This is a genomic window from Rhizobium sp. N621 (assembly GCF_001664325.1).
Classification (GTDB): domain Bacteria; phylum Pseudomonadota; class Alphaproteobacteria; order Rhizobiales; family Rhizobiaceae; genus Rhizobium; species Rhizobium esperanzae.
Genome location: NZ_CP013495.1, coordinates 966,231 through 1,019,603, shown reverse-complemented (window position 1 = coordinate 1,019,603; position 53,373 = coordinate 966,231). Strand labels below are relative to the sequence as shown.

61 protein-coding genes and 3 pseudogenes (2 of these 64 running past the window's edge) are annotated in these 53,373 nt (G+C 62.2%); 28 read left to right on the top strand and 36 right to left on the bottom strand.

Annotation, left to right across the window (positions count from 1 at the left end; translation table 11 throughout):
• From AMK00_RS04970 to AMK00_RS04960, 3 genes are all read left to right on the top strand, one after another.
• Positions 1-2,412, top strand: partial view of a sensor domain-containing phosphodiesterase gene (locus AMK00_RS04970; RefSeq protein ID WP_064809759.1) — the 3' portion only. Its footprint begins 501 nt before the window's first position; the window shows 2,412 of its 2,913 coding nt (coding positions 502-2,913); the start codon falls outside the window, past its left edge; the stop codon is at positions 2,410-2,412.
• Between the two features lie 119 nt (positions 2,413-2,531).
• A complete protein-coding gene (locus AMK00_RS04965) occupies positions 2,532-2,951 on the top strand; it encodes a hypothetical protein (protein ID WP_064800941.1) in 420 nt (139 codons plus the stop codon).
• Between the two features lie 95 nt (positions 2,952-3,046).
• Complete coding sequence (locus AMK00_RS04960) at positions 3,047-3,355, top strand: Dabb family protein (protein WP_064809758.1); 309 nt, start codon at positions 3,047-3,049, stop codon at positions 3,353-3,355.
• Between the two features lie 31 nt (positions 3,356-3,386).
• Here AMK00_RS04960 and AMK00_RS04955 read toward each other — a convergent pair whose 3' ends face one another.
• The 6 genes from AMK00_RS04955 to AMK00_RS04930 all read right to left on the bottom strand — a co-directional run bounded on the left by AMK00_RS04955 (position 3,387) and on the right by AMK00_RS04930 (position 7,966).
• Complete coding sequence (locus AMK00_RS04955; RefSeq protein ID WP_064809757.1) at positions 3,387-4,289, bottom strand: metal ABC transporter solute-binding protein, Zn/Mn family; 903 nt, start codon at positions 4,287-4,289, stop codon at positions 3,387-3,389.
• A gap of 16 nt (positions 4,290-4,305) precedes the next feature.
• On the bottom strand, positions 4,306-5,178 hold the full coding sequence (locus tag AMK00_RS04950; protein ID WP_064809756.1) for a metal ABC transporter permease: 873 nt from the start codon (positions 5,176-5,178) through the stop codon (positions 4,306-4,308).
• Positions 5,175-5,924 carry a metal ABC transporter ATP-binding protein gene (locus AMK00_RS04945; RefSeq protein ID WP_064809755.1) on the bottom strand — a complete coding sequence of 250 codons (750 nt, stop codon included), beginning with the start codon at positions 5,922-5,924 and terminating at the stop codon, positions 5,175-5,177. The genes AMK00_RS04950 and AMK00_RS04945 overlap by 4 nt, the downstream gene beginning before the upstream one ends.
• Positions 5,921-6,049: a hypothetical protein gene (locus AMK00_RS33430; protein ID WP_257784629.1), complete on the bottom strand. Its 129-nt coding sequence runs from the start codon at positions 6,047-6,049 to the stop codon at positions 5,921-5,923. Before AMK00_RS33430 ends, AMK00_RS04945 begins: the two co-directional genes overlap by 4 nt.
• 500 nt (positions 6,050-6,549) lie before the next feature.
• Entirely contained in the window at positions 6,550-7,035 is a 486-nt protein-coding gene (locus AMK00_RS04935; protein WP_064800935.1) for a peroxiredoxin, read from the bottom strand.
• 91 nt (positions 7,036-7,126) lie between these two features.
• Entirely contained in the window at positions 7,127-7,966 is an 840-nt protein-coding gene (locus tag AMK00_RS04930) for a protein-disulfide reductase DsbD domain-containing protein (protein ID WP_189637623.1), read from the bottom strand.
• Positions 7,967-8,107: 141 nt separating this feature from the next.
• Between AMK00_RS04930 and AMK00_RS04925 the strand changes: the two genes are divergently transcribed.
• From AMK00_RS04925 to AMK00_RS04915, 3 genes are all read left to right on the top strand, one after another.
• Positions 8,108-8,713: a YqgE/AlgH family protein gene (locus AMK00_RS04925; RefSeq protein ID WP_064809753.1), complete on the top strand. Its 606-nt coding sequence runs from the start codon at positions 8,108-8,110 to the stop codon at positions 8,711-8,713.
• Between the two features lie 119 nt (positions 8,714-8,832).
• Complete coding sequence (locus AMK00_RS04920; RefSeq protein ID WP_064800933.1) at positions 8,833-9,024, top strand: CsbD family protein; 192 nt, start codon at positions 8,833-8,835, stop codon at positions 9,022-9,024.
• 90 nt (positions 9,025-9,114) lie between these two features.
• The gene (locus AMK00_RS04915) at positions 9,115-10,185 is read left to right on the top strand and encodes a zinc-binding metallopeptidase family protein (RefSeq protein ID WP_064809752.1); all 1,071 of its coding nucleotides are present in this window, start codon (positions 9,115-9,117) and stop codon (positions 10,183-10,185) included.
• Between the two features lie 352 nt (positions 10,186-10,537).
• On the opposite strand, the gene AMK00_RS30535 is transcribed toward AMK00_RS04915, so the two are convergent.
• The 6 genes from AMK00_RS30535 to AMK00_RS04885 all read right to left on the bottom strand — a co-directional run bounded on the left by AMK00_RS30535 (position 10,538) and on the right by AMK00_RS04885 (position 14,517).
• A complete protein-coding gene (locus AMK00_RS30535; protein ID WP_123876176.1) occupies positions 10,538-10,768 on the bottom strand; it encodes a hypothetical protein in 231 nt (76 codons plus the stop codon).
• Positions 10,769-10,839: 71 nt separating this feature from the next.
• Entirely contained in the window at positions 10,840-11,295 is a 456-nt protein-coding gene (rnhA, locus tag AMK00_RS04905; protein ID WP_064809751.1) for a ribonuclease HI, read from the bottom strand.
• On the bottom strand, positions 11,292-12,257 hold the full coding sequence (locus tag AMK00_RS04900) for a homoserine kinase (protein ID WP_064809750.1): 966 nt from the start codon (positions 12,255-12,257) through the stop codon (positions 11,292-11,294). The genes rnhA and AMK00_RS04900 overlap by 4 nt, the downstream gene beginning before the upstream one ends.
• Before the next feature lie 53 nt (positions 12,258-12,310).
• Positions 12,311-13,312, bottom strand: a complete 1,002-nt coding sequence (ispH, locus tag AMK00_RS04895) for a 4-hydroxy-3-methylbut-2-enyl diphosphate reductase (RefSeq protein ID WP_064809749.1) — start codon at positions 13,310-13,312, stop codon at positions 12,311-12,313.
• 76 nt (positions 13,313-13,388) lie between these two features.
• The gene (locus AMK00_RS04890; RefSeq protein WP_064809748.1) at positions 13,389-14,144 is read right to left on the bottom strand and encodes an SURF1 family protein; all 756 of its coding nucleotides are present in this window, start codon (positions 14,142-14,144) and stop codon (positions 13,389-13,391) included.
• Positions 14,137-14,517, bottom strand: a complete 381-nt coding sequence (locus tag AMK00_RS04885; RefSeq protein WP_064809747.1) for a DUF983 domain-containing protein — start codon at positions 14,515-14,517, stop codon at positions 14,137-14,139. The genes AMK00_RS04890 and AMK00_RS04885 overlap by 8 nt, the downstream gene beginning before the upstream one ends.
• Before the next feature lie 138 nt (positions 14,518-14,655).
• Here AMK00_RS04885 and AMK00_RS04880 point away from each other — a divergent pair, with 138 nt between their 5' ends.
• Positions 14,656-15,297 (top strand): chloramphenicol phosphotransferase CPT family protein, encoded by a 642-nt coding sequence (locus tag AMK00_RS04880; RefSeq protein ID WP_064809746.1) that lies wholly within the window; start codon positions 14,656-14,658, stop codon positions 15,295-15,297.
• 327 nt (positions 15,298-15,624) lie between these two features.
• Here the strand turns inward: AMK00_RS04880 and plsY are convergent, their stop codons facing one another.
• From plsY to coxB, 8 genes and pseudogenes are all read right to left on the bottom strand, one after another.
• Positions 15,625-16,311: a glycerol-3-phosphate 1-O-acyltransferase PlsY gene (plsY, locus tag AMK00_RS04875; RefSeq protein ID WP_064809745.1), complete on the bottom strand. Its 687-nt coding sequence runs from the start codon at positions 16,309-16,311 to the stop codon at positions 15,625-15,627.
• A gap of 32 nt (positions 16,312-16,343) precedes the next feature.
• Positions 16,344-16,454, bottom strand: a pseudogene (locus AMK00_RS32845) (HIT family protein); the annotation flags it as partial.
• 248 nt (positions 16,455-16,702) lie between these two features.
• Positions 16,703-17,581 carry a cytochrome c oxidase subunit 3 gene (locus AMK00_RS04870; RefSeq protein WP_064800923.1) on the bottom strand — a complete coding sequence of 293 codons (879 nt, stop codon included), beginning with the start codon at positions 17,579-17,581 and terminating at the stop codon, positions 16,703-16,705.
• Between the two features lie 60 nt (positions 17,582-17,641).
• A complete protein-coding gene (locus tag AMK00_RS04865; RefSeq protein WP_064809744.1) occupies positions 17,642-18,250 on the bottom strand; it encodes a cytochrome c oxidase assembly protein in 609 nt (202 codons plus the stop codon).
• Positions 18,247-18,387, bottom strand: coding sequence for a hypothetical protein (locus AMK00_RS32400; RefSeq protein ID WP_004672998.1), 141 nt, complete (start codon positions 18,385-18,387; stop codon positions 18,247-18,249). Before AMK00_RS32400 ends, AMK00_RS04865 begins: the two co-directional genes overlap by 4 nt.
• Positions 18,387-19,337, bottom strand: a complete 951-nt coding sequence (locus AMK00_RS04860) for a heme o synthase (protein ID WP_064805937.1) — start codon at positions 19,335-19,337, stop codon at positions 18,387-18,389. Before AMK00_RS04860 ends, AMK00_RS32400 begins: the two co-directional genes overlap by 1 nt.
• A gap of 66 nt (positions 19,338-19,403) precedes the next feature.
• A complete protein-coding gene (ctaD, locus tag AMK00_RS04855; RefSeq protein ID WP_064809743.1) occupies positions 19,404-21,104 on the bottom strand; it encodes a cytochrome c oxidase subunit I in 1,701 nt (566 codons plus the stop codon).
• Positions 21,105-21,122: 18 nt separating this feature from the next.
• Positions 21,123-22,007: a cytochrome c oxidase subunit II gene (gene coxB / locus AMK00_RS04850; protein WP_064800920.1), complete on the bottom strand. Its 885-nt coding sequence runs from the start codon at positions 22,005-22,007 to the stop codon at positions 21,123-21,125.
• 315 nt (positions 22,008-22,322) lie between these two features.
• On the opposite strand from coxB, the gene AMK00_RS04845 reads away from it, so the two are divergent.
• The 3 genes from AMK00_RS04845 (at position 22,323) to AMK00_RS04830 (ending at position 25,314) form a co-directional block, all read left to right on the top strand.
• Positions 22,323-22,979 carry an invasion associated locus B family protein gene (locus AMK00_RS04845; RefSeq protein WP_082240266.1) on the top strand — a complete coding sequence of 219 codons (657 nt, stop codon included), beginning with the start codon at positions 22,323-22,325 and terminating at the stop codon, positions 22,977-22,979.
• Between the two features lie 411 nt (positions 22,980-23,390).
• A complete protein-coding gene (tldD, locus tag AMK00_RS04835) occupies positions 23,391-24,806 on the top strand; it encodes a metalloprotease TldD (protein ID WP_064809740.1) in 1,416 nt (471 codons plus the stop codon).
• Between the two features lie 16 nt (positions 24,807-24,822).
• The gene (locus AMK00_RS04830) at positions 24,823-25,314 is read left to right on the top strand and encodes a GNAT family N-acetyltransferase (protein WP_064805934.1); all 492 of its coding nucleotides are present in this window, start codon (positions 24,823-24,825) and stop codon (positions 25,312-25,314) included.
• 32 nt (positions 25,315-25,346) lie between these two features.
• On the opposite strand, the gene AMK00_RS04825 is transcribed toward AMK00_RS04830, so the two are convergent.
• Positions 25,347-25,844: an NUDIX hydrolase gene (locus AMK00_RS04825; protein ID WP_064811642.1), complete on the bottom strand. Its 498-nt coding sequence runs from the start codon at positions 25,842-25,844 to the stop codon at positions 25,347-25,349.
• Between the two features lie 260 nt (positions 25,845-26,104).
• On the opposite strand from AMK00_RS04825, the gene AMK00_RS04820 reads away from it, so the two are divergent.
• Together AMK00_RS04820 and AMK00_RS04815 are read left to right on the top strand one after the other, a co-directional pair.
• Complete coding sequence (locus tag AMK00_RS04820) at positions 26,105-26,746, top strand: DUF47 family protein (protein ID WP_064809739.1); 642 nt, start codon at positions 26,105-26,107, stop codon at positions 26,744-26,746.
• Positions 26,746-27,759: an inorganic phosphate transporter gene (locus AMK00_RS04815; RefSeq protein WP_064809738.1), complete on the top strand. Its 1,014-nt coding sequence runs from the start codon at positions 26,746-26,748 to the stop codon at positions 27,757-27,759. The genes AMK00_RS04820 and AMK00_RS04815 overlap by 1 nt, the downstream gene beginning before the upstream one ends.
• A gap of 16 nt (positions 27,760-27,775) precedes the next feature.
• On the opposite strand, the gene AMK00_RS04810 is transcribed toward AMK00_RS04815, so the two are convergent.
• Together AMK00_RS04810 and AMK00_RS04805 are read right to left on the bottom strand one after the other, a co-directional pair.
• Entirely contained in the window at positions 27,776-28,081 is a 306-nt protein-coding gene (locus tag AMK00_RS04810) for a pyrophosphatase (RefSeq protein ID WP_064800915.1), read from the bottom strand.
• 74 nt (positions 28,082-28,155) lie between these two features.
• Positions 28,156-29,439 carry a D-alanyl-D-alanine carboxypeptidase family protein gene (locus tag AMK00_RS04805; RefSeq protein WP_064809737.1) on the bottom strand — a complete coding sequence of 428 codons (1,284 nt, stop codon included), beginning with the start codon at positions 29,437-29,439 and terminating at the stop codon, positions 28,156-28,158.
• 216 nt (positions 29,440-29,655) lie between these two features.
• Here AMK00_RS04805 and AMK00_RS04800 point away from each other — a divergent pair, with 216 nt between their 5' ends.
• A complete protein-coding gene (locus AMK00_RS04800; protein ID WP_064809736.1) occupies positions 29,656-30,693 on the top strand; it encodes a polysaccharide deacetylase family protein in 1,038 nt (345 codons plus the stop codon).
• Between the two features lie 4 nt (positions 30,694-30,697).
• Here AMK00_RS04800 and pdxH read toward each other — a convergent pair whose 3' ends face one another.
• A complete protein-coding gene (gene pdxH / locus AMK00_RS04795) occupies positions 30,698-31,318 on the bottom strand; it encodes a pyridoxamine 5'-phosphate oxidase (protein WP_064800912.1) in 621 nt (206 codons plus the stop codon).
• Between the two features lie 65 nt (positions 31,319-31,383).
• Between pdxH and AMK00_RS04790 the strand changes: the two genes are divergently transcribed.
• From AMK00_RS04790 to AMK00_RS04775, 4 genes are all read left to right on the top strand, one after another.
• On the top strand, positions 31,384-31,842 hold the full coding sequence (locus AMK00_RS04790; RefSeq protein ID WP_064800911.1) for an RT0821/Lpp0805 family surface protein: 459 nt from the start codon (positions 31,384-31,386) through the stop codon (positions 31,840-31,842).
• Positions 31,843-32,159: 317 nt separating this feature from the next.
• Positions 32,160-33,368, top strand: coding sequence for a J domain-containing protein (locus AMK00_RS04785; protein ID WP_064805933.1), 1,209 nt, complete (start codon positions 32,160-32,162; stop codon positions 33,366-33,368).
• A 121-nt stretch (positions 33,369-33,489) separates the two neighbouring features.
• The gene (fabI, locus tag AMK00_RS04780) at positions 33,490-34,308 is read left to right on the top strand and encodes an enoyl-ACP reductase FabI (protein ID WP_064800910.1); all 819 of its coding nucleotides are present in this window, start codon (positions 33,490-33,492) and stop codon (positions 34,306-34,308) included.
• A gap of 20 nt (positions 34,309-34,328) precedes the next feature.
• Positions 34,329-34,919, top strand: a complete 591-nt coding sequence (locus AMK00_RS04775; RefSeq protein ID WP_064800909.1) for a histidine phosphatase family protein — start codon at positions 34,329-34,331, stop codon at positions 34,917-34,919.
• A 22-nt stretch (positions 34,920-34,941) separates the two neighbouring features.
• On the opposite strand, the gene AMK00_RS04770 is transcribed toward AMK00_RS04775, so the two are convergent.
• From AMK00_RS04770 to AMK00_RS04760, 3 genes are all read right to left on the bottom strand, one after another.
• A complete protein-coding gene (locus AMK00_RS04770) occupies positions 34,942-35,136 on the bottom strand; it encodes a type II toxin-antitoxin system HicA family toxin (protein ID WP_064800908.1) in 195 nt (64 codons plus the stop codon).
• Positions 35,137-35,140: 4 nt separating this feature from the next.
• Positions 35,141-35,383 carry a DUF1902 domain-containing protein gene (locus AMK00_RS04765; protein WP_064800907.1) on the bottom strand — a complete coding sequence of 81 codons (243 nt, stop codon included), beginning with the start codon at positions 35,381-35,383 and terminating at the stop codon, positions 35,141-35,143.
• Positions 35,384-35,500: 117 nt separating this feature from the next.
• Positions 35,501-35,761, bottom strand: coding sequence for a DUF1344 domain-containing protein (locus AMK00_RS04760; protein WP_003569889.1), 261 nt, complete (start codon positions 35,759-35,761; stop codon positions 35,501-35,503).
• Here AMK00_RS04760 and AMK00_RS32395 point away from each other — a divergent pair.
• Genes AMK00_RS32395 through ribB form a run of 3 tightly spaced genes read left to right on the top strand, consistent with a single transcriptional unit; the run spans position 35,760 to position 38,298 of the window.
• Positions 35,760-36,125, top strand: a complete 366-nt coding sequence (locus AMK00_RS32395; RefSeq protein ID WP_123876175.1) for a hypothetical protein — start codon at positions 35,760-35,762, stop codon at positions 36,123-36,125. The genes AMK00_RS04760 and AMK00_RS32395 overlap by 2 nt on opposite strands.
• Entirely contained in the window at positions 36,089-37,186 is a 1,098-nt protein-coding gene (gene aroC, locus AMK00_RS04755; RefSeq protein ID WP_064809735.1) for a chorismate synthase, read from the top strand. Before AMK00_RS32395 ends, aroC begins: the two co-directional genes overlap by 37 nt.
• Positions 37,187-37,194: 8 nt before the next feature.
• A complete protein-coding gene (gene ribB / locus AMK00_RS04750; protein ID WP_064809734.1) occupies positions 37,195-38,298 on the top strand; it encodes a 3,4-dihydroxy-2-butanone-4-phosphate synthase in 1,104 nt (367 codons plus the stop codon).
• A 319-nt stretch (positions 38,299-38,617) separates the two neighbouring features.
• On the opposite strand, the gene AMK00_RS04745 is transcribed toward ribB, so the two are convergent.
• On the bottom strand, positions 38,618-39,808 hold the full coding sequence (locus tag AMK00_RS04745) for a winged helix-turn-helix domain-containing protein (RefSeq protein WP_064809733.1): 1,191 nt from the start codon (positions 39,806-39,808) through the stop codon (positions 38,618-38,620).
• A 344-nt stretch (positions 39,809-40,152) separates the two neighbouring features.
• Here AMK00_RS04745 and AMK00_RS04740 point away from each other — a divergent pair, with 344 nt between their 5' ends.
• The 3 genes from AMK00_RS04740 to AMK00_RS04730 are packed head-to-tail and all read left to right on the top strand — an operon-like array spanning position 40,153 to position 42,023.
• On the top strand, positions 40,153-40,827 hold the full coding sequence (locus AMK00_RS04740; RefSeq protein WP_064800903.1) for an energy-coupling factor ABC transporter ATP-binding protein: 675 nt from the start codon (positions 40,153-40,155) through the stop codon (positions 40,825-40,827).
• Entirely contained in the window at positions 40,827-41,435 is a 609-nt protein-coding gene (locus AMK00_RS04735) for an energy-coupling factor transporter transmembrane component T family protein (protein WP_011424276.1), read from the top strand. The genes AMK00_RS04740 and AMK00_RS04735 overlap by 1 nt, the downstream gene beginning before the upstream one ends.
• 24 nt (positions 41,436-41,459) lie before the next feature.
• Positions 41,460-42,023: a biotin transporter BioY gene (locus tag AMK00_RS04730; protein WP_011424275.1), complete on the top strand. Its 564-nt coding sequence runs from the start codon at positions 41,460-41,462 to the stop codon at positions 42,021-42,023.
• A gap of 353 nt (positions 42,024-42,376) precedes the next feature.
• Here AMK00_RS04730 and AMK00_RS04725 read toward each other — a convergent pair whose 3' ends face one another.
• From AMK00_RS04725 to AMK00_RS04715, 3 genes and pseudogenes are all read right to left on the bottom strand, one after another.
• Entirely contained in the window at positions 42,377-43,516 is a 1,140-nt protein-coding gene (locus AMK00_RS04725) for an acyltransferase family protein (RefSeq protein WP_064809732.1), read from the bottom strand.
• 633 nt (positions 43,517-44,149) lie between these two features.
• Positions 44,150-44,382 (bottom strand): annotated as a pseudogene (locus AMK00_RS32840) (methionine--tRNA ligase); the annotation flags it as partial.
• A 247-nt stretch (positions 44,383-44,629) separates the two neighbouring features.
• The gene (locus AMK00_RS04715; RefSeq protein ID WP_064809730.1) at positions 44,630-45,514 is read right to left on the bottom strand and encodes a LysR substrate-binding domain-containing protein; all 885 of its coding nucleotides are present in this window, start codon (positions 45,512-45,514) and stop codon (positions 44,630-44,632) included.
• A gap of 179 nt (positions 45,515-45,693) precedes the next feature.
• Here AMK00_RS04715 and AMK00_RS04710 point away from each other — a divergent pair, with 179 nt between their 5' ends.
• Positions 45,694-46,080 carry an ectoine synthase gene (locus tag AMK00_RS04710; RefSeq protein ID WP_064811641.1) on the top strand — a complete coding sequence of 129 codons (387 nt, stop codon included), beginning with the start codon at positions 45,694-45,696 and terminating at the stop codon, positions 46,078-46,080.
• 47 nt (positions 46,081-46,127) lie between these two features.
• On the opposite strand, the pseudogene AMK00_RS30520 reads toward AMK00_RS04710, so the two are convergent.
• From AMK00_RS30520 to AMK00_RS04695, 4 genes and pseudogenes are all read right to left on the bottom strand, one after another.
• Positions 46,128-46,271 (bottom strand): annotated as a pseudogene (locus AMK00_RS30520) (LuxR C-terminal-related transcriptional regulator); the annotation flags it as partial.
• Between the two features lie 34 nt (positions 46,272-46,305).
• The gene (locus AMK00_RS04705) at positions 46,306-47,655 is read right to left on the bottom strand and encodes an SLC13 family permease (protein ID WP_064800897.1); all 1,350 of its coding nucleotides are present in this window, start codon (positions 47,653-47,655) and stop codon (positions 46,306-46,308) included.
• A 93-nt stretch (positions 47,656-47,748) separates the two neighbouring features.
• Complete coding sequence (locus tag AMK00_RS04700) at positions 47,749-49,263, bottom strand: malonate--CoA ligase (protein WP_064809729.1); 1,515 nt, start codon at positions 49,261-49,263, stop codon at positions 47,749-47,751.
• Entirely contained in the window at positions 49,260-50,681 is a 1,422-nt protein-coding gene (locus tag AMK00_RS04695) for a malonyl-CoA decarboxylase (RefSeq protein ID WP_064811640.1), read from the bottom strand. The genes AMK00_RS04700 and AMK00_RS04695 overlap by 4 nt, the downstream gene beginning before the upstream one ends.
• Positions 50,682-50,841: 160 nt before the next feature.
• On the opposite strand from AMK00_RS04695, the gene AMK00_RS04690 reads away from it, so the two are divergent.
• Positions 50,842-51,492 carry a GntR family transcriptional regulator gene (locus AMK00_RS04690; protein ID WP_064809728.1) on the top strand — a complete coding sequence of 217 codons (651 nt, stop codon included), beginning with the start codon at positions 50,842-50,844 and terminating at the stop codon, positions 51,490-51,492.
• A gap of 6 nt (positions 51,493-51,498) precedes the next feature.
• On the opposite strand, the gene AMK00_RS04685 is transcribed toward AMK00_RS04690, so the two are convergent.
• The gene (locus AMK00_RS04685; protein WP_064800894.1) at positions 51,499-51,900 is read right to left on the bottom strand and encodes an acyl-CoA thioesterase; all 402 of its coding nucleotides are present in this window, start codon (positions 51,898-51,900) and stop codon (positions 51,499-51,501) included.
• A gap of 189 nt (positions 51,901-52,089) precedes the next feature.
• On the opposite strand from AMK00_RS04685, the gene AMK00_RS04680 reads away from it, so the two are divergent.
• From AMK00_RS04680 to AMK00_RS04670, 3 genes are all read left to right on the top strand, one after another.
• Complete coding sequence (locus AMK00_RS04680; protein WP_064809727.1) at positions 52,090-53,025, top strand: histone deacetylase family protein; 936 nt, start codon at positions 52,090-52,092, stop codon at positions 53,023-53,025.
• A gap of 2 nt (positions 53,026-53,027) precedes the next feature.
• On the top strand, positions 53,028-53,279 hold the full coding sequence (locus tag AMK00_RS04675; protein ID WP_012482899.1) for an exodeoxyribonuclease VII small subunit: 252 nt from the start codon (positions 53,028-53,030) through the stop codon (positions 53,277-53,279).
• A gap of 85 nt (positions 53,280-53,364) precedes the next feature.
• Positions 53,365-53,373, top strand: partial view of an SDR family NAD(P)-dependent oxidoreductase gene (locus AMK00_RS04670; RefSeq protein WP_064809726.1) — the 5' end (the start) only. It continues 759 nt past the right edge of the window; only the first 9 of its 768 coding nucleotides appear in the window; it begins with the start codon at positions 53,365-53,367; its stop codon lies off the right edge, out of view.

Sequence of the window (53,373 nt, the reverse complement as noted above, 5' to 3'; positions counted from 1 at the left end):
GCCGAACTGTCGACGCCAGAGCTGCCGCAGATCTATCTCTGGGAGCCGAACGCCTACAAGGATACGATCAACGCCTTCACGCTCTATCGCGGCATCGTGCTCGGCATTGCCGGCCTGCTCGCCGTGTTCCTCACCATCCTCTTCGTCGTCAAGGGCACCTCGATGCTGCCGGCAACCGCCGCACTTGCCTGGGCGGTGCTCGGCTATATCTGCGTCGACTTCGGCTTCCTCGGCAAGCTGATCAGCGTCGCCTCGGCCGACCAGCGAATATGGCGCGCCTGCGCGGAAGTGGCGCTCGCCTCGAGTTTCGTCATCTTCCTCTTCACCTATCTGAACCTCAACCGCTGGCATGCGCATCTCGGTTACGCCACACTCGCCTGGGTGCTCGGCCTTGCCCTGCTCTTCGGCGTGGCGATCTACGATCCGTCGATTGCCGCCGGCATCGCCAGGCTGTCCTTCGCGCTGACGGCGGCGACCGGCCTGCTGCTGATCATCTATCTCGGCTTCAACCGCTACGACCGCGCGATCCTGCTGGTGCCCGCCTGGGCGCTGACACTCGTCTGGCTGTTCGGGGCGTGGCTGACGGTCACCGGGCGGCTCGACAACGATATCATCCAGCCGGCGCTCGGCGGCGGCCTGGTGCTGATCGTGCTGCTGATCGGTTTTACCGTCATGCAGCACGCCTTTGCCGGCGGCGCCTTCCAGCAGGGACTGTTTTCAGACCTCGAGCGGCAGTCGCTGGCACTGACCGGCTCCGGCGACATGGTGTGGGACTGGGACGTGGCGCGCGACCGCGTCGTCACCATCCCCGACGTCTCGGTCAAGCTCGGCCTGTCCCCCGGCACCATGCATGGGGCGGCGCGCAACTGGCTGCCGCGGCTGCACCCTGATGACCGCGACCGTTTCCGCGCCACGCTCGACGTGTTGCTCGAACATCGGCGCGGCCGGCTCAATCACGAATTCCGCATCCGCGCCGAGGACGGGCATTTCCACTGGCTGTTGATCCGCGCCCGGCCGGTGCTCGGCTCCAACGGCGAGATCATCCGCTGCGTCGGCACGATCGTCGACGTGACCGAGCAGAAGAATTCCGTCGAGCGGCTGCTGCATGATGCGCTGCACGATAATCTGACCGGCCTGCCGAACCGGCAGGTCTTCCTCGACCGGCTGCAGGCAGTGCTGGCCTTAGCGCCGGGCGGCGACACGCTGCGCCCGACGGTAATGGTGATCGACATCGACCGCTACAAGCTGGTCAATGATGCGCTCGGCGTTGCGGCCGGCGACAACATCCTCATCGCGCTCACCCGGCGCCTGCGCCGGCTGATGAAGCCGCAGGACACGCTGGCGCGGCTGGCCGGCGACCAGTTCGGCTTGATCCTGGTGTCCGAGCACAATCCGGCCAAGGTCGCCGATTTTGCCGATGCGGTCAGCAAGGCGATCATGGTGCCGATCAACTTTTCCAACCGCGAGATCATTCTGACCGCGTCGATCGGGCTCGCTTCCTGGGTGGACCGGCAGGAGAGCGCCAGCGGCCTGCTCAGCGATGCCGAGCTTGCCATGTACCGGGCGAAACGGGCCGGCGGCAACCGCGTCGAGCCGTTCCAGCCGGCCTTCCGCGATTTCGGCACCGACCGGCTGCAGCTGGAAACTGATCTGCGCCGCGCCATCGAGCGCCGCGAATTGTCGATGGTCTACCAGCCGATCGCCCGGCTGGAGGATGTCGAGATCGCCGGCTTCGAGGCGCTGATACGCTGGGAGCATCCCAAGCGCGGCAATATCCCGCCGTCGGAATTCATTCCGATCGCCGAGGCCTCCGATCTCATCGGCCCGCTCGGCATGTTCGCGCTGGAACAGGCAACCAACGATCTGATGAGCTGGCAGACCCAGACCGGCGAATTGCCGATCTTCGTGTCGATCAACCTGTCGAGCGTGCAACTGCTCAACAACGAGCTTTATGACGACGTGCGTTCGGTTCTCGCCAAGACCCATTGCACGCCCTCGCGGCTGAAGCTGGAACTGACGGAATCCATGGTGATGGAAAACCCGGAACAGGCCCGCCTCGTGCTGCAGAAGCTCAAGGAAGCCGGCATCGGCCTGGCGCTCGACGATTTCGGCACCGGCTATTCGTCGCTTGCCTATCTCACCCGCTTCCCCTTCGACACCATCAAGCTCGACAAGGCGCTGGTGCGCGACGGCAGCGACAAGAAGGCGACCGTGCTCCGCTCGGTGATAGCAATGGCGCGCGAGCTGGAAATGAAGGTGGTGGCCGAAGGCATCGAATCCAACGAGGATGCGATCGAGCTTGCCAAGATGGGCTGCAGCTACGGACAGAGCTATCTGTTCGGGCCGCCGATCCCGTCGGAATCGGTGCTGCGGTTGCTGCGCGACCGGTTTCCGCTGACGAAACGGGCCTGAACGAGGGGCGACCGAGCTGACCGGTTTTCCCGCCTGCGCGGCGCGCCTCTCCCCCATGAATGGTGATTGACCAACGACCGGCGATATGCGCCTCTTTCCTATCGCATAAGGACAATTCGATGCTCAAATTTCTGCTCGCCCTTTCGGTCGGCGCCCTGTTCGTCTCGCCGGTTCAGGCGACCGACCTCTATCCCGCCACCAAGGCCTGCGTGCCCGGCAAGCCCCATTGCGAGCGATGGACGGCTGAGTTCAAGAGATCGCTGGCGCTGGCGCAGAAGGGCGATCACGTCGCCCAACAGACCGTGGCCTTCTGCCTGTATTCCGGCTGCCACGGCGCCGTCGCCATCGACAGGGTTGCGTCCTGCAGCTGGTACCTCGTCATCGCCGATTCGGGTGCGGCAACGGTGCTCGACCGCTCCAATCTCAGAAACAGCTGCCAGCCGATGACGCCGGCGCAGAAGGACGAAGCCCGCGCCTTGTCCGGCGAGCTCGTCCGCAAGCTCTACAATCGCGCGCCTGTAGCAGGCGACCAGATATAAGCTCTCCGGCCATCCAGATCAGGCCGGCGATAAATCTGATTGCCCTCCCGGCGTTCGCCGCTATTCTGCCGGCAACGACAATCGGGAGGACACTGATGATCCTGCACTGCGTGTTTCTGCGGCTGAAGACCGCGCTGACGGCCGACGACAAGCAGGCGCTGTTTGCCGCGATCGCCGCCCTGAAACAGGTCATTCCCGGCATCGTTGATATCAAATACGGGCCGAATGTTTCTCCCGAGGGACTGCATGGCGGCTTCGTCGACGGCTTTGCCGTCACCTTCGAAAGCCCCGAAGCGCGGGATGCCTATCTCATCCATCCAGAACATGTGGCAGTCGGCGAGCGCATCGTCTCCTCAACGGACGGAGGCCTCGCCGGCATCCTGGTCTTCGATCTCAATATTTGAGGCGGGCCGGGATAGACCCGCCCCTCAATCTTCAGCTCGATTTCGCCATGGCGGCGGCGAGCTGGTCGACATTGTAGCGGAACATCTTCTCATAGGTCGGCGCCGGTCCCTTGGCGTCGGAAAGTGATTCGACATAGAGCTCGCCGCCGGGTTCCGCACCCGTTGCCTTGGCGACCTGCTTGACCAGGCGCGGATCGTTGGAATTTTCGAAGAAATAGGCCTTCACGTGCTCGCTCCTGATCTGTTCGATCAGCTTGGCGACATCGGCGGCCGAGGCTTCGCTCTCGGTGGAGAGGCCGAGGGGCGCAAGGAAGCTCACCTTGTATTCGCGGCCGAAATAGCCGAAGGCGTCGTGGCTGGTCAGCACCTTGCGGCGGTCCTCGGCGATCGTATCGAATTTCGAATGGGCGTAGGCGTTCAGCTCATCCAGCTTCTGGGTATATTTTTCAGCATTGGCCTTGAAGGCGGCGGCGTCGGCGGGATCGGCTGATGACAGCGCCTTTTCGATATTGGCGACCCAGACCTTGACGTTCACAGGACTGTTCCAGACGTGCGGATCGGTGATGGTCTTGCCGTCCTCTTCCATGGTGCGGGTGCTAATGCCTTCGGAGACCGTCACCGGCTTGCCCTTGTAGCCCGAGGCGGTGATCAGCCGGTCCATCCAGCCTTCCAGCCCTTCGCCGCTGACGAAGGTGACTTCGGCCGCCTTCAAATTCTTCGCGTCGGCCGGCGACGGCTCGAATTCGTGGGGGTCGCCGTTCGGACCGACGAGGCTCGTGACATGAACATGGTCGCCGCCGACCTCCCTGACCACATCGGCAAGCACGGTGAAGGACGCCACAACCTTCAGCGTTTCGGCCGAAGCGGGTGCGGCCGACAGCGCCATCAGCGCGGGAAGTACGGCGGCGGAGAGAAGCAGTCTGCGCGATATCATCGAAGTCTCCTTGAAATCAGCCCTTCAGATGCGGGCGGGGAAAGAAGCGCCGGGCGATGCCGGAGGGCGCGAAGAGGATTGAAAAGGCGTAAAACAGCGCCGCCGTCATGATGATCGTCGGGCCGGAGGCGAGCTCGAGATGGTAGGAGGCGATCAGGCCGAGATAGCCGGAGGCGGCTGCACTGGCGGTGGCTATCATCATCATCACGGCCAAGCTGCGCGACCAGAGCTGGGCGACGGCCGCCGGCAGCATCATCAGGCCGACCGCCATCAGCGTGCCGAGCGCCTGGAAGCTGGCGACAAGGTTCAGCACCACGAGCAGCAGGAAAAGGACATGGTAGACCGGCCCGCGTCCGCCGACGGCTCTGAGAAAACCGGGATCAAAGCATTCGGCCACCAGCGGCCGGTAGATGGCGGCGAGGATGAGAAGCGTCAGCGAGGTGATCGCGCCGATCTGGTAAAGCGCCGGCGCATCGATCGCCAGGATGGTGCCGAAGAGCACGTGCAAGAGATCGATGTTCGAGCCGCGCAGCGAGACGATCAGCACGCCGAGCGCCAGCGACGCGAGATAGAAGCTGGCAAAGCTTGCATCCTCGCGCAGCACGGTCATGCGGCTGACGGCGCCGGACAGCAGCGCCACCGACAGGCCGGCGACCAGGCCGCCGAGGCCCATCGCCGTCAACGAAAGCGAGCCGGCGACGAGATAACCGATCGCCGCCCCCGGCAGCACCGCATGGCTCATGGCATCGCCCATCAGGCTCATGCGCCGCAGCATCAGGAAGACGCCGATCGGTCCCGAACCGAGCCCGAGGCAGAGGCAGGCGACAAGGGCGCGGCGCATGAACCCGAAATCGGCGAAGGGCGCCAGGAAGAGATCGTAAGCCGTCATGCCGCCGGCGCCTCTTGCGAGGTGCAAGCCGCGGCATCCTCGTCCCAGCGCTCGGCCATGGCGCGCGCCTTCAGGAGATTGGCGGACAACATGACGTCGGCCGTCGGCCCCCAGCCCACCAGCTCGCGGGCGAGCAGCAGCGTCTGAGGGAAATGCGTCCGGACGAGCTCGAAATCATGCAGCACGGCAATGACGGTGCGGCCCTCGCCGTGCCAGCGAGCGACGATATCGAGGAGATCTTTGGTCGTGCGGGCATCGATTGCCGTGAACGGCTCATCGAGCAGGATGACGCCGGCATCCTGCAGGAGCAGGCGGGCAAAGAGCACGCGCTGGAACTGGCCGGCCGAGAGCGAGCCGACATGGCGCCTGCCGAAACCGTCGAGACCAACGGCGGCCAGCGCCTCGCCCGCCTTTTTGACATCGGCGGGTGCCACGCGGCCGAAGGCTCCCCTGCTCTTCCAGGCGCCGAGCATGACGGTGTCGATGACCGAGATCGGAAAGCGCCGATCGATCTCGGCCGCCTGCGGGAGATAACCGAATTCCGCCCGCCCCAGCCGGTGCTCGACCCTGCCCTCGGCCGGGCGAAGCTCGCCCATGATCGCCTTCAGCAGCGTCGACTTGCCCGCCCCGTTCGGCCCGGCAATCGCCGTCAGGCTGCCCGGCGCAAAGACGCCGGAGACATGATGGACGGCCGGGTGGCGGTCATAGGCGATGGTGAGATCGTCGAGACGGATCAACGGCGTCATGGCAGCAGAACCGCCCAGTGAATGGTAAGCCAGAGCCCGGCTATGATCACCGAGACGCCCATCACCCTTGAGAAGGCCGATTGTCCCAGCAGGCTGATGGAGGGGCGATCGGGGCTCGGGTGCATGGCTCATCCTGACAATGTAATAACATTACAGTTATGTTATAACGATTGCGGCGAGATTGAGGCGGGAGGACCGGCTTTCGTGTCGCAGGATGATCGGTGGTGGGTTCCAGGCTCAAGACCTGGGATGACGGAGTTTGAGGAGAGGCATTGGCCAGAGGCGCAACGCCGCTGCTATTGCATCACCATCGCTGGATTTGCCACGGAGCTTCATCCCACCCCGGGCCTCGTCGGCGGTGGCCATGGACTCCAGGCTCAAGGCCTGTAATGACGGAGATTGAGGAGGGCCATTGGCAGGAGGCGCAACGCAGCGGCTATTGCGTCACCATCGCTGGATTTGCCACAGAGCTTACCCCACCCTCCGTCGTCCTCGGGCTTGACCCGAGGACCCATGCCGGCCTCGCCGACTGCGACCGTGGATCCCAGGCTCAAGGCCTGGGATGAGGGAGGTTGGGGGCAACGTTGCTGGCCAGACCAGCCGGCGCTGCCGTCCTATCGAAAACTCAAAGCAGTTCCAGCATCGCGGCCGCACCCGAGACCGTGGCCTGGCCAGGGCTTTCCTCGACGTTCAAGGCTTTCACGACGCCGTCTTCCACCAGCATCGAATAGCGCTTGGAGCGCAGGCCGAGGCCGCCGGCGGAGAGGTCGGCTTCGAGGCCGACGGCCTTGGTGAAGCCGGCGTCCCAGTCGGCGAGGAAGTGGATCTTGCCCATACCGCCGGAGGATTGCGCCCAGGCGCCCATGACGTGCCAGTCGTTAACGGCGAGAACGGCGATGTCGTCGACGCCCTTGCCGAGAATGGTGTCGCGGTTTTCGAGATAACCCGGCAGATGGTTCAGCGAGCAGGTGGGCGTGAAGGCGCCGGGCACGGCAAAGAGCACGACGCGCTTGCCGGCAAAGAGCTGATCGGTGCTGATTTCGACAGGGCCGTCGGCGGTCTTTTCCTTGAAGGTGGCGGCCGGAAGCTTGTCGCCGATCGCGATGGTCATGGGTTTTCTCCTTTGTCCAGGTTTTGCGGCAGATGCCGGGGGCCGGCTTGGCGGGCGCCGCGAGAAGATCGCAGGCGACTATAAGTGCCGGTCAGTCAAAGGCAAGCGTGGTCTCCATCGCCCTGTCGCCATCGATCACCAGCACGCTCCAGCGCTTGCCCGATGGATCATAATCCTTCGGCAGCTTGCCGATTGCAATGTCGGTCTTGAAGGTGGCGCCGTCGCGTTTGCCGCCGATCTGCTTGGTGAAGGCATAGCCGCCCGGGCCGGTGACGATGATGTCGGGCGCGCTCTTTCCCGCGCCCGGCAGTGTGAGCGTCAGCGACAGTGTCTTCCTGTCCGGCGCGATCGCGTGCGCCGTGACCTTGAAATCGTCCGACGGCGGCTTCGGCAGCGCCGCATCGGCGGCGGCAAGGATCGCCTCCTCCTCCGGATGCGACTGGATGGCAGGGCCGAGCGTCACCGAGAGATTTGCCTGGAAGGGAACGCAGATATCCCTGCAGATGCCGATGAAGGCCGTCGCATCGATCGTAACCGGGGCTTTGCCGGATGCCGTCAGCGACAGCGGCAGCGTCACCGGCGCGTCATAGGCGATATCCTCGATGGCGCCGTTGAAGAAGTGCTTCGGAACCGGATAGGCGATGCTATCAAGCGTGACGCCGCTCCCGGCCGCGATGGTGACTTGAGGCGGAATGCCGCTGTTGCCGGGCTCGCGCCAATAGGTGATCCAGCCGGGTTTCGGTTCGATCTGCAGGGCGGCGCGGATTTTGCCGCCGGCATCGGGCGCCAGCGCCACGAGGCGCATACGGCCGCCCTCGGCCTCGGCCCAGGCGCTCATTTCCGCCCTAGCGGAACAAAAGGGGGCGAAGGCTGCGGCCAGCGAAATGGCCGCCATCAAAAGCCGGCGCGGTGCCAAAGAAATAATCATCATGGAACAAAGGTTTATCGAAAGTCCGGTTTGGCCGCCAGAAGCGGACGGCCATATAATCCTCATTTTCAGTTGATTGATTGGTGACATTGGCCCATCTTTCTCTTGTCGGGGCCTTGATGCGGTCTGGCAGCAGGAGGAACGATGTCCTTATCTACGCTGAAGAACAGACGGGAACGTGGCTTCTTCGATGGCCAGTTCCTCATCGCCATGCCGGGCATGGAAGACCGCAATTTTGCGCGCACGGTGATTTACATCTGCGCGCATTCGGATGCCGGTGCCATGGGCTTCGTCATCAACCGGCCGCAGAGCCTGACCTTCACCGACGTGCTCCTGCATCTCGACATGATCAAACAGGAGGAACCGATCGTGCTGCCGCAGGGGGCGCGTGACTTCCCGATCCAGACCGGCGGCCCGGTGGAAAGCGGCCGCGGCTTCGTGCTGCATTCGGACGATTATGCCAGCGACTCCTCGATCCCGGTCAGCGACGACATCTGCCTGACGGCGACGCTCGACATCGTGCGCGCCATCTCCAAAGGCGCCGGGCCGAAGCGTGCGACCATGCTGCTCGGCTACTCCTCCTGGGCGGCCGGCCAGCTCGAAAACGAGGTCGCCAACAATGGCTGGCTCACCTGCCCGGCCAATGAGGAACTGATCTTCGATCGCAGCCTCGACGACAAATACGAGCGGGCGCTCGCCGGCATGGGCATCAACGCCGCCATGCTCTCGGCCGAAGCCGGCCACGCCTGAGGGCCGCTGCTCGCCTGACGGTCGCGGCTCGCCTGGCGGTCGCGGGAACGAATAGGCGCGAGTGACGTTCCCTTCCCGCGCGGACGAGAGGTCCGACGCCGAGCATGGAGACATCACAGATGGGTAGCACCAGCGACAAGATTTCAGGCAAGGCAAACGAAATTGCCGGCAAGACCAAGCAGGCCGCCGGCAAGGCCACGGGCAATCGCGACATGCAGGCCGAGGGCGACGTCCAGGAAGCCAAGGGCAAGGGACAGGTCGCAACAGGCAAGGTCAAGGACAAGCTCAAAGGCGCCGTCGACCGGCTCTGAACCACCAGCTCAGCCCTCCCGAACCATGCCTGCTGCGCACGCGCGCAGCGGGCATTTTTAATCCGCCCCTGCCTTGCAGAGATCAGTACGATGAAACTCTTTGCCTGCGACAATTGCGACCAGGTCGTCCACTTCGACAATCGTCACTGCGTGCGTTGCAATCACCGGCTCGGTTTCCTCCCGGGCGACCTCGCCATGCACGCACTGGAGCCGCGCGACGAGATGGTCTGGCAGCTCGTTTCCGATCCCGACCGGCACGTGCGCTTCTGCGCCAATTCAGGCCTCGACATCTGCAATTGGCTGGTGGAGGGCGAGAGCGACAGTGAATTCTGCACCGCCTGCCGCCACAACCGGCTGGTTCCGAATACCGACACGCAGGACGGCATCGACCGCTGGCGGCGCATCGGCCAGGCGCAGCGTCATCTGTTCTATTCGCTGTTGCGCTGGAAGCTGCCGCATCCCGACCGGGCCGAGGACCCGCAAGGCGGCCTCGTCTTCGATTTCCTCGAAGATTCCCTGCAGGGCAACGGCAATGTCGTGCCTGCTATGACCGGCCACGAGGAAGGCCTGATCACCATCCGCGCCGCCGAAGCCGACGACGCGACGCGCGAACAGGCGCGCAGCTCGATGAACGAGCCCTATCGCACGCTGCTCGGCCATTTCCGCCACGAGACCGGCCATTTCATCTGGAACAAGCTGGTGCGCGACCGCGACGACCTTGCTGAATTCCGCGCCGTCTTCGGCGACGAACGGCAGGATTATGCGGCCGCCCTGCAAAGACACTATGCCGACGGCCCGCCTTTGGGATGGCAGGATCATTTCATCAGCGCCTATGCCGCATCGCACCCCTGGGAGGATTTCGCCGAATGCTTTGCGCATTACCTTCATATCGTCGACACACTGGAGACGGCCCGCGCCTTCGGCATCGCCATCGATCCGCGCGGCCATGAGGAAATCGCAGGCGAGGTCGATTTCCTTCCCTACAGGGCGAAGAGCGCCGAGCAGCTCGTCAGCGCCTGGGTGCCGCTCAGCATCGCGATCAACGCCATCCAGCGCAGCATGGGCCAGCCGGATTCCTACCCCTTCGTGCTCTCCTCGCCTGTCGTGGCCAAGCTCGAATATCTGCATCGGCTGATCCAGGGGGCGGCGGTGCGGCAATAGGTGGGTGAGAATACCGAACGTCGCTGCTTGCTCCCTCTTCTCCCCAGCGGGGGCCTGAAGGACGGGTCGAGACCCGCGGCTCGACCCCGGTTGGTGGCCCGAAGGGTCGGATGAGGGGGCCGCACGGCACACCATTCATTGCCCTTCGCTTGCGCTCAGCGCATTCGCGGCTCAGCCGCTCACCCCCTCATCTGCCTGCCGGCATCTTTCCCCGCTGAGGAGAAGGGGGCTCGTGCAACGCCGCATCATCTTTCACCCGTGCAAGTTCGAGGGAGCACAAGGAGACGCAATCCGCCTATTATCGGCCTTCCGCATCGCGGGCCGCAGGATGAACGCGTAAACCGTCCCTCCTTCAACCGCGCACAGAATCTGACCCTGTCTCTTCGAGCCAATATTTGATCATCATCAGCGCTGCCCCTTTGCTGAGCAACACATCGCGCTCGTCAGCCAAATCCCGTTCGAAACGCTGACACAGCTTCTCATAGGCATCGAAAAGAGCGCCGGCTTCTCCGTGACGACGACAGACGTCCTCCATACGATCGATCGTTGAGCTCAATTCGACTGTCGTTGGAATAGATGACACTCTTGCCTCCCGAACGAAAACGGTCTCGGCCTACAATATACGGTAGTTGGTGAGGGGCAGCCGTCATACCCCTAAAACAAAACCGCCTTGCCCTTCTTGAACGGCTCCATGCCCCGGCGCGCAAGTTCATCGGCGCGTTCGTTTTCCGGGTGGCCGGCGTGGCCCTTGACCCAGTGCAGCGTCACCTTGTGGCGGTTGCGGGCTTCTTCCAGCGCCTGCCAGAGCTCGGCGTTCTTCACCGGCTTCTTGTCCGATGTCTTCCAGCCGTTTTTCTTCCAGCCGAAAATCCACTTGGAAATGCCGTCCTTGACATAGGCGCTGTCGGTATAGAGGTCGACTTCGCAAGGGCTCTTCAGCGCCTGCAGCGCCGAGATCGCGGCCATCAACTCCATGCGGTTGTTGGTCGTCTCCGCTTCGCCGCCGCAAAGCTCTTTTTCGACCTCACCATACCTCAACACCGCGCCCCAGCCGCCCGGACCGGGATTGCCGGAGCATGCGCCGTCGGTGAAGATATCGACGTGCTTCATAGGCTCAACCCGTATTCGGCGGCCGAGCCGATCTGGCGGTGGAAGCGCAGCTTGCGCAGATATTCGAGCGGGTCCTTCTTGGTGACCATCGCGCCTTCCGGCGTCGTCAGCCAATCATAGAGCCGGGTCAGGAAGAAGCGCAGCGCCGAGCCGCGCGCGAGCACCGGCAGGGCGGCGATCTCCGTCTCGCTCAACGGCCTGACGCTCTGATAACCCTCGAGCATCGCCATGCCCTTGGTGATGTTATAGGCGCCATCCTTCTCGAAGCACCAGGCGTTGAGGCAGATCGAGACGTCATAGGCAAGCAGGTCGTTGCAGGCGAAATAGAAATCGATCAGGCCGGAGAGCTGATCGCCCAGGAAGAAGACGTTGTCGGGGAAAAGGTCGGCATGGATGACGCCGGACGGCAGGCTCTTCGGCCAGGCGGCGGCGAGAAAATCGAGTTCGTTGCGGATCTCGCCCTGCAGGCCGGGTTCGACCTCATCGGCACGCGCCTCGGATTTCTCCCAGAGCCCCCGCCAGCCGTCGAGCGACAGCGCGTTCGGACGTTTCAGCTCGAAATCTTCGCCGGCCACATGCATTTCGGCGAGCGCCTTGCCGACCTCACGGCAATGCTTCGCCTCCGGCTTTCTCAGCCACATGCCTTCGAGGAAGGAAATCAGCGCCGCCGGCCGGCCGGAGAGCGAGCCGAGCAAGGCGCCGTCGCGGCGCGGCAGCGGCAGCGGGCAGGAAAGGCCGCGGGCCGAGAGATGCTGCATGAGGCCGAGGAAGAAAGGCAGGTCGCTCTTTTCCACACGCTTCTCATAAAGCGTCAGGATCAGCGGCGCCTTGGAGGTATGCAGCAGGAAATTCGAATTTTCGACGCCTTCGGCGATGCCCTTATAGGAAAGCAACGTGCCTGCATCATATTCCGTCAGGAACCATTTCAGATCGTCTTCGGCGATATCGGTATAGACTGCCAAGTGAGGTCTCGTCTCTATATTGTGGATGGTGATGACCGGGACGCGGTGGCGGCCTAGCCGTTGACAAAGGCCATGTCGGCCGTCGTCAGCTCGATGCTGCGCAATTCGCGGTTGACCAGGAAGTTTTCGGTTTCCTGCACCGTCTCGGCCAGCTCGACGCGGGCATCGAAGCGGGCGCGGAAAGCCTCGATGATCTCGTTGACGATCACCTCCGGCGCCGAGGCGCCGGCGGAAAGGCCGAGCGTCGAAATCGCGCCGATCTCCTCCCAGTCGAGCTCGGCGGCGCGCTGCACCAGGATCGATTTCTTCGCCCCTGCCCTCAGCGCCACTTCGACGAGACGCTTGGAATTGGACGAATTCGGCGCACCGACGATGATGAAGAGATCGCAGCCCGGGGCCGCCTGCTTCACCACTTCCTGGCGGTTGGTCGTCGCATAACAGATCGAATCCGCCGCCGGCGCGGTCAGGTTCGGAAATCGCTCCTGCAGGCGGGCGATGACGCCGGCTGTATCATCGACCGACAGCGTCGTCTGAGTGACATAACCGAGATTGTCGGGATCGGCGGGGGCGTAGGCATCGGCATCCTCGATCGTCTCGATCAGCGAAACCGAACCTTCCGGCAATTGCCCCATCGTGCCGATCACTTCCGGGTGGCCGGCATGGCCGATGAGGACGACATGGCGGCCGAGGCGATTGTGGCGCATCGCCTGCTTGTGGACCTTGGACACGAGCGGACAGGTGGCGTCGAGATAGAAGAGGTTGCGGCTTGCCGCATCCTCCGGCACCGATTTCGGCACGCCGTGAGCGGAGAAGACCACCGGCTGGGCGCGATGCTCGACGGGGATCTCGTCCAGTTCCTCGACGAAGACGGCGCCCTTGGCCTCCAGCCCTTCGACGACATAACGATTGTGGACGATCTCGTGGCGCACATAGACCGGCGCGCCATAGGATTTGAGCGCCAGCACGACGATCTGGATGGCGCGGTCGACGCCGGCGCAGAAACCGCGCGGACCGCAGAGCCTGATCGTCAAGGGAGGTTTCGCCGCAATAGTCATGTCCGTTCCGTCAAAATTCCGTCCAGCGTGGGAGTAAGGGACCTCTAGCCCAATATGGCCGGGAATTGAAGCGATACTATTGCCGAGGCGCCTTGCCGGGTTTTCGGAACCAGGAGATCGCCACCACAACGACGAGGACGGCGGCAAGCCCGTACCAGGTCAGGGCATATTGCAGATGATCGTTCGGCAGATCCACCTGGGTGACGCCGCCGATCGGCAGGCCGGCCGGGTTGGGGGTGGAGTCGGCATCGACGAAGAACGGGATGACGCGCGCCTTCTCCAAGCCGACGCTCTCGGCCATGACGTCGAGGTCTTTCCAGTAGAAGATGTTCTTGGCGACGTCATTGTCGGGCACCAGCCAGGACGGCTTGCCGGCAAGTTTGGCGCGCGCGAGCCCGGTGACCGTCTGCTGATCGGTCAGCTGGCCCTGCATGCGCATTTCCGGCTCCTTGTTCTCATAGGGAACGAAGCCGCGATTGACGAAGAGGATGCGCCCGTCGGCAAGCTCGAGCGGGGTGTAAATATAAAAGCCGGTCTGGCCGTGCCAGGTGGCGAAGAAATGCCGCTCCTTATTGTTGATATAACGGCCGGTGGCGGTGACCTTGCGGTATTCGATGTCGCCGCCGGACGCGGCCATTGCCTCGATATCGGCGAGCGGCACCGGCGCGGCAGCCTGGCGCGCGGCTATATCGGCGAGCAGGCCTTGCTTCCAGTGGAGGCGCTGCAGCTGCCAGGTGCCGAGCGAAACCAGGATGGCAAGGGCGATCAGCACCAGAATGCCGGTTATGACAGGCAGCCGGCGGCGCGCCACGGCATGATCGACGTCAGTCACTCAGACGTCCTTCGCGGGCATTATGGCGGTACTGCATGGCGATCAGAATGCCCTTGAACCAGCGCAGTGTCAGAAGCGACAGGATGATCGTCAGCGGCCCGAAAGTGAGGATATGCACCCAGATCGGCGGCCCGTAATTGACCTGCAGCCACAGCACCATGCCGATGACGATGAAGCCGACGATGAGGATGACGAAGACGGCCGGGCCATCACCGGAATCGGCGAAGGAATAATCCAGGCCGCAGGAGGCGCAGCGCGGCTTCAGGCCGAGCAGACCATCGAACAGTTTGCCCTGGCCGCAGCGCGGGCAGCAGCCTTTGAAACCGGTTTTCACCGGATCGAGGGGTGGAAATTGCGCGCTGTCCTCGCTCATGATGTTCCTTTACGCGGCCACTTGCGGCCGCGGCCTTTTCGATGCTGCCTTAACTCTCCCATAAAGTATTCGCATCCCGAATGGAAATGCCTGCGCGGTTCTGATGAGCGATTCGCGCCAAACAGAAGAAGAAGACTGATGACCAATGACAGCCATGCCGGACAGATCATCATCCTGAACGGCGCGCCGAGAAGCGGCAAATCCAGCATTGCGCGTGCAATCCAGGACGAATTCGAGGGGCCGTGGATCAACCTCGGCGTCGACGGCTATAACGATATGACACCAAAATGCTACCTGCCCGGCATCGGCCTGAGGCCGGGCGGCGAGCGCCCGGATCTCGAGGAACTCGTGCCGTTCCTCTACGCAGCCCTTTACGAATCGATCGCCATCCATGCCGGATTGGGGCTCAATGTGGTGGCCGATCTCGGCCATCACGACAGCTACTCGCAGCCGCTCGGCATTCTTCCCGATTGCGCCCGGCGCCTGCAGGGTTTCTCCGTGCTGTTCGTCGGCGTGCGCTGTCCGATCGAGACGATCATGCAGCGGCGCGAGATCAAGCAAGAAGGGCGCGAGACACTCTATGCAAGAGCCTCCGAAGAGATGCCGGTCCCCGAACCGGTGCAGCGCTGGCAGGACGAGGTTCATCGCCCCGGCATCTACGACATGGAGGTCGATACCTCGGTGCTGACTGCACTCGAATGCGCCGAAGCGATCCGCCAGCGCCTCGATCTCGGCATCCCCGAACCCTCGGCTTTTGAGCGGATTGCCGGCGGGCGGTGAGAGAAGCGGCGCGGCCCAAATGGGCAAAGGCATGCGCGGCTTGTCGACTCCCCTTCTCCCCAGCGGGGAGAAGGTGCCCGTAGGGCGGATGAGGGGGCCGCAGAAACACCAAACGTTGCGGAAGTTCGACCGCGCCAGCATTGTCTCGCCCATGTCGCTTAGTGGGATAGGCGGTTACGGGCGCGGTGCCGTGTAGCCCCCTCATCCGCCTGCCGGCACCTTCTCCCCGCTGGGGAGAAGAGATTTGCCGCGACCTTTCCGTTCCGTCCCTCCACTCAGTCGGTTGTGGCCGCGCAACGGACGCAGCAGACGGCCCACGCCGCCGCTCTAACTTTGCGACGCCGTTTTCGATTCCGCGCTGTTTTGCCCCAGGCGCGGCTCCATCCCTGACAGCAGCCGCTGAATGTTGGCGCGATGACGTATGATCACATAAGCGCCGCCTGAAATCACCAGCAACCGATAGGGCAAGGGCTGCTCGAGGCTGCAGATGAGAGCGATTGCAGTCAAAGCCGCCAGGATCGACCCGAGGGAAACAATCCTGAAGATGGCGAGCACGACGCCAAAAACCGCAAGGGCGCCAAGACCGACCGGCCAGGATATTGCGAGCAACAGGCCGAGCCCCGTAGCGACGGATTTGCCGCCTTTAAAATTCAGCCAGATCGAACGGCTATGACCGAGCAATGCGGCAAGTCCGGCCAGGCAAACGGCCCAGTGCAGCCAGGCTTGCAGATCAAGTGCTGCCGGCGGCATGTCGTACAACGATCTATGGATCCACGGATAGAACCAGCGGGTAAACAGGATCGCTCCAGCGCCTTTCAGCACATCCACCAGAAGCACCGCCGACGCAGGCCATTTCCCCAGGGTTCGCAAGACGTTCGTTGCGCCGGTGGATCCGGAGCCATGGTCGCGAATATCGATGCCTATAAGCAGTTTCCCGGCAAGATAGCCCGTGGGCGTGGAACCGATGAGGTAGCCGATCGCCAATCCAAACAAGCTCGCTGCCCAAAAAACCATGGAGCCTCCTCGATGCTCGACCTGTCAGTGTATCATCGCATCGCCCTTCGCAATAATTCAATGGTCTCCGAGACGGACCGGCCTTGAACCGGCGGCGGCTCCGCGCGCTCGCAGAATTCGCGCCAGACGAACAGGGTCAGTTCAAGCGTGCCCCTCAACCTCCGTCATGCCCGGCCTTGAGCCGAGCATCCATACGCAGCACTCCAAGAGGTACGTCTTTCGTTCTTTCGTCGAGGCCCGTCGCCCTAGTCCCTGCAGCAACCAACAAAATGCTCGCGGCGTGGATGCTCGGGTCAATGACGGAGTATGAGGAAGCTCGCGAGGCAAAGCGCGAAATCGTCAACAAAAAAGGCGGGCACCGAGCCCGCCTTTTGCATTTATTCCGTCCCGATCAGCCTGCGGCGACCGGAGCGCCCCAGCCGCCCCAGACGTAGATGCAGAAGAACAGGAACAGCCAGACGACGTCGACGAAGTGCCAGTACCAGGCGGCTGCCTCGAAGCCGAAATGCTGCTTCGGGGTGAAATCGCCGCGCAGCGCGCGCAGCAGGCAGACCAGCAGGAAGATCGTGCCGACGAGGACGTGGAAACCGTGGAAGCCGGTCGCCATGAAGAAGGTCGCGCCGTAGATCGAATTCTTGAAGTCGAACGGAGCGTGGGCATATTCGTAGGCCTGCACGCTGGAGAACAGGATGCCGAGCAGCACGGTCAGCGTCAGGCCCTGAACGAGGCCCTTACGGTCATTGTGCAGCAGCGCATGGTGCGCCCAGGTCACCGTCGTGCCGGACAGCAGCAGGATGACGGTGTTGTAGATCGGCAGGTGCCAGGGATCGAGGACTTCGATGCCCTTCGGCGGCCAGACGCCGCCGGTATAGGCCATGCGCGAGGCCTGAATCGCCTCGTTCGGAAACAGGCTGGCGTCGAAATAGGCCCAGAACCAGGCGACGAAGAACATCACTTCCGAAGCGATGAACATGATCATGCCGTAACGCAGGTGCAGCGAGACGACGCGGGTGTGAGAGCCCTCATGGGCTTCCTTCACCGTATCGGCCCACCATCCGTACATCACATAGAGAACCAGCACGAGGCCGATAAAGAAGAGCCAGGGATTGGCGAGTTCGGCGCCGGCGAGCTTGAAGGAGCCGCCGTTCAGATAACGCATATAGCAGACGCCGCCGATCGCCATGATGAAGGCGCCGAGCGAGGCGAGAATCGGCCACGGGCTCGGATCGATGATGTGGTAGTCGTGGTTCTTCTGATGCGCATCGGCCATGTGGCTATCCCCGGATGTCTTCCTCACTTCGCCCCCGGCATAGCCGGAAACGAGCCTTGATCAAAGTTTCTTTTCAATCTTCACCGCTCCACCCTCATTCGAAGCGAGAGGCTTCGGACCCTCTTTCGGGTAGAACGTATATGACAGCGTCACCGTGTGGATATCCTTCGATTCCACCGCCTTGACGATTTCAGGGTCGATATAGAATACGACCGGCATTTCCAGCTTCTCGCCCGGCTTCAGGTCCGTTTCCGTAAAGCAGAAGCACTGAACCTTGTTGAAATAGGCGCCCGCTTCGCCCGGCGTGACGTTGAACACCGCCTGGCCGCGTTGGGTCTCGTTCGACCGGTTCTCAGCGACGAAATTGACCTGGATGGTTTCGCCGATCTTCGGATTGACCTCGCGCTCGACCGGTTTGAAATCCCATTGCAGGCCGGGGGCGACGTTGGCGTCGAAGGTGACGCGCATCTTGCGGTCGAGGACAACGCTCGACATCTGCTCGACGCGCTGTGTCGTGCCGTTATAGCCGGTCACCTGGCAGAAGATGCGGTAGAGCGGCACGGCGGCATAGCTCATCGCGCCCATGCCGAAGACGAAGCTCAGGCACATCAACACGACGGCGCCGTTGTTGCGGCCCTGCTTCCTGGGTGCGGCAGCTTTTTCGCTCATCCGGCCATTCCCCCGCCGATCTTGACGATCGTGATCGCGTAGAAGAGGACGACCAGGCCGGCCAACACCAGCCCTAGGGCGATATTGCGATTGCGGCGCGACTTCATCTGCTTTTCGGTGAGCTTGACCAGATCCATCAGAACCAACCTCCAGCGTGCGAAACCAAGACCGAAGCCAGCCGGTCGATCATAAGGGCTGAAAATACGGCGAAGAGATAGAAGATCGAGAAGGCAAAGAGCTTCTTTGCGGGGATCATCTTCAGATCGCCGTCGGGCATGCGCCAGACGGCGATGGAACAGTAGATGAAGATCGCACCGAGGGCGGCGGCGATGAGGCCGTAGCCGAAGCTCGCAAAACCGAGGAAAGACGGCAGCACCGCGCAGACGGCGGTCAGCACCGCATAGGCGACGATCTGATGCTTGGTCACCCGCTCGCCGGCGACGTTCGGCAGCATCGGCACGCCGACGGCCTCGTAATCGCGCATCTTGAAGAGCGCCAGCGCCCAGAAATGCGCCGGCGTCCACAGGAAGATGATCAGGAAGAGAACGGTGCTCTCGATCGTCACCGAATTCGTCACGCAGGCCCAGCCGATCATCGGCGGGAAGGCGCCGGCGGCACCGCCGATAACGATGTTCTGCGGCGTCGAGCGCTTCAGCCACATGGTGTAGATGACGGCGTAGAAGAAGATGGTGAAGGCAAGGATGCCGGCCGAGAGCCAGTTGACGGCGAGGCCGAGAATGACAACCGAAAAGCCCGACAGCACCAGGCCGAAGGCGAGCGCCTCCGATGGGGCGACGCGGCCGGCCGGGATCGGGCGCTTGGCCGTGCGGCTCATGACGGCGTCGATATCGGCGTCGTACCACATGTTCAGCGCGCCCGAGGCGCCGGCGCCGACGGCAATGCAAAGGATGGCGATCAGGCCGAGGACGGGATTGATGTGGCCCGGAGCCAGCACGAGACCGGCAAAGGCGGTGAAGACCACGAGCGACATGACCCGCGGCTTCAAGAGCTCGAAATAATCGCGCGCGCTCGCTTCCGACATTTCGCCGTCCTCTGCAAGCGCCTCGTGATTGTCGATAACCGTCATCATTCCGTCCTGAATTTACTCATGCCGGACGCCGTATCGGGTGCGGCGTCCGGTTTTCCGCGCGCTTTACTTGATGCGCGGCAGCTGTTCCCACTGGTGATAAGGCGGCGGCGAAGGCAGCTGCCATTCCAGCGTCGTCGCACCCTCGCCCCACGGATTCTCGCCGGCGATGCGCTCCCTGGCGAAGGCTTCGAAGACCGAGAAGAGGAAGATCAGCACACCGAAGGCCGAGATGTAGGAGCCGATCGAGGACACATAGTTCCAGCCGGCAAAGGCATCCGGATAATCGATGTAGCGGCGCGGCATGCCGGCGAGACCAAGGAAGTGCTGCGGGAAGAACACCAGGTTGACGCCGATGAACATGACCCAGAAATGCAGCTTGCCGAGGAACTCGTTGTACATGTAGCCGGTCATCTTCGGGAACCAGTAATACCAGCCGGCAAAGATCGCGAAGACGGCGCCGAGCGACAGAACGTAGTGGAAGTGAGCCACGACGTAATAGGTGTCATGCAGCGAACGGTCGAGACCGGCATTGGCAAGCTGGACGCCGGTAACGCCGCCGACCGTGAACAGGAAGATGAAGCCGATCGCCCAGATCATCGGGGTGCGGAACGAGATCGAGCCGCCCCACATCGTCGCGATCCAGGAGAAGATCTTCACGCCGGTGGGAACGGCGATGACCATCGTGGCGAAGACGAAGTAGCGCTGCGCATCGAGCGACAGGCCGACCGTATACATATGGTGGGCCCAGACGACGAAGCCGACGGCGCCGATCGCGACCATCGCGTAGGCCATGCCGAGATAACCGAAGATCGGCTTCCTCGAGAAGGTCGAGATGATGTGGCTGATCATGCCGAAGCCCGGCAGGATGAGGATGTAGACCTCGGGGTGACCGAAGAACCAGAACAGGTGCTGGTAGAGGATCGGGTCGCCGCCGCCTTCCGGAGAGAAGAAGGAGGTGCCGAAGTTGCGGTCGGTCAGCAGCATGGTGATGCCGCCTGCCAGAACCGGCAGCGACAGCAAGAGCAGGAAGGCGGTGATCAGCACCGACCAGGCAAACAGCGGCATCTTGTGCAGCGTCATGCCGGGGGCGCGCATGTTGAGGATCGTGGTGATGAAGTTGATCGCACCGAGGATCGAAGAGGCGCCGGCAATATGCAGCGCGAAGATCGCCAGGTCGACCGCCGGTCCCGGCGTGCCGCTCGTTGCCAGCGGCGGATACATCGTCCAGCCGCCGCCGGTGCCGTAAGCGCCTGCCGGACCTTCGACGAACATCGACAGCAGGAGCAGCGCGAAGGCCGGAACGATCAGCCAGAAGGAGATGTTGTTCAGGCGCGGGAAGGCCATGTCGGGGGCGCCGATCATGATCGGCACCATCCAGTTGGCGAAACCGCCGATCATCGCCGGCATGACCATGAAGAAGATCATAATCAGCGCATGCGCCGTCGTGAACATGTTGAACATCTGCTTGGCGCCGTCGATGGCGGCATCGCCCTCATAGCCGTAGACCATCGAGGCCAGGCCGTGGAAGATCTGGATGCCCGGCTCCTGCAGCTCCATGCGCATGGCCACCGACAACGCGCCGCCGATGATGCCGGCGATGATCGCGAAGATCAGGTAGAGCGTGCCGATGTCCTTGTGGTTGGTCGAGAACAGCCAGCGATTGACAAAACTCGGCTTGTGCCCGTGATCATGGTGATCGTGATCATCATGCGCATGGTCGTGGTGGGCGTGAGAATGATCGTCGTGAGCGGAAGGTCCAGCCATTGTCCCGATCCCCTTTAATTACTGTGCTTCGGCAACGTCGACGGTCTTTGCGGGACCATCGGTTGCGGCCATGAGTGTCTTGTAGGCGCCGGGCAGGTCGCTGGCGGCCGTGGTCAGCCACTGCTTGTACTTGTCCTCGGAGACGACGCGGATGGCGATCGGCATGAACGCATGGTCCTTGCCGCAGAGCTCGGAACACTGGCCATAGAACAGGCCCTCGCGCTCGGCCCTGAACCAGGTCTCGTTCAGGCGGCCCGGCACGGCGTCGATCTTGATACCGAAGGACGGCATGGCGAAAGCATGGATGACGTCGGTCGGCGCAGACGTCACGAGAACGCGGACCGTCTTGTTGACCGGCAGCACCAATTCGTTGTCGACGGCGAGCAGTCTCGGATAGACCGACTTGTCTTCCTTGCCGGCGGCCGCACGATCCTGATCCTTCAAGAGGTAGGAATCGAAGGCGAGCGGGCTGTCGCCCGACCCTTCATATTCATAGTTCCACTGCCACTGGGTGGCGGTCGCCTTGATCGTCACGTCAGGATTTTCGGGCAGCGTCAGCTGCGCCGTCAGAAGGTTGAACGAGGGAATGGCGAGGAAGAGCAGCACCAGGACCGGCCCCACGGTCCAGATGACCTCGATCAGCGTATTATGGCTCGTGCGCGACGGAACCGGATTGGCGCCGGCGCGGAACTTGAAGCAAACGACGATGAGCAGGATCAGAACGAAGAGCGTGATCGGAACGATAAACCACAGGGTATATTGTTCGAACCAATGAATTTCCCGCATAATCGGCGTCGCTGCCGGCTGCAGCGTCGCCTGCCACGGCGTCGGCTGGTCGGCATATGTGCCGGAAGCAAAAAGCAGACAGACCAGTGCGGTCAGAGCTGCATAAGCCTTCTTCATCACCTTATTATCTCCCTCGAGCGCTTGACCTGCAAAATCGAACGCAGAATCCTTGCCATCTTCAGCGCTTCAAACCACAGTTTGGCATTTGCCGCAACAGGCAGGAGCAATTGTCTATGCGGCATTTTTGCTTAAAGCACAGGCAGGCCGAACGGCAAAACATCCCAAGTTTTTCATCGGCATATGAAAAATGCCCTTTCCGGCCGATCCGCCCCCCGTACATTATTTGACAAAGGTCCAATTTCTGCCGCAGTCCCCCGGTTTTCACGGGGTGGGGCTTTTCATTTCCGGTGGGCAGCTTCAACAATAGCCGCAATGATTCGATATCCAGAGGTTTCCATGGGTTTCCGTTCCCTCGCGCGGTCGCTTCTCGTGACTGCCAGCATCGCGGCCGCAGCGACGACGCCCGTCTTCGCACAGCAACCCGCCCCTTCCCCGGCCCAACCCACCACACCAGCACCGGCCGCCCCTGCCCCGGCGCAGCAGCCCCCGGCTGCCGCCCCGAATATCCAGGTGGCGCCCGGCCAGACCCAGCCGCAGGCGCCGGGCACGGTGAAATCCAACCACGGCGCCTGGTCTGTCGTCTGCGACAAGCCGGCCGGCGCGGCGACGGAACAATGCGCGCTGATGCAGAACGTCATCGCCGAGGACCGGCCGGAGGTCGGGCTTTCCGTCGTGGTGCTGAAGACGGCCGACCGCAAATCGAAGATCCTGCGCGTGCTGGCGCCGCTCGGCGTGCTCCTGCCGAACGGCCTCGGCCTCAATGTCGACGGCAAGGATATCGGCCGCGCCTATTTCGTCCGCTGCTTCGCCGACGGCTGTTATGCCGAGGTCGTGCTCGAGGACGAACTGCTCAAGACCTTCCGCAGCGGCGCCCAGGCCACCTTCATCGTCTTCCAGACGCCTGAGGAAGGCATCGGCATTCCCGTCGATCTCAAGGGTTTTGCTGAGGGTTTTGACGCGCTGCCTTGAGATCAGGTGATGTGTGCCGCGGCCTTTCGGCTCCCTCTTCTCCCCTTGGGGAGAAGGTGCCCGTAGGGCGGATGAGGGGGTCGCAAAGCCGGAGCCTTCAATAAGAAGAACGTCCATCCGGGCTTCGGCCGCACCGGCATGGTCTCGACTGTCTTGAAGTCGCTGCCATCGGCGTGGTTGGACAGGAGTTGAGAGGGCGTGCCGTGTGGCCCCCTCATCCGCCTGCCGGCACCTTCTCCCCGAGGGGAGAAGAGATATGTCGCGCGCTTCTTCGTCCCACCCGTCGGGCACCTTCTCCTAGAAATCTTGCCCGACACAGAATATTCCGCGACAGGGCTTCACTCTTTATCGGGTAGAGCCCTATCTAGGGACTGAGCGCATTCCCGACCGCATGCCCATTGGAGCCAGACCATGACCACCGATCTCCTGACGCTTTTCGATGCCGACGAAGCCACGATGCGTGGTCTCGTCGCCCAGGCGCTCGCCGGCGCCGATGACGGCGAGCTGTTTATCGAGCATGCCCAGGCCGAGGCGCTGACCTTCGACAATGGCCGGCTGAAGGGCGGCAGCTTCAATACGGAACAGGGTTTCGGGCTGCGCGCCGTTGCCGGCGAAGCCGTGGGTTATGCCCATGCCGGCGACCTCTCGGTGGCGGCGCTGAAGCGGGCGGCCGATGCGGTCGGCGCGGTGACGCGCGGCTATTCCGGCACCTATGCCGCCGCTCCCCAGGGCACCAACAAGAAATTCTACGGCGACCAGAATCCCATCGGCCAGCCGAGCTTCGAGGAGAAGGTCAAGGTCCTGCAGGACATCGACGCCTATCTCAGAGGCAAGGACGACAAGGTGCGGCAGGTCACTGCCTCGGTGGCGGCGAGCTGGCAGGTCGTCGACATCCTGCGCGCCGACGGCCATCGTGTCCGCGACATCCGGCCGATGACGCGCGTCAATATTTCCGTCGTGGTCGGTGAAGGCGAGCGGCAGGAGAGCGGCTCCTACGGCAGCGGCGGGCGCATCGGCTTCGGCGATTTCATCGCCGAGGGCAGCTGGCAATACGGCGCCGACGAGGCGCTGCGCCAGGCGCTCGTCAATCTGGAAGCCATCGATGCGCCGGCCGGCACCATGGATGTCGTTCTCGGTTCCGGCTGGCCGGGGGTTATGCTGCACGAGGCCGTCGGCCACGGGCTGGAAGGCGATTTCAACCGCAAGAAGACGTCGGCCTTTGCCGGGCTTCTCGGCCAGATCGTCGCCGCTCCCGGCGTTACCGTCGTCGACGATGGTACGATCGACAACCGCCGCGGCTCGATCACCATCGACGACGAGGGCACGCCGTCCGGCTACAATGTGCTGATCGAAAACGGCAAGCTCGTCGGCTACATGCAGGACCGGCAGAATGCCCGGTTGATGGGCATGGCGCCCACCGGCAACGGCCGCCGCCAGGGCTATGCCCATGTGCCGATGCCGCGCATGACCAATACCTATATGCTCGGCGGCGACAAGACGCCGGATGAAATCATCGCCTCGGTGAAGAAGGGCATCTATGCCGTCTCCTTCGGCGGTGGCCAGGTCGACATCACCTCGGGCAAATTCGTCTTCGGCTGCACCGAGGCCTATCTCATCGAGAACGGCAAAGTCGGCGCACCGATCAAGGGCGCCATGCTGATCGGCAACGGCCCGGATGCGATGAAGCGGGTGTCGATGATCGGCAACGACATGAAGCTCGATACCGGCATCGGCAATTGCGGCAAGGCCGGCCAATGGGTTCCGGTCGGCGTCGGCCAGCCGCATCTGCGCATGGATCAGATCACCGTCGGCGGCACGCAGACCTGAGGCTGAGGATTTCATGATGGCAGAGATCGAAATCAGACCTTTTGCCGCCGGCGATGCCGATGACGTGCTGTCGGTGATCCTGCCGATCCAGCGCGAGGAGTTCGGCATCGACATCACAGCCGATGCCCAGCCGGATCTCAGGGTCATCCCGGATTTCTATCAGTCCGGCAAAGGTGAGTTCTGGGTCGCCGTCAAGGACGGCGCGATTGTCGGCACGCTTGGGCTGAAGGACATCGGCAACAACCAGGCGGCACTGCGCAAGATGTTCGTCGCCGCCGAGGTTCGCGGCCGCGAACACGGCGTGGCGGCGCGGCTTCTCGAGCGTCTGTTCGATCACGCCAGAGATGCCGGCCTTACCGATATCTTCCTCGGCACGACGGACAAATTCGTCGCCGCCCATCGCTTCTACGAGAAGAACGGCTTTACCGAGATCGCCAAGGGCGCCCTGCCCCGCTCGTTTCCGCTGATGGCGGTGGACAGCAAGTTCTATCGCTATAAGGTCGGCTGACGAAAGAGCTGGAGCCATCCCGACATTCGGCATCACGCTTTAGGCGGCCTCACCACCGCTCTTTCAACCTTGCCGAGCAAGCTTTTCAGTTCGGGCTCGTGGACGAGAGCCGCGGCTTCGAGCGGCGGGAGCCATCGACTGTTTCGTTGTTTTTCCTCCGGAAACTTCTCGTCGATTTTGTCGGCTTGCAAGAGATGGACCTGAACGACGGAAGGAACGCGCTCCCCGTTGGCCAGCGTCTTGATATAGGTGTAGAAGCCAAAGGGGCGCTTCCTGGCCTTACCCTTCACCCCGGCCTCCTCCCAAGCCTCGCGCTCGGCAACCTGGTGGGGTGCGAGCTTCGCAATAGGCCAGCCCTTGGGAATGATCCAGCGGCCGCTGTCGCGCGACGTGATCAGGAGGATCTCAACCAAGTTGTCGCCGACTTTTCGATAGCAGATCGCCGCAAACTGCTCGATTGCTTCCCCCTTTAAGAGCTGATCGGTCGCGCCTGCCAGCCGGCCAAGATAGGATCTAGCTTTCTTCGGCATTGGCTTCAGCCGCCGCGGGCCGGCCATCATTGGTGGCGGAAGCCGCGGCAATCTCCTGAGCGATAGATCAAGCGTGAAAAAGAAGCTTGAGACGCTGAACAAGGTTCGGGGCGCCGCCAATGTTCCTCAACTATATCTCTACTTCACGGGCGGCGCTGTCGCAAATCTGTCATAAACTGAAATTCACCCCTATCTCTTCAATGGGATACGGTTTAGGACGGCTTGCGCATATAGCGCAGACCAAAGATCACGAGGTATTCATGCTGGGTTGGTTTCGAAAGTTGATGCCGCGCGAAGACCGGTTCTTCGTCCTTTTCGAACAACATTCCAGAACGATCGTCGACGCCGCACAGGCTCTGGACAGGTTGCTGTCGGGAATAGAGATCGATCGTCAATGCGAAACGATCGTGCGGCTGGAAGATCAGGCCGACGATATAACGCGCGAAGTCATGCAGGCCGTCCGGCGGAGCTTCATCACACCTTTCGATCGCGGAGATATCAAGGATCTCATCCAATCCATGGATGATGCGATCGACATGATGCACAAGACCGTCAAAACCATCCGGCTCTTCGAGCAGACCAGCTTCGACCCGGGGATGCAGGAGATGGGCAAGACCGTTGTGGAGGCTGCCAATCTCATTGCCGAGGCCATTCCCTTGCTTGATCGCATAAGCGCCAATGCGCCGCGGCTTTCTGCCATCGTCGAGCAGGTCACGCGGGTGGAAGGGCGCTCCGACGAGCTGCACGAGCAGGGGCTCAAGGATCTGTTTCGCCGGCACGGCGCCGGCAATGCAATGGCCTATATGATCGGCAGCGAGATCTACGGCGAGCTGGAGAAGGTGGTCGACCGTTTCGAGGACGTCGCCAACGAGATCAGCGGCATCGTGATCGAGAATGTCTGATGGATGCCGCCCTCGCACTTCCGCTTCTTGTCGGCCTGATCGGCGTCGCGCTGCTGTTCGATTTTCTCAATGGCCTGCATGATGCGGCCAACTCGATCGCGACAATCGTCTCGACACGGGTCCTGAGGCCGCAATATGCGGTCTTCTGGGCGGCATTCTTCAATTTCATCGCCTTTCTGTTCTTCGGCCTGCATGTCGCCGAGACGCTCGGGACCGGCATCATCGACCCGGCGATCGTCACACCGCAGGTGATTTTCGCGGCCCTGATCGGCGCCATCGTCTGGAATGTCGTGACCTGGATCTTCGGCATTCCCTCCAGTTCATCCCATGCGCTCGTCGGCGGGCTGGTCGGTGCGGGCCTTGCCAAAACCGGCTTGAGCTCGATCGTCTGGAGCGGGCTTCTCAAGACTGCCGCCGCCATCGTCATGTCGCCGATGATCGGCTTTCTCCTGGCACTGTTCCTGATCCTCGCCGTGACCTGGACCTTCATCCGGCAAACACCCTTTGCAGTCGATCGGTCCTTCCGTTTCCTGCAATTCGTGTCGGCGTCGCTCTATTCGCTCGGCCACGGCGGCAATGACGCCCAGAAGACCATGGGCATCATTGCCGTGCTTCTTTACTCGCAGGGCTATCTCGGTGGCAGCTTCCACGTGCCGCTCTGGGTGGTGATTTCATGCCAGGCGGCGATGGCGCTCGGCACCTTGTTCGGCGGCTGGCGTATCGTCCATACGATGGGCTCGAAGATCACCCGGCTGAACCCGATGCAAGGATTCTGCGCCGAAACGGGCGGTGCCTTGACGCTGTTCGGCGCCACCTGGCTCGGCATCCCCGTTTCGACCACCCATACCATTACGGGCGCCATCATCGGCGTCGGCGCCGCCCGGCGCGTGTCCGCCGTCAGGTGGGGACTTGCCGGCAACATCGTGATCGCATGGATCATCACCCTGCCGGCCGCGGCGATAATATCGGCGCTTTCCTTTTGGCTGGTGACCGGCTTGAGCAAAATCTTCTGATGTCGCTCCCGATTTCTTACCTGCTCGGCTGAAACCGCCACTTCCGCTCGATCGCGGCGGCGAGGTCGATGTCGTTACGGCGAGCAAACAGCATGAGGTGACCGAGCAGGTCGGCAGTCTCGTCTGCCAGCTCGCGCCTGATATCCTCAGGAGAGCGGCCCTTCGCGCGGCCCCGACCGGTCAGCCGGTTCCAGGCCTGGGTGAGCTCTCCCATTTCCTCCTGCAGTTTCAACAGGAACCAGTCGGCATCTCGCTCGATGCCATTGGCGGCGACATGGGCAGAGGAAGCGGCTTCGAACTGGTCGGCGAGACGGCGCAGCATCAATGTTCTCCTTTTGTTTATGGAGGAGACGCTGATTCCCGCTACTTGTCCAGAGTGGAATATGGCGGCCGCGATTAGCTCTGATCGGGCAGCAGCATGCAATCATAGGAACGCTGTTTCAGCGCATCGCAGGCGGAGGCGGCGGCGTCCCTGCTGGCGAAACCGACGAAGCGGGCGCGATAGATCCTGTTCGCCCCCTGCCCGACAGCCTCGGTATAGGGTGAGGCGGAGACCAGCGGCGCGCCGCCTTCCGACTGTGCCTGGGCAAGAAGCGCCCGCGCCGCATCGGCGCTCGGCGCCGCTGAAATCTGGATCTGCCAGGTTCCGTCGGCTTTCTCGGCCGAAGCCTTGCCGGTCTTGCCGGCATTCAGGATCTCGTCCATCGCGACAGGACGCTCCAGCGGCACGACGGCGTCATCGGCATAAGCCAGGCTCTTCGCTGCGAGATCTTCGTCAGGGCGCGGCGCGTTCGCCGGCACCGGAACATCGGAAGCCTCGGCGGCGGACGCGACTTCGACCGGCTCCCCGGCGCCGACGCTCGCCATCAGCCTGGCGCCGCCGGATGACGAGGCGCGGCCGAGATAGCGGTCGAGCAGCGCTTCCATCCTGGCGTCGCGGCTGCGGGCGGTGCGGCCGCCGAGCACGACGCCGACGACGCGGCGGTTGCCGTCCCTGACGGCACTGACGAGGTTGAAGCCGGAGGCGTTGGTATAGCCCGTCTTGATGCCGTCCATGCCCTGGTAGCGGTACATGAGATTGTTATGGCCGCGCACGGTCTTGCCGCGGAAACTGAAGCTTGCCATCGAGAACAGGCGATATTCATTGGGATAATTCTTCATCAGCGCCACGGCGAGCGTCGACATGTCGCGCGCCGTCGTCACCTGGCGGCTGTTCGGCAGCCCCGACGCATTGACGAAGACGGTGCGGCTCATGCCGAGCTGGCGGGCCTTGGCCGTCATCATCCGGGCAAAGCCGCTTTCCGAGCCGCCGAGCTTCTCGCCCATGGCGGCAGCGGCGTCATTGGCGGATTTGACGATCATGCCGTAGACCGCCTCGCGCACCGTGATGGTGCCGCCCGCCTTGACGCCGAGCTTGGTCGGCGGCCGCGCGGCAGCGTATTTCGACATTTCGATCGGCGTATCCCAGGCGATCTTGCCGCGTTTCAGCGCCTCGAAGGTGAGATAGAGCGTCATCATCTTCGTCAGTGAGGCCGGATGATTGAGCGTATCGGCGTTTTCGGACGCGAGAACCTTGCCGGTCCGGGCATCGAGGATCAGCGAGGCGCTGCCGGCAAGAGCCGCAAGCGGCGCCGAAACGGCCAGCGTTACGGTCAAAACAGCCGCCAAAAGCTTTCTCATGGAGTTCCCCCCTGATGCGCTGGCTCTCGATGGGCCGGCCATGTCTCGTAATGTGACAGAAGCCGCAAGTTTGGCGCGACTTTGCGGCAACGCCTACCATTTTTCTAGCCTTTTCATCGTCTTGGTTAACAAAAAACGAAAGAAGCTGTGCGAAATCGGTATACAGCAAGGCTTAAGCTAGGATCGCTAGTTTGGCGCAAAAGCAATGGGCGGCGCATGACGGGGCAGTTGAAGCGACTGGCAAAAAGGGCGGCGATCGGCGCCGGGCTCGAGGCGTCCTGGCTGATCGCGGCGGCCGGCCTGATGCGGCAGGCGCGCGGGCGCGGGGTCATCTTCACGCTGCATCATGTCCGCCCGCACGTAGCCCAGGCCTTCGAGCCGAACGCGCATCTCGAAATCACCCCGCACTTTCTCGACGCCGCGCTGCGGCGGCTGACCCGCGACGGCTATCGTTTCGTGCGGCTCGACCAGTTGCCGGCGCTGCTGGCCGAGCCCGAGGGCGGCAGGCCGTTTGCGGCCTTTACGCTGGACGACGGCTACATCAACAACGTGGAGCATGCGCTGCCGGTATTCGAGCGACATAGGGCGCCTTTCACGGTGTTCGTCACCAAGGGTTTTGCCGAAGGCTCCCACAGCATCTGGTGGGAAACGCTCGCCGTCCTGTTGCGCCAGGCAAAAGAAATCCGCTTCGATTTCGGCCGCGGCAGCGAGCGGCTGGCGCTCGACGGGCCGCGGCAGCAATGGGAGGCCTTCGACCGTTTCGTCCGGTATATCCACCGCTTCGACGAGGCGCGCGCCGTTGCCACCCTTGATATGCTGGCCAGGGAAAACGGCATCGAGCCGACCGATATCGTGCGCGATCTGGTGATGGGACCGGCGCAATTGCAGCGGCTCGCCCGACATCCGCTTGCAGCGCTCGGCGCCCATACGATCAGCCATCGCGCCCTTGCCCGGCTCTCGGAGGCCGAAGCGCGGATCGAGATGGAGGTTTCGGCCGATTACGTCGAGGCGCTGACCGGCGTCCGTCCCGCCGCAATCGCCTATCCCTACGGCACGCCTGAAGCTGCGACCGCCCGCGAGGCGGCGATTGCCGGCCGGCTGGGCTTTTCGGTCGCCGTCACCACACAACCGGGGCTGCCGGCAGCAGGTACGAACAACTATCTCCCGCGCATGTCGCTGAACGGCTTCTACCAGAAGCGGCGCTACGTCTCGGCGCTTGCCTCCGGCATTCCGCTGAAGCTGATGGGTCGGTAAGCGGTCAGGGATACATCCGCACCTTTTCCCACGCTCCGACCGGCGACGGTCGTCGGAATTCGATGCGGTCATGCAGGCGGAAATTCTGATCTTTCCAGAATTCGATCGAGGTCGGCCGGATGCGGAAGCCCGACCAATAGGGAGGCCGGGGTATCTCGCCAATCGCGTAGCGGGCGGTGTATTCGGCCACCGCCTTCTCCAGCGCGAATCGGCTTTCGAGCGGACGCGATTGTTTGGAGGCCCAGGCGCCGATGCGGCTGCCGCGCGCCCGCGTCTTGAAATAGGCGTCGGCTTCGGCGTCGCTCACGATCTCGACAGGTCCGCGCAACCGCACCTGGCGGCGCAGGCTTTTCCAGTGGAAGCACATGGCGGCTTTCTTCTGCCCCAAGATTTCGCGACCTTTCTGGCTCTCGAAATTGGTGTAGAAGACGAATCCGTCATCGTCGAATCCCTTCAGGAGCACCATGCGGACATTGGGAAGACCATGCTCGTCGACCGTTGCCAGCGCCACGGCATTGGGATCGTTCGGTTCGGAGGCCTCCGCTTCCTTCAGCCATTCGGCAAAGAGCTTGAAGGGCTCGCCACTTTCGGTAAAGTCACCGCTTGTTAACTCGTTTGCCGACATATTGGTTCAAATGCCCCGGATTATTCAAAACTCGCCCAGCTTTTGAAAACTGGACAGGACGCAGGGTGGAAGTCATAGCAAAGTCATATCGCCATACAAAGGGCCTGCGGCAACGCAGCAGCGTCTTCCTGGTTGTCGGCGCCGCAATGCTGTCGCTTTCCGGCTGCCTTGCGGGCGGGATGGATTTCTTGAGCGAAGCCAAGGTCGATCGGTCGGTGGCCACCGGCACCGTGCCGCAGACGCCGCCGAGCACCGACACGCTCTCGGACGAAATGACGGTGCGCAACGCCGTGACCTCGGCCGATGTGCACAAGCTCGAGGGCCAGCCGCTTCCCTGGGCGAATGCATCGACCGGCAGCGCCGGCGTCATCGACACGATCGTCGAAAACAACGAATCGGGCCAGGTCTGCAGGCAGTTCCGCACGACGCGGCATTCCTATGTCGGCATCGCCAAATTCTACGGCAAGACCTGCCTCGTCGGCGGCGGCAATTGGCAGCTGCTGAGCTTCCAGCCGGAAAGTTAATTTCCGGCGGGAAAGTTAATTTCCGGCGGGAAAGCTGATCCGGCAGGATTCAATCTGCGATTCGGCGCGCGACAGGTTAACGGCCGCCGGCTTTGTGGCGAATGCTTAGCAAAGAGCTAACCATTTACGGCAAAACACTCCCCATCCCTCCACAGAAATAAGAAGTGATTAGCAACTCGGCCGCACGATCGGTGTCGAGAGTGGCTCTCCGTGCCTTTGCGGCCGGTGGCGCCTCACATGTTGATATTGGACTTCGATATTGGGCGGGGATGCCGGGCAAGGACAGGCGCCCGCATCGCAACACCGGCGGTTTTGACATGCGCGATCCTTACAAAATTCTGGGCGTCAAGCGCGACGCGGCGGCAGACGAGATCAAGGCGGCCTGGCGCAACATGGCCAAAGCAGCCCATCCCGATCACAATCAGGGTGATCCGACGGCGACGGCCCGGTTCGCCGAGATCGGCCGCGCCTATGAAACGCTGAGAGACCCGCGCAAACGCAGCCTGTTCGACAATGCCGTGCGGATGGCGGAAGCCAAGAAGCAGGAACAGACGATCATGCAGCAGCGCCAGGCCGCGCGCGAGGCTGCGGCCCGCGCCAAGGCGGCGCAGGCCAATGCCGAGCGGGTGATGGAAGAGCTTGCCCGGGCTGCCCAGAAGGCCGCGGCCGACGGCCAGAGACAGCAGACCGGCGCCGGCGAAGGCGCCGAGGAGATGGTGGAACGCATTTTCGGCGCGCAGGCGCGCGCTGCGGCGGGCGGCCAGGCGCAAGGCCGCGCCCAACAGGCCCCGAACCAGCAGGCCCAGAATCAGCAAACACAGAATCAGCAGACGCATTCTCAGCAAACACAGGGCCAGACACAGGCCGAAGCAGGCAAGCGCATGGATGGCGAGGCCGCCGAAGCCGACGAGGAACTCGGCGAGACGTCAAATAATGCCGGCGCCAACCTGTCGCTGCCGCTCAGCATCCTGACATCGCTAGTGCGCCGTTTCACCGGCGCCAAGGATACCGGCCTGGAGAAAGCGCCCGACGAGGTGACGACGGCGACGGTCACGATCGACGACGTGCTGAAGAGCGGCTGGATCACCGCGTCGCTGCCGGAGGGCCGCGAAATCGGCTTCGCGCTGCCGGCGGGCACGACCGATGGTCACGAGATCAGGCTCAAAGGACAAGGCTTCAAGCTGCCGGGCATGCAGCGCGGCGATGCCGTCGTCAACATCCGCATCGCCCCCGATCCACGCTTCACCGTCGATGGTTTCGACCTGCATGCCGTACTGCCGATCAGTATCGAAAATGCCGTGCTCGGCACCGAGGCACACATCGACGGCCCGGCCGGGCCTTTGAGCATCACCGTTCCCGCCTGGTCGGGCTCGGACAAGACGATCGCGATTCCCGGCCAGGGATTGCTGCGGGAAGACGGCAGCAGAGGCGATCTCGTCGTCGAATTGCGCATCATCCTGTGGGAAAAGCCCGACGACAAGATCACCGATCTCATGCGGAGCATGCGTGAAGGCCTGTTCCTGTGAAATTTTTATGACATTCGCACCCTTTGTTACGATCCCTAACAGTTGATGATCCAGGCCAAGCTTGAACCGATTAACGGCCTATGCCATAGGCAGGATCGATCAGAATCCTAGGGAGCGAAATATGGCTCAAGCATCCGGCCTCATGGCAGGCAAACGCGGCGTCATCATGGGTGTCGCCAACAATCGTTCGATTGCGTGGGGTATTGCCAAGGCCATTCATGCGCAGGGCGGAGAAGTTGCGCTCACCTATCAGGGCGATGCGCTGAAGAAGCGTGTCGAGCCGCTTGCAGCCGAAATCGATGCGACGCTCGTCGGCCACTGCGACGTCGCCGACGAATCTACCATCGACGCGGTTTTCGAAAATGTCGAAAAGCTCTGGGGCAAGATCGACTTCCTCGTGCATGCGATCGGCTTTTCCGACAAGGACGAGCTGACCGGCCGCTACATCGACACCTCGCCCGACAATTTCACCAAGACGATGCAGATCTCCGTCTATTCCTTCACGTCGGTCGCCCGCCGCGCCGAGAAGCTGATGACGGATGGCGGCTCGATGCTGACGCTGACCTATTACGGCGCCGAAAAGGTCATGCCGAACTATAATGTCATGGGCGTCGCCAAGGCCGCCCTCGAAGCGAGCGTCAAATATCTCGCCGTCGACCTCGGGCCGCAGAACATCCGCGTCAACGCCGTTTCGGCCGGGCCGATCAAGACGCTCGCCGCCTCCGGCATCGGCGATTTCCGCTACATTCTGAAGTGGAACGAATATAATGCCCCGCTGCGGCGCACCGTCACCATCGAAGAAGTCGGCGATGTCGGCCTCTATCTGCTGTCCGACCTGTCGCGCTCGGTCACCGGCGAAGTGCATCATGCCGACAGCGGCTACCATGTCATCGGCATGAAGGCGGTCGACGCGCCGGATATTTCGGTCGTCAAGGACTAAATGCCTCCGGAGTCTGGACCGTGCTTATCTATGTGATCAGACACGGTCAGACGGACTGGAATGCCGAGCGCCGCCTGCAGGGCCAGAAGGACGTGCCGATGAATGCCACGGGCCTGGAACAGGCCCGGCAGAACGGCATTGCGCTGGCCGAGATTCTCGGTGAGACGGTCGGCGAATTCGATTTCGTCGCAAGTCCGCTCGGACGCACACGCGCCACGATGGAAATCATGCGCGCCGCCATGGGCCTCCCGCCGCTTGCCTATCGCACCGATCCCCGGCTGGTGGAGATTTCCTTCGGCGACTGGGAAGGCTCGACGCTCAAGGAGCTGAAGGCGACGCAGGCCGAGCGGGTGGCCGAACGCAATGCCTCGAAATGGGATTTCATCCCGCCCGGTGACGACGCCGAAAGCTATGAGATCCTCTCCTGGCGCACCGGCGCATGGCTGCGCTCCGTCGATCGCCCGACGGTCTGCGTCACCCATGGCGGCGTCATCCGCACGCTTTTCCAGATGATCGCCGACCTGCCGAAGAGCACCGCTGCTGAAGGCGGCATCCCACAGGATCAGATCGTCAGGATCGATACTACCGAGCGGAAGATCGTCTGGCTGTAGGGGGCTGCCAAGCCATCCCCCATCAGAATGCCTTTGGAAGTCCGGCCTGTTTCAGCGTTTCATTGGCTGTATGGCGGGATTTTACACCATGATCGACCGTGAAATGACGGCCGGAAATCGGACTGTACCAGATTTCATGGTCGCCCTTTCCCGACCGCACATATTCGCAGCCGGCTTTCAACAGCAACTCTTTGAGCTCGCGGAGATAGCCGGCCATGCGCTCAATAGGACGGATTGGGAATGCGAACGAGCTGTTCGGCCATGATGTGAATAGGGATTTCCGGCAGGCTCGACGTAAAGCCGTTCAGCTCGAAGAGATCGGTGATCGCTGCGATAACCTTAGGCTCGAGGGCTTCGAGGGTATCCGCCTCAACGGCCAACCCTTCGATATCGTTGCTGCTGGCGACCCAAACGCCAGCCTCTTCATCCCAATCCGCGCGCACTATGATCGAGGCGTGCTTCATAGATCATTCTCCATAACGGCCGTGATGTCCCAGACGGTTGGCATGCACCGCCGTGTCTAGTGTACATATGTAACCGAATGAAAGTGAATTTTATACGCCGATCTCGGCATTTGCCAGCTACTTGACGATATCGAGATCGTTGATGACGCGCTTGCCGTCGACCTCGGTATAGAAGACGATCACTTTGACGCCGGCTTCGAGGCCGTCGAAGTTGAATTCCTCGGGCGCCTGATAGGTCTTACCGTCGTCGAGCGTCAGCACCAGATTGGCCGTGTCGACCTTCTTGATCGTCGCCTCGACATCGGCGCTCTCGGCGAAACCGCTCATCGGCGACAGGAAACTTGCTGTGGCCAAAAGCGTGGCGACGACGAAACGCATGGCAACAATCCTCTTGAAACGCTGCACGAGAACACTGGCCACAGATAATCTCCTGAATATGGCGAAAATTGCCCGTAAGGATGGCTTTTCCCGCCCAATTGATGAATCGCATTTTAAACATAATCAAGACGCTGCGTTAACCACGCCTTTTCTTTCGGGCTTCGTGACGGCCCTTCCGTTGCAAGGACGGAAACAGCATTTCCGCCACTGCCGGTTTGACGCAAAGAAAGGCTTTTGCCTCGGCGGTTTTTTGGCCTATGAGTGTCGCGCCTTTTCAAGCAATGGCGCGGCCGGCGGCGACCGGCCCTGGCGCCGCCGTGGGAACACATGTCGCACAATACATTCGGTCACCTCTTCCGCGTAACCACCTGGGGCGAAAGCCATGGTCCGGCGCTCGGCTGCGTCGTCGACGGCTGCCCTCCGGGGCTGCGCTTCAAGCTCGAAGATCTCCAGGTCTGGCTCGACAAGCGCAAGCCCGGACAATCCCGCTTCGTCACGCAGCGGCGCGAGGACGATCTGGTGAAGGTGCTGTCCGGCGTCATGCTCGATGCCGACGGCGAGACGATGACATCAACAGGCACGCCGATCTCGATGCTGATCGAGAACACCGACCAGCGTTCCAAGGATTATGGCGAGATCGCCCGGCAATACCGCCCCGGCCATGCCGACTATACCTATGACCTGAAATACGGGATTCGCGACTATCGCGGCGGCGGCCGCTCCTCGGCGCGCGAGACCGCCGCCCGGGTTGCGGCCGGCGGCATCGCCCGCCTCGTCGTACCGGGTGTTACGGTGCGCGGCGCGCTGGTGCAGATCGGCAAGCACAAGATCGACCGCAGCAACTGGGATTGGGAGCAGATCGGGCAGAACCCATTCTTCTCTCCGGATGCGGCGATCGTGCCTGTCTGGGAGGAGTATCTCGACGGTATCCGCAAGGCCGGCTCGTCGATCGGCGCGGTCGTCGAAGTGATTGCCGAAGGCGTGCCCGCCGGTCTCGGCGCACCGATCTATTCGAAGCTCGACCAGGATATCGCCTCGCTGCTGATGTCGATCAATGCCGTCAAGGGCGTCGAGATCGGCAATGGTTTTGCCGCCGCCGAAACCTCAGGCGAAGACAATGCCGACGAAATGCGCATGGGCAATGACGGCACGCCGATCTTCCTTTCCAACAATGCCGGCGGTATTCTGGGCGGGATCTCGACGGGACAGCCGATCGTCGCGCGTTTCGCCGTCAAGCCGACCTCGTCGATCCTGACCGAACGCCAATCGATCGATGCCGACGGCAAGAATGTCGACGTCCGCACCAAGGGCCGGCACGACCCCTGCGTCGGCATCCGCGCCGTGCCGATCGGCGAGGCGATGGTCGCCTGCGCCATCGCCGATCATTATCTTCGCGACCGCGGCCAGACCGGCCGTCTGAAATAGGAGCGTCCATGTCTTACGATCAGAAACGCGTCGTCGACGCCATCAGGGCCTTCGAGGCCGGCGAAATCGTCGTCGTCATGGACGACAATGACCGCGAGAACGAGGGCGACCTGATCGTCGCCGCCGTGCACACCACGCCGGAGAAGATGGCCTTCATCGTGCGCCATACCTCAGGCATTGTCTGTGCGCCAATGCCGAAGGAAGAGGCCAAGCGCCTCAACCTCAACGCCATGGTGGCCGAGAACGATTCGGCTCACACGACCGCCTTCACCGTCTCGGTCGATTTCAAGCACGGCACGACGACCGGCATCTCGGCCGACGACCGGACGCTGACGGTGCGCAACCTCGCCAATCCGAATGTCGGGGCCGCCGATTTCGTCCGTCCCGGCCACATCTTCCCGCTGGTATCGCGTGAAGGCGGCGTGCTGATGCGCTCCGGCCATACGGAAGCCGCGGTCGATCTCTGCAAGCTTGCCGGCCTGCCGCCGATCGGCGTCATCTCCGAACTGGTCAATGACGACGGCACCGTCACCCGCGGTCCGCAGGTGGTCGAATTCGCCGAGCAGCACGGGCTGAAGCTCGTCTCCGTCGCCGATCTCATCGCCTATCGCCAGCGCAAGGAAACGCTGGTCGAGCACGGCACCAGCTTCGACCTCGACACGCCGTTCGGCAAGGCCAAGGCCCATACCTATTCCCTGCCCTGGGACCCGATGCAGCATCTTGCCGTTGTCTTCGGCGACATCCGCGACGGCGTCGACATTCCGGTGCGCCTGCATCCGGAAAACGTTGCCGAGGACCTTTTCGGCAGGAAGAGCCCGGTCGATTTCTACATGGAGAAGATCGCTGCGGAAGGCCGCGGCGTCATTGTCTATCTGCGCGAAGGCTCTGTCGGCGTCGGCCATTACGACAACGGCCGCAAGGCCCGCAACCAGGGCCGTGAAGCCCATACCGAGGCGCAGACGCGCGAGAGCGAATGGCTGGAAATCGGCCTCGGCGCCCAGATCCTCAAGGATCTCGGCGTCAGCTCGATCAAGCTGCTCACCAGCCGCGAGCGCCACTATGTCGGCCTGGAAGGTTTCGGCATCAAGATCAGCAAGACGGAGATCTGCTGAGGGGAGGCCCTCCCCTCCGTCATCAAGGCCATGACTGGCTATCTAATTTCGCTAGCGGATGGCGTTGACATCAGGCCTCTGCGCGGTGAATGGGTTTCTCCTGTGCACCCCCCTCTCCGTCATGCTCGGCCTTGAGCCGAGCATCCGCGCCGCATCCATCAGCAGCAGTCGCATGGATCCCAGGCTCAAGGCCTGGGATGACGGAGAGTGTGGTTGGCGTTGTTGCCAAAATCGCCGTCGGCGTACAGAAACGTATTCATTCGGCCGGCACTTACGGCCTCCCTTGTAAAGGCGCAGAGACGGGCAGAGAGTAATTCGACTACCCTCTCCACCCCCCCAAAAGCACCACCTTCTCCACCCCGGCAAACCGCGCCACCCGCTCCAGTTCCGCCTCCAGCCGCTCCAGCCGCCCGGCAGAAGGCTTCACGCCCGGTTCCAGCCACAGCCGCCTGACGTCGAGCGTCGATTTCTTCCGGTCGGCCTTCATGTCGATGCGGCCGATCAGGCGGTCGCCTTCGAGCAGCGGGAAGACGTAATAGCCATATTCGCGCTTGGCTTCGGGCACGAAGACCTCGATGCGGTAGAAGAAGCCGAACAGGCGTTCGGTGCGGTTGCGGTCGCGGATCATCGGGTCGAAGGGGCTGAGCACGCGGATGCGCGGCGGAGCATCGGGATGGCTGTCGAGCGTCGAGAGAAAGTCGGCAAAGGCCCAGGATGGCCGTGCCTTGCCGTCGAGCGCCGGTTCGATCAGCACTTCGCTCAGCTCGTCGCGATGGGCTGATACCCAGGCCTTGGCCTCGTCGGGCGAGACAAGGTTCCAGAAGGCTGCGATCTCGCCGTGGGTGGCAAAACCGAGGCGGGTAAGCGCGCTGCGGCAGGCCCAATCGACAAAGTCTTCGCGGCTGACCTCCGGCTCGCGAAATTCGGCCGGGATGACGCGCTCGGTCAGATCATAGATCTTCTGGAAATTCGAGCGGCCGGCGATGGCGAACTTGCCGGTGTGCCAAAAATATTCGAGCGCCGTCTTGTTCGGATGCCAGTTCCACCAGCCGCCGGAAACATGACCATCGGCCTTGACGTCGCGCGCCAGCATCGCGCCATCGCGCCGCACACGCTCATAGGTCTCCTCGAAAGCCGCCTCGAAACCCTCGCCGCGCCATTTGCGCCAGCGCTCGACGAGGACTTTTTCCTGGTGGCGGAACTTGTGCTTCCAATAGACGAAGAAGGCGCTGGGCAGGATCGAGGCGTCGTGCGTCCAGTGCTCGAACAGCGCACGTTCCTTTTCGAGCAGTGCCTTCAGATGCTCGCGCCGATAGGTCTGGTTGCGGGAAAACAGGATCTGATGATGCGCCCGCTCCACCGTCTGGATACTGTCGACCTGGACGAAGCCGAGATCGTGGATCAACTGCAGCAGGCCGGCCCTGGTCAAGGCGCGGTTCGGTGGGGCGCTGAGGCCCTGCTTGGCAAGAAAGACGCGGCGCGCATCGGAATTGGACAGCAGATTCGTCATGGCCACATCATAATCCGGAAAATCTTCCTAGCCACCCGATATCGACAGGGAGATTTGCTCTTTCACCGAGGAGGGTCGACCGTATAGAAGGAGCGCTGTCAGGTTGGCGCCGATTTCTGCCCCTCACCCTAGCCCTCTCCCCGTTCTGACGGGGAAAGGGGACGTGCCCATGAGAGGCAACTGGGGACGGAGAGGTCGCGGCATATCCCCTTCGCGCCGTTTACGGGGAGAAGGTGGCGGCAGCCGGATGAGGGGCTGTTTCGCAAATCTCCCCACTATAAGGCGCTCAAGCGTCGCATGATGTTGACCTCCTGTGTCACGTCACCGGATGCAAGGTAGTTGGTTTGAACATTCAATTCGAAAGTGCGGGTGTCAGTTTCGGAGCGCGGGTGGCGCTGGAGCCGCTGACGCTCGCCATCACCGGCAAACGGATCGGCGTCATCGGGCTGAACGGCTCGGGCAAGACCACCTTTGCGCGGCTGATCAACGGGCTGACCAAGCCGACCACCGGCCGCGTCATCGTCAACGGCCGCGATACGGCCGACGAGAAGACTGCTGTCACCGATGTCGGCTTCATCTTTCAGTCGCCGCAGAATCAGATCATCCTGCCGATCGTCAAGGACGACATTGCCTTCGGGCTGAAGCGGCGCGGCCTCAGCAAGGCGGAGATCGAGGCAAGGGTCGAGGGCGTGCTGGCCCGCTTCGGCGCCGAGGCGCTGGCCGATCGCCGGGCGCACGAGCTTTCCGGCGGGGAACTGCAGGTGGCCGCGCTCTGCTCGGTGCTGGCGACCGGCCCGGGCATTCTCATCCTCGACGAGCCGACCAACCAGCTCGACCTCAAAAACCGGGCGCTGGTCGAGAGGATCATCGCCGGACTGCCGGAAAGCGCCATCGTCATCACCCACGACCTCGAGCTGATCGCCGGTTTCGAGCGGGTGCTCGTGTTTCACGAGGGTCGGCTCGCCGCCGATGAGCCGGCGGCCGAAGCCATCGCCCGCTACAGGGAGATCGCCGCCTGATGCAATCGCTCTACGTCGAAGGCAACAGCCGCATGCACCGGCTCTCGCCGCGGGCAAAGCTCCTGTCGCTGACGGCCTTCGCCATCCTGCTGTTCATCAGCCACAATCTGCTTCTGCTCTCGGGTGCCGTGCTGGTGGCGGCGGTTCTCTACGGTACGGTCGGCCTGCCGATCGGCGAGGCGTTGCTACGGCTGCGGCCGATCTTCCTGACGATTGCGGTTGTCGCCCTCTTCAACCTCATCTTCAACCCTTGGCAGGCGGCACTCGTGCCGGTGCTGCGGCTGACGGCGCTGATGCTTCTCGCCGCCAGCGTGACGGCGACGACGACCATTACCGAGTTCATCGACGAGGTGACGGCGCTCGCCCGCCCGCTCGAACGCACCGGCCGGGTTCAGGCCGATGATATCGGCCTCGCGCTCGGCCTGGTGCTGCGTTTCGTTCCAGAGATCGTCAACCGCTATCAGGCGATCCGCGAGGCGCACAAAGCCCGCGGGCTGAAGGTCCGGCCGACGAGCCTGCTTGCGCCGCTGATCATTCTGACGCTGAAGGACGCGGATAATGTCGCCGCTGCGATTGACGCGCGCCGCATTCGGCGGCATGGAAGTTAACAATTTCTTAATACGGAGTTCATGATGAGCACTCGCGACCTCGTCCTTACCGCCCTCTTTGCCGCAATCATCGTGGCGCTCGGCCTGCTGCCGCCGATCTCGCTCGGCTTCATTCCGGTGCCGATCACCGCCCAATCGCTCGGCGTCATGATGGCCGGTGTCGTGCTCGGCGCCCGGCGCGGCGCGATTGCCGTGCTGATCGTGCTGCTCTTGGTCGCGATCGGCCTGCCGGTGCTTTCCGGCGGCCGCGGCGGCCTTGCCATCTTCGCCTCGCCGACGGCAGGCTTCCTCGTCGGCTGGATCTTCGGCGCCTTCGTCACCGGCTATCTCAGCGAGCGGCTGGTCAACCACGGGCAGTCCGGTCTGGTGCAGACGGTGAGCTTCTTCCTCGCCGCCATGATCGGCGGCATCGTCGTGCTCTACGCCTTCGGCATCACCTATCTCGCAACGGTCGCAGGCCTCGGCTTCACGAAAGCCTTCGTCGGCTCGATGGCCTTCATTCCGGGCGATGTGATCAAGGCCGTCGTCGCTGCCCTCCTCGGCCGCGCCGTCATGGTCGGCTATCCCCTGCTGCCGGCGCGCGCTTGAGCGCGTAACGGCCGACTTGCTGAGCATACCGACAATGGCCGCCTTCCGCGCCAAGGCGGCCATTCTGCGTTGAAGGAAGTCGCGTGGATGCGCGTGCCAAGCCCGAGCACGAGCAAGAGTGGAGTGAGCTCTGCGGCAGGGGCCTTGAGTGGAGGGTCCCCCTGCCGCTCGATCTCCTCAACCTCGGTCATTCCAGGCCTTGAGCCTGGAATCCATTCCCCGGGCTGCAAGAGGCCACATGGATGCTCGGGTGCCCGAGCAGGACGGAGAGTGGGGTAAACTTCAAGGCAAGAACCGAGACGGGGAAATCGGACGTCATTACGCCTCCGGCCTACCTTCTCCTCGATTGCCCCCTAAGCCCGAGACTCCTTCGCTTGAAATCCGGCAGCGCGCTGCCCAAGCCGGTCGAGGAACCCTCGCAGGACCCTGCGGATCGGCGGCTCTCCCCATTTGCACACCGCAAGCGACATTGCGCAGACGAGCGCGACGGCGAAAACCAGCGCCAGGAGCGGCGCCAATCCCAGAGCAGTCAACCAGTCGAGAAGCTGGACGCCGATGGCGAAATGCAGGAGATAGAGCGGATAGGTCATCGAGCCGAGGGTCTTCACCGATTGAAGGAAGGAGGCCGGCAGGTGACTGATCCGCTTGCTGTATCCGACGCTTGCAACGATCGACGCCAGCCCCGCCGCCCAGATTGCGATTGCGGGAAACGACGAGAAGAAATGGCCCGCTGCGGCGAGCGTACGGTCGCTGGTGTTCTCGCCTGCCATGTAGATCTGAACAGTCCCCGTCGCCAGGGCGCAGAGGAAACCCAGCCAGGAAATTCGGTTCATCCGACCCTGAGACAGCAGCCATATGTAGATGCCGACAGCGAATTGGCAGCCATAATAGAAGGGAATGGCCCGCCAGGCGGTCTCGGTGAATATGGCCGGGATGGCTGCATCGGGAAAGGCGTATAACAGCGCAATGAATGCCGTGCTGGCCAACGACAGGCCGAGCGCCAGGGCAGGCATCCTCGTCTTTTGCCGCGTCGCGCACATGATGAAGACGATGGCATAGAAACAGATCTCGCATGCCAGCGTCCAGTATTGGCCATCTATCCATGGCCCGCCGGGATAGAGCGTGATCGAGCGCAGATAATTCCAGAGGACGCGCCTGTTGACGTCTTGCGTCGCGATGATGATCAGCGTCAGCGATGCACAGATCCATACCGCCGGATAGAGCCGCAGAATGCGCCCTTTGAGAAAGGACATGGGGCTGGCGGAAGCGGCGGAGTTAACGATGACGAAGCCCGATATGACGAAGAACAATTCGACGCCAACCCAGCCGGGTTGGGCGATGTTCTCGATCTCGGGCATTGGATACGGTCGGAGATATAGGGGCGAAGCCCAGGAAGCAAATCCAAGATGAAATACGGTCACCATGAGCGCGCATACAAATCGCAGTGCGTCGATCCCGTAAATATACGGGCTTCCAGCCGCAGACTTTGCCATATTGATTGTCTCCAACACCTTCGCCCCAGCGCCGACCCGACTGAGATAGGGCACATGTTTGCTGCGACGACCCCAAAATTGAATTGCGTGCCGGATTCGCTCGTCTATCAGCCCGTCAGATCAGTTCTGCAATCTCCGCGCGGGTCTGAGATTCCGGGCTTGTACGAAGTGTTGTTCGGGCAACAAAAAACCGCCTTGAGGCGGTCGGGCATTCTATCGATTTCCGTTTGATCTAGTCTCCTCCACCTCCGTCCCCGCCACCTCCGTCCCCGCCATCGCAGCCCCCGTCATCAGAGACCTCGATCCCAATTCCACCATCGCCACCTGAATCCGGACTGCGCCTGGTGTTTGCGGTGGTTTGGGTGGTTGTCCCCGCTCTTACCGCCGTGAGGGCAAAGGCCAGGACACCAGCGACGAGCATGGTCGTCAGAAGATAAGAATCCAATCAGTTTCCTTTCGTTTGCTTCAGGAATTCTTGTTTCCTGACCAAAATTGTAGATTATTCTTCGGTTTTCGCAATGGCCTCAATATGAAAGTTTCATGACATGCTGGAAAACCTCTCCTTGTCACTTGAGGCCCTCGCTCTGCGCTGCCGAAGTTACAGCGCAGAGTAATTTGTCTGGACTGCGGCCGTCACGCGGCCGTTCTTCGGGGAAAGAGGACGGCTTGCGGGGCGGCTTTGACCCATCCACGATCAGCGGATCCCGACAGAGGCGAGGAGACGGAATTCCGAGCCTGGCATGCAGCGCTGCGGCCGAGCCCGGCAGGAACGGCAGGAGGCAACGGGCAATGATGGCGAGGCCGTAGACCTGTTCCGCCAGGCAGGCGCCGAGACGGGCAGCGGCCGCCGTTCGGCCTTCCGGAGTTTTGCCGACGAGACGGATCGACCCATGAAAAGACCGCCTCGAGGGCGGTCGCTGGTGCTTTATGGACGCACGAAAGCCGCCACGCTATGAGCGCGGCATCATCATCACGAAAGTGCTGATCACGGTATTGTCCATGCACTTTTCCTAACATCGACGGCCGTTTCGAACAAGCGCGCACCTTGATCCGCGTTTGTGCCGATCGCTCCTCCCGAGCATTTCGCCCTTCAGCGTCCATCTCCGCACGGTTCTACCGCAGTCCAACGGCTTGGCATTCCTTCATGAACCATTCCGCGAAACGACGCACCGGCTTCTTCGCCGAGGAGCTGGTGATCAGGTAATATCCCTGGGTCTCGGCCGTGGAGATATCCGAAAGCACGACGAGGTCGCCGCGTTCGATCTCTCGCCGAAACACCTCGACAGGACATAGAGCGATCCCATGACCGGCGATCACTGCCGTGGCAAGAATGTTGAAGTCCTGAAAGATGGGTCCGCGGATCGGCGCGGCTGGCTTTATCTCGGCCTTGCGGAACCATTCTCTCCAGCCGTCCATGGATTCGTCATGCAGGAGGTCGGCCGTGGCAAAGGGAACGTTCTCGATAGCCCAATTGCGCTTTGCCAGATAATGGACGCTCGCCACCGGCTGGTTGCGCCGGGAGAATAACAGCCGGCTCTCCCGCCCTCCCGACAGATCTTCCCCCATGGTGATGAGAACATCCAGGCTTTCGTCATCGAAGCGTTCTTCCGCTCTTGCATAGACGATCCTGACGTCAAGGTCGGGATCACTCTCCCGGAAAGACGGAAGCGCGGGAACCAGCCAGCGCGACGCGATTGAAGGAATGCAGCCGACGGTGATCGAGCGCATATTGTGGTCTCGGCGCATATTGCCCGTTGCGTGGGCGATGGCTGCCAATGAGCCGGAGACGGCCAGATAATATTCGGCACCCGCCGGCGTTAGCGCAACGCCGCGTCCGGATTTCTGCAGCAGCTTGCGCCCCAGCCACGTCTCCAGATGTTTGATTTGGTGGCTGATCGCGGCATGGGTCACATGCAGCTCGTCTCCGGCTTTTGACAGGCTCATCAGCCGGGCTGTCGCTTCGAAGGCCCTCAATGCGTTGAGCGGCGGCAGCTGCATATGTTCGAATTCCTCACATGAGAGCCGGGATCGGCTCCTTCACTCACCTCAAATCCGGGAGAAACATGTAAATTATTCTAACAGTTTTCGCAATTTAGATCATTTGAAGCAAGCGTGGATTTCGGGGCCTAATGGATCATGGAGATCGAGCCATCTCCGCCATTTTCGAGGAGAAGAACATGTTTGTGAGAAGCCTGAAAGACGTGGAGCAGACCGAGCGTTTCGTCGATTGGGGCAATGGCACGAGCCATCGTCTGCTGACGCGGGATGACGGGATGGGGTTTACGGTCTGCCACACTGTCGTTCGCGCCAACACGCAAGCGCTGCTGCGGTACCGCAACCATCTGGAAGCCTGCTATTGCATTCAGGGAGAAGGCGAGGTCGAGGATATGGACGGCAATGTCTTTCCCATCCGCGTCGGCGACATCTACGTTCTCGACCAACATGATCGCCATTATTTGCGGGGTGGCAAGGACGAGGATCTCATCCTGGTCAGCATCTTCAATCCGCCGCTAAAGGGGACGGAACGTCACGATCTGAACAACAGCAGCGGTTCGGAATATTGAGCCTGGCTCCCGCACACCGATGAAGACCGGGATTGCGCCTCGAGTATTCACCGCATCAGCAGCGACACCAGGCGGACCCGGGAATTGACCCCGAGCTTGGCATAGATGTTTCTCAGGTGCGTTCTGAGGGTCTCGTAGCTGATATCGTCGGCCATCGCCACTTCCCTTAAGGAAAGGCCGCGGGCGATGGCCCACGGCCGAAGGGAGAGGTTCACAGGCTCCTCGTCACACCAGCCCCGGCACGACGAACACAAGCCAGGCGACGATCGGGCCGATGATGGCGATCAGCGCGCTGTAGACCAGCAACTGCTTGAGGACCTGCTCGCGCCTTTCATCCGGCGCATTGGCGACCACAAGCGCACCGTTGGTGGAAAATGGGCTGGTATCGACGATCGTCGTCGAGATCGCGATGGCGGCGACGACGCCGATGGCGCTGACATGGCCCTGCATGAGGAACGGGACGGCCAGCGGGATGATTGCGCCGAGCAGCGCGGTCGAGGACGCAAAGGCCGAAACGATGGCACCGGTGAAGCAAAGCAGAAGCGCCACCAGCAGCGGCATGCCGAGGCTGGATATGCCGTTCGCCACGTAATCGACGGTACCCGCCTTCTCCATGACGCCGACATAGGTGATGATGCCTGCTATCAGCAGCACGGTCGACCAGCTGACCTTGTCGATTGCCGCCTTCTGCGTCTTCGGGGACAAGAGCGCCAGGGCGACGGCCACGGTCATGGCGACGAGGCCGACATTGAACTTGAAAACCAGGGCGCCGATGCCGAGCGCCGTCAGGCCGATCAGGGTCGTAATTCTCTCATTGTTCAGACGCAGTGTCGCAGCGGTATCGGCCGCAGTGCCGTAGGCATGCTCCCGGATCGGCTTTGCCGGCGTGCCGCCGTGGCCCCTGATCGACGCCGACACGCCCTCGGGATGCAGTTCGGGCAAGGGGCCAGGTGATGTTGTCGGCGCGTGCTTCATGACTTTTGCGCCGCCGAAGGCGAAAAAGACCAGCACCGCGATCGCGAGGTTGAAGAAGAAGCTCGAGAGAAACAGCGAGGTCGGCGCGAAAGGCAGGCCGGCCTTGGCGACGATCTGATTGGTGATGCCGCCATAGATGCTGATCGGCGAAAAGCCGCCCGCCTGGGCGCCGTGGATCACCATCAGCCCCATCATGACCGGGTGAATGCGGTACTGGATGGCAAAGCTCAAGGCGACGGGCGCGAGAATGGCGACGGCGGCAGGCCCAAGCGCCCCGAAACCTGTTATGACGGCGGCGACGAGGAACATCACCCAGGGGATCAAGCCGATGCGTCCGCGCACCAGACGGACGGCGCATTCGACGAGCCAATCGATGGTGCCGTTGATCTGCGCGATGGCGAAGAGGTAGGTGACGGCGACGAGCGTCAGGAACAGATCGCTCGGAAAGCCAGCAAAAATATCGGTGGTTTTCATGCCGATGGTCATGGAGCCGAGCACGAAGGCGCCGGCAAAGGCGAGCGCGCCCATGTTGATCGGCTGGATCGTCGCAACGATGAACATAGCGATGAGCAGGCCTATGGCCAGTATTTCAATACCCATGATTCCCCTCCCTCCGACGCCTCCAGCGCCGTGGTTGCTGTTTGTGATGTTGATGCGGATACCGACGCGCCCTCCTCCCAGAGGGCAGTCGCCTTACGTCCTGGTGTAAAGATCGGCGTATTGCTGCCGCAGGATGTTCTTCTGAACCTTGCCCATCGTGTTGCGCGGCAGGTCCTCGGTGAAGATGATGCGTTTTGGCTGTTTGTAGCGGGCGAGACGATCCTGCAGGGCGCCGACAATGGTCTTTTCGTCCAGTACGACGCCGGGCTTGCGCACCACGATGGCCGTCACGCCTTCTCCGAAATCGGGATGCGGCACGCCGATCACGGCGCTCTCGACCACGCCCTCGATCCGGTCGATCTCGCTCTCGACCTCTTTCGGATAGATGTTGTAGCCACCCGAGATCACCAAGTCCTTGCCGCGGCCGACAATATGCACATAGCCGTCGCTGTCGATCTTGCCGAGATCGCCGCTGATGAAGAAGCCGTCGCCGGTGAATTCGGCCGCGGTCTTTTCCGGCATGCGCCAATAACCTTTGAAGACGTTCGGCCCCTTGATCTCGATCATGCCGGTTTGTTCCGGCGGCAGCACGAGCCCGGTTGCGGGATCGGTGACGCGCACCGTCACATCAGGCAGCGGAAGGCCGACCGTTCCGGCAATGCGTTTGCCGTCGTAAGGGTTGGAGGTGTTCATATTGGTTTCCGTCATGCCGTAACGCTCGAGGATCGCGTGGCCGGTCCGGGCCTCGAACTCGGTATGCGTTTCGGCAAGCAGCGGCGCCGAACCTGAGATAAACAGGCGGATGTTGGCTGCCGCCTCCTTGCCGAAGCGCGGGCTTTGCAGGAGACGCACGTAGAAAGTCGGAACGCCCATCAGCATCGTTGCCTCAGGCATCAGTGAAACGACCTCGTCGGCGTCGAACTTCGACAGCAGGACCATCGAGGCGCCGGCAAGCAGCGTGACGTTGGTGGCAACGAACAGTCCATGCGTATGGAAGATCGGCAGGGCATGGATCAGCCGGTCGTCTGACGTGACGCGCCAATAGTCCCGCAAGGTCAGGGCGTTCGACAGCAGGTTGCCATGGGTGAGCATCGCCCCCTTGGAGCGTCCCGTCGTTCCCGAGGTGTAGAGGATCGCAGCCAGATCGTCGGCAGAGCGCGACGCGTCGACGAAATCGGCCGGCTCGTCGCGCGCCAGATCGAGCAACGAGCCGCTGCCGTCGGCATCGAGCGTTTCGACGATCGCGCCGTGACGCTGGACGATCGTCGCGACGCCTTCGCGAGCAGCCGAGGCAACGACGACCAGACGCGGCTCCGCATCGCCGATGAAATAATCGAGCTCGGCCAGCGTATAGGCGGTGTTGAGCGGCAGGTAGACGGCGCCGCTGCGCAGACAGGCGAGATAGAGGATCAATGCCTCGGCGCTTTTCTCGACCTGCACCGCAACCCGGTCGCCTGGGCGAATGCCGAGCGTGTCCAACGCGCCGGCAATGCGGCCGGAAAGAGCGAAGGCGTCGCCATAGCTCCATGTCTGCCCGCTGCCGGTCCGCATGAACGGTGCGTCAGCGGGCGCAGCCGCCCGCATGGCGTCGAAAAGATGGTTGCTCACTTTCGCCCTCCAAGCGTTGAATTCATGATCTGTGCGAAGGCTCGAGAGCCTTGTTGGCCATTGCCGCCGCGGCGGCCTTCGTCGTTCTGGTTGAGCAGGCTTTTGACCGCAGGCGAGGCGATCACCTCGCCGCGCTGCGCCAAGGCCTCGTGGTTGGCCACGATGTCGTCGAGCTTGTAGAGATAGTTGACCATCAGACCGTGCGCCTGCTGCATCGCCTTCGGCGAGCGATCGCCGAGGAAATTCACTCTTTCAAGCCGGGCGCCATTGCCGAGATGGAAGCGGGCGACGGGATCGACCGGGCGGCCCTCCGGCGTGCGTTCTGTCAGGAAGTAGCGCGCAGCAAGCGGCAGCAGCACGCGCTCCACATCGGCCGCGCTGCTCTCGTTGTCGGGCCAGTCCGGATCGTCAAGCAAGGTCAGCGTTTTCAACGCCGCTTCGGATAGAGATGCATCGCCGGTCGCGGCGCGCATCCTGGCAAGCCAACGTGCAAAACCCGGGACGGGCGATAGCGTGACGAAGTTCTTGAGGCCCGGCAGGTCCTTGCGCAGATCTTCCACCACCTGCTTGATCAGGAAATTGCCGAAGGAGATGCCGCGCAGGCCGTCCTGGCAGTTGGAAATCGAATAGAAGACAGCGGTCGTCGCCTCGTCGGCGTTGATCTGCTCCCGCCCCTCATCGAGAACATCGGCGATCGCCTTCGGCACGGAGCGGGTGAGCGCCACTTCAACGAAGACGAGCGGCTCATCGGCCAGCCGGGGGTGGAAAAAGGCAAAGCATCGACGGTCGGCCGGCGCTAAGCGACGGCGCAACTCCTCCCAGCCGGCAATCTCGTGCACGGCCTCGTATTCGATGATCTTTTCGAGAATATACGCCGGCGTCGACCAATCGATGGGTCGCAGCGTCAGAAAGCCGCGATTGAACCAGGAGCCGAACAGGTGCGTGAAGTCGGCGTCCAGCGCGTGATAGGCTTCGGATCGGTTTTCGGAAGCAAGCAGCTGCTGACGCATCCGCACCAGCCTGGCGGTGCCGTTCGGCGCATGGTTCAACCGGCGCAGCAGCTCCTGGCGCCGCGGCTCGGCTGCCTGATGGAGCGCAATGACCGCGGCGGAGCTCTTGTCCGTACGGTAATTTTCAATCGCTTGGTCGAGCTTGCTTGCATCAGGCCCGAATTTCTCATGAAGCATATGAAAGAATTTCTGCGCATCCTCGCTCTCGAGCGCGCCCCAGCGATCGAGTATTTCGGCAGCAAGGGCTATGCCAGATGCTTCACCCCGGCTCGACAGGAGCATTTCACAGAGGGTCTGAAGATCGGCTTTGGCGGCGGCCTGCGTGTTGCGTGAGCCGGAAAACAAAAGCTGGCGACCGTGATCCGTGATGCTTTGCAGCATGTCGGTGAAGAAAGACGCCTCGGGCATGCCATTCTCCTCTCTTTCGAAGACGCCGCTCGATGCAGCCATCGGACATCGCTTCCCATCGCCGGGCTTCGCCGGTAGTATGTAGATTGTCATCTTTCGTACACGAGGTCAACATTTGTGTATACAAGAATGACGTTTATGTATGAAGGATGTGAGACAAATGTCCGAGAATGTCGGCCGGTGGCTTCGGGATGAGATTGAAAATGCGATACTTTCCTACGAATTCGCCCCCGGCGAACGGCTTGACGAAACCGTGCTTGCCAACCGGTTCGGCGTGTCGCGAACGCCGGTGCGCGAAGCGCTGATGCAGCTTGACGCCATCGGGCTGATCGAAATCCGTCCGCGCCGGGGTGCGGTCGTGATCGATCCGGGACCGCACCGGATCTACGAGATGTTCGAGGTCATGGCCGAGCTCGAGGGCCTGGCGGGCTCGCTCGCCGCCCGCCGGCTGGACAAGGCCTCCCGCGAAGCGATCACCGCCACCCACAGCCGCTGCGAACAATCCGCCTCCGCCGGTGACAGCGATGCCTATTATTACGACAATGAGGCATTCCATAAGGCCATCTACGCCGCAAGTCGCAGCGATTTCCTGCAGGAGCAATGCGCGCAGTTGCATCGGCGCCTGCGGCCCTATCGCCGTCTGCAGCTGCGCGTGCGCAACCGCCTGTCGACCTCGTTCTTAGAACATTGCGCCATCGTCGATGCGATCTTTGCCGGAGACGGCGACGAGGCCCGCCGCCTGCTGCGGACGCATGTCGGCATTCAGGGAGAGAGGTTCAGCGATCTGGTCGCAAGCATGGCGACGAGATAGAGTGACCTAATCCAAAAACCCGTAAAGCCAATCGCGCGTTTCCTCCGGCAGCGAGGCCGGCTGCTGATCCTCGCCGCTGCGGGCCTGCCAGATGATCTCCACCTCGGCGGCGCGTTCCTCGCCGGTGTCAATCGAAACGAGGAAGCCGATGGAACGCACGCCGATCTTGTCGACGGCGGCGGTAAAAAGGGCCGGCTCGTCGTAATGCAGCGGGCGGTGGAGAACGCAGGTAATCTTGCTGGCGTTATAGACCGGTTCGTCCTCGACCTCGGGCCGAGCCGACCAGAAGCTCGCAATGACGGATTCGGCATAGGAAATATAGGAAGCCAGGAACATCCGGCCGTTCATATCGACATCGCGAAACGGTACATGTATTTCCGTCACACCCGGGCGTTTCGACTGACTCATCAACAACTCTGCCTGCAAAATTCCCCGTTAACGACAGTAGCACGGGGTTTTTCGAAGTAAACGGCTGAGATGACAGGAATTTATAATGCCACCGGCGGCGAGATGGTGCCGCGGGAGCACTTGTTGAAATCGGCGGGCAATGCCCCATCTGCTGTGGATCATGACAGAAGCGGCCGATAGAGTGTCTCCATGAGCACCCGTCTTTATGAACACCCGATCTTCCTGGAACATGTGACGCCCGCCGGACACCCTGAGCGATCGGACCGGATCCGGGCCATCAATGTCGCGCTGGAACATCCGAATTTCGAACGGCTAGAGCGTCGGCAGGCGCCTGAGGCGAGCGAGGATGCGGTGCTGCTCGCGCATCCGGAGGAGCATCTGACCGCCGTGATGCGGGAGATCCCCGAGGAAGAGGACCGGATCAACCAGCTCGAAGCCGATACTTATGCCAGCGTCAAAAGCCTGCAGGCGGCGCTGACAGGCGTCGGCGGGGCGATGGCGGCGGTCGACGACGTCTTTTCCGGTGCCGCCGACAATGTCTTCGTCGCCGCGCGGCCGCCCGGGCACCATGCCGAAAAGTCGACGGCGATGGGCTTCTGCTTCTTCAACAATGCCGCGATCGCCGCCCGCCATGCGCAGAAGCGGCATGGCGCCGAGCGCGTCGCCATCGTCGATTGGGACGTCCATCACGGCAACGGCACCCAGGATATCTTCTGGGACGACCCCTCGGTGCTGTTCTGCTCGACGCATCAGATGCCGCTTTATCCCGGCAGCGGCGCCAAGGAGGAGAAGGGCAAGCACAATACCATCGTCAACGCGCCGCTTTCGCCGAATGTCGGCAGCGACCATTTCCGCGAGGCGTTCAAATCGCGCGTGCTGCCGGCGCTCGACGATTTCCGGCCGGATCTCATCATCATCTCGGCCGGGTTCGACGCCCATCACCGCGATCCGCTGGCGCAGATCAACCTGACCGGCGAGGATTTCGATTGGGCCACTGGCCGCGTTCTGGAACTGGCCGACCGGCACGCCAAGAACCGGGTCGTCAGCCTGCTCGAAGGCGGCTATGATCTGGAAGGGCTGGCCGAATCGGCCGGCATGCATATTCTGCGAATGATGAAGGGTTGAGAATGACTGACAGCGCCAAGCCGGAAGTGGCCGGCCTTTCCTTCGAAAAGGCGGTCGCCGAACTCGAAAGCATCGTCGCCCGGCTGGAACGCGGCGACGTGGCGCTGGATGAATCGATCGAGATCTACGAGCGCGGCGAAGCGCTGAAGAAACATTGCGAGACACTGCTTTCGGCCGCCGAAAACCGCATCGAGAAGATCCGGCTCGACCGCGCCGGCAAGCCGCAGGGCGTCGAGCCGCTGGACGGCGCCTGAGCGGATCGAAGAGCCTTTCGAAGGCGCTTGGGATCGGCTTGCGGCCGATCTATGATCCCCTCCAGAACCATGAGGGGACAGACAAATGACGGAT

Excerpts from the sequence above, each read along its gene's own strand:
- AMK00_RS04965 (WP_064800941.1), top strand. The coding sequence starts at position 2,532 with ATGCTCAAATTTCTGCTCGCCCTTTCGGTCGGCGCCCTGTTCGTCTCG.
- AMK00_RS04960 (WP_064809758.1), top strand. The coding sequence starts at position 3,047 with ATGATCCTGCACTGCGTGTTTCTGCGGCTGAAGACCGCGCTGACGGCC.
- AMK00_RS04955 (WP_064809757.1), bottom strand. The coding sequence starts at position 4,289 with ATGATATCGCGCAGACTGCTTCTCTCCGCCGCCGTACTTCCCGCGCTG.
- AMK00_RS04950 (WP_064809756.1), bottom strand. The coding sequence starts at position 5,178 with ATGACGGCTTACGATCTCTTCCTGGCGCCCTTCGCCGATTTCGGGTTC.
- AMK00_RS04945 (WP_064809755.1), bottom strand. The coding sequence starts at position 5,924 with ATGACGCCGTTGATCCGTCTCGACGATCTCACCATCGCCTATGACCGC.
- AMK00_RS33430 (WP_257784629.1), bottom strand. The coding sequence starts at position 6,049 with ATGCACCCGAGCCCCGATCGCCCCTCCATCAGCCTGCTGGGACAATCG.
- AMK00_RS04935 (WP_064800935.1), bottom strand. The coding sequence starts at position 7,035 with ATGACCATCGCGATCGGCGACAAGCTTCCGGCCGCCACCTTCAAGGAA.
- AMK00_RS04930 (WP_189637623.1), bottom strand. The coding sequence starts at position 7,966 with ATGATGATTATTTCTTTGGCACCGCGCCGGCTTTTGATGGCGGCCATT.
- AMK00_RS04925 (WP_064809753.1), top strand. The coding sequence starts at position 8,108 with ATGTCCTTATCTACGCTGAAGAACAGACGGGAACGTGGCTTCTTCGAT.
- AMK00_RS04920 (WP_064800933.1), top strand. The coding sequence starts at position 8,833 with ATGGGTAGCACCAGCGACAAGATTTCAGGCAAGGCAAACGAAATTGCC.
- AMK00_RS04915 (WP_064809752.1), top strand. The coding sequence starts at position 9,115 with ATGAAACTCTTTGCCTGCGACAATTGCGACCAGGTCGTCCACTTCGAC.
- rnhA (WP_064809751.1), bottom strand. The coding sequence starts at position 11,295 with ATGAAGCACGTCGATATCTTCACCGACGGCGCATGCTCCGGCAATCCC.
- ispH (WP_064809749.1), bottom strand. The coding sequence starts at position 13,312 with ATGACTATTGCGGCGAAACCTCCCTTGACGATCAGGCTCTGCGGTCCG.
- AMK00_RS04885 (WP_064809747.1), bottom strand. The coding sequence starts at position 14,517 with ATGAGCGAGGACAGCGCGCAATTTCCACCCCTCGATCCGGTGAAAACC.
- AMK00_RS04880 (WP_064809746.1), top strand. The coding sequence starts at position 14,656 with ATGACCAATGACAGCCATGCCGGACAGATCATCATCCTGAACGGCGCG.
- plsY (WP_064809745.1), bottom strand. The coding sequence starts at position 16,311 with ATGGTTTTTTGGGCAGCGAGCTTGTTTGGATTGGCGATCGGCTACCTC.
- AMK00_RS04870 (WP_064800923.1), bottom strand. The coding sequence starts at position 17,581 with ATGGCCGATGCGCATCAGAAGAACCACGACTACCACATCATCGATCCG.
- AMK00_RS04865 (WP_064809744.1), bottom strand. The coding sequence starts at position 18,250 with ATGAGCGAAAAAGCTGCCGCACCCAGGAAGCAGGGCCGCAACAACGGC.
- AMK00_RS32400 (WP_004672998.1), bottom strand. The coding sequence starts at position 18,387 with ATGGATCTGGTCAAGCTCACCGAAAAGCAGATGAAGTCGCGCCGCAAT.
- AMK00_RS04860 (WP_064805937.1), bottom strand. The coding sequence starts at position 19,337 with ATGACGGTTATCGACAATCACGAGGCGCTTGCAGAGGACGGCGAAATG.
- ctaD (WP_064809743.1), bottom strand. The coding sequence starts at position 21,104 with ATGGCTGGACCTTCCGCTCACGACGATCATTCTCACGCCCACCACGAC.
- coxB (WP_064800920.1), bottom strand. The coding sequence starts at position 22,007 with ATGAAGAAGGCTTATGCAGCTCTGACCGCACTGGTCTGTCTGCTTTTT.
- AMK00_RS04845 (WP_082240266.1), top strand. The coding sequence starts at position 22,323 with ATGATTCGATATCCAGAGGTTTCCATGGGTTTCCGTTCCCTCGCGCGG.
- tldD (WP_064809740.1), top strand. The coding sequence starts at position 23,391 with ATGACCACCGATCTCCTGACGCTTTTCGATGCCGACGAAGCCACGATG.
- AMK00_RS04830 (WP_064805934.1), top strand. The coding sequence starts at position 24,823 with ATGGCAGAGATCGAAATCAGACCTTTTGCCGCCGGCGATGCCGATGAC.
- AMK00_RS04825 (WP_064811642.1), bottom strand. The coding sequence starts at position 25,844 with ATGCCGAAGAAAGCTAGATCCTATCTTGGCCGGCTGGCAGGCGCGACC.
- AMK00_RS04820 (WP_064809739.1), top strand. The coding sequence starts at position 26,105 with ATGCTGGGTTGGTTTCGAAAGTTGATGCCGCGCGAAGACCGGTTCTTC.
- AMK00_RS04815 (WP_064809738.1), top strand. The coding sequence starts at position 26,746 with ATGGATGCCGCCCTCGCACTTCCGCTTCTTGTCGGCCTGATCGGCGTC.
- AMK00_RS04810 (WP_064800915.1), bottom strand. The coding sequence starts at position 28,081 with ATGCTGCGCCGTCTCGCCGACCAGTTCGAAGCCGCTTCCTCTGCCCAT.
- AMK00_RS04805 (WP_064809737.1), bottom strand. The coding sequence starts at position 29,439 with ATGAGAAAGCTTTTGGCGGCTGTTTTGACCGTAACGCTGGCCGTTTCG.
- AMK00_RS04800 (WP_064809736.1), top strand. The coding sequence starts at position 29,656 with ATGACGGGGCAGTTGAAGCGACTGGCAAAAAGGGCGGCGATCGGCGCC.
- pdxH (WP_064800912.1), bottom strand. The coding sequence starts at position 31,318 with ATGTCGGCAAACGAGTTAACAAGCGGTGACTTTACCGAAAGTGGCGAG.
- AMK00_RS04785 (WP_064805933.1), top strand. The coding sequence starts at position 32,160 with ATGCGCGATCCTTACAAAATTCTGGGCGTCAAGCGCGACGCGGCGGCA.
- fabI (WP_064800910.1), top strand. The coding sequence starts at position 33,490 with ATGGCTCAAGCATCCGGCCTCATGGCAGGCAAACGCGGCGTCATCATG.
- AMK00_RS04770 (WP_064800908.1), bottom strand. The coding sequence starts at position 35,136 with ATGGCCGGCTATCTCCGCGAGCTCAAAGAGTTGCTGTTGAAAGCCGGC.
- AMK00_RS04765 (WP_064800907.1), bottom strand. The coding sequence starts at position 35,383 with ATGAAGCACGCCTCGATCATAGTGCGCGCGGATTGGGATGAAGAGGCT.
- AMK00_RS32395 (WP_123876175.1), top strand. The coding sequence starts at position 35,760 with ATGGCAACAATCCTCTTGAAACGCTGCACGAGAACACTGGCCACAGAT.
- AMK00_RS04760 (WP_003569889.1), bottom strand. The coding sequence starts at position 35,761 with ATGCGTTTCGTCGTCGCCACGCTTTTGGCCACAGCAAGTTTCCTGTCG.
- aroC (WP_064809735.1), top strand. The coding sequence starts at position 36,089 with ATGTCGCACAATACATTCGGTCACCTCTTCCGCGTAACCACCTGGGGC.
- ribB (WP_064809734.1), top strand. The coding sequence starts at position 37,195 with ATGTCTTACGATCAGAAACGCGTCGTCGACGCCATCAGGGCCTTCGAG.
- AMK00_RS04745 (WP_064809733.1), bottom strand. The coding sequence starts at position 39,808 with ATGACGAATCTGCTGTCCAATTCCGATGCGCGCCGCGTCTTTCTTGCC.
- AMK00_RS04735 (WP_011424276.1), top strand. The coding sequence starts at position 40,827 with ATGCAATCGCTCTACGTCGAAGGCAACAGCCGCATGCACCGGCTCTCG.
- AMK00_RS04730 (WP_011424275.1), top strand. The coding sequence starts at position 41,460 with ATGAGCACTCGCGACCTCGTCCTTACCGCCCTCTTTGCCGCAATCATC.
- AMK00_RS04725 (WP_064809732.1), bottom strand. The coding sequence starts at position 43,516 with ATGGCAAAGTCTGCGGCTGGAAGCCCGTATATTTACGGGATCGACGCA.
- AMK00_RS04715 (WP_064809730.1), bottom strand. The coding sequence starts at position 45,514 with ATGCAGCTGCCGCCGCTCAACGCATTGAGGGCCTTCGAAGCGACAGCC.
- AMK00_RS04710 (WP_064811641.1), top strand. The coding sequence starts at position 45,694 with ATGTTTGTGAGAAGCCTGAAAGACGTGGAGCAGACCGAGCGTTTCGTC.
- AMK00_RS04705 (WP_064800897.1), bottom strand. The coding sequence starts at position 47,655 with ATGGGTATTGAAATACTGGCCATAGGCCTGCTCATCGCTATGTTCATC.
- AMK00_RS04695 (WP_064811640.1), bottom strand. The coding sequence starts at position 50,681 with ATGCCCGAGGCGTCTTTCTTCACCGACATGCTGCAAAGCATCACGGAT.
- AMK00_RS04690 (WP_064809728.1), top strand. The coding sequence starts at position 50,842 with ATGTCCGAGAATGTCGGCCGGTGGCTTCGGGATGAGATTGAAAATGCG.
- AMK00_RS04685 (WP_064800894.1), bottom strand. The coding sequence starts at position 51,900 with ATGAGTCAGTCGAAACGCCCGGGTGTGACGGAAATACATGTACCGTTT.
- AMK00_RS04680 (WP_064809727.1), top strand. The coding sequence starts at position 52,090 with ATGAGCACCCGTCTTTATGAACACCCGATCTTCCTGGAACATGTGACG.
- AMK00_RS04675 (WP_012482899.1), top strand. The coding sequence starts at position 53,028 with ATGACTGACAGCGCCAAGCCGGAAGTGGCCGGCCTTTCCTTCGAAAAG.